At 38.0% G+C, this 42,092-nt stretch carries 38 protein-coding genes and 3 pseudogenes; 8 read left to right on the top strand and 33 right to left on the bottom strand.

Annotated features, from left to right (window positions below; all coding sequences use genetic code 11):
* A partial coding sequence (locus CP368_RS02985; protein WP_143468300.1) for a recombinase family protein occupies positions 1 to 342 on the bottom strand: 342 nt, incomplete at its 3' end.
* Positions 343 to 410: 68 nt separating this feature from the next.
* A pseudogene (locus CP368_RS11010) lies at positions 411 to 506 on the bottom strand (DUF1659 domain-containing protein); the annotation flags it as partial.
* A gap of 235 nt (positions 507 to 741) precedes the next feature.
* On the opposite strand from CP368_RS11010, the gene CP368_RS02975 reads away from it, so the two are divergent.
* Positions 742 to 1,164 (top strand): hypothetical protein, encoded by a 423-nt coding sequence (locus CP368_RS02975; RefSeq protein WP_098045744.1) that lies wholly within the window; start codon positions 742 to 744, stop codon positions 1,162 to 1,164.
* A 145-nt stretch (positions 1,165 to 1,309) separates the two neighbouring features.
* Here the strand turns inward: CP368_RS02975 and CP368_RS02970 are convergent, their stop codons facing one another.
* On the bottom strand, positions 1,310 to 1,420 hold the full coding sequence (locus CP368_RS02970) for a putative holin-like toxin (RefSeq protein WP_098037210.1): 111 nt from the start codon (positions 1,418 to 1,420) through the stop codon (positions 1,310 to 1,312).
* A gap of 251 nt (positions 1,421 to 1,671) precedes the next feature.
* On the opposite strand from CP368_RS02970, the gene CP368_RS02965 reads away from it, so the two are divergent.
* Both CP368_RS02965 and CP368_RS02960 read left to right on the top strand, forming a co-directional pair.
* Positions 1,672 to 2,109: a hypothetical protein gene (locus CP368_RS02965; RefSeq protein WP_087236518.1), complete on the top strand. Its 438-nt coding sequence runs from the start codon at positions 1,672 to 1,674 to the stop codon at positions 2,107 to 2,109.
* 269 nt (positions 2,110 to 2,378) lie between these two features.
* Positions 2,379 to 4,397: pseudogene (locus CP368_RS02960) on the top strand (KUP/HAK/KT family potassium transporter).
* A gap of 490 nt (positions 4,398 to 4,887) precedes the next feature.
* On the opposite strand, the gene CP368_RS02955 reads toward CP368_RS02960, so the two are convergent.
* The 12 genes from CP368_RS02955 to CP368_RS02900 all read right to left on the bottom strand — a co-directional run bounded on the left by CP368_RS02955 (position 4,888) and on the right by CP368_RS02900 (position 19,292).
* Complete coding sequence (locus tag CP368_RS02955; RefSeq protein WP_098044004.1) at positions 4,888 to 6,840, bottom strand: M13 family metallopeptidase; 1,953 nt, start codon at positions 6,838 to 6,840, stop codon at positions 4,888 to 4,890.
* A gap of 84 nt (positions 6,841 to 6,924) precedes the next feature.
* The gene (locus CP368_RS02950; protein ID WP_098044005.1) at positions 6,925 to 8,142 is read right to left on the bottom strand and encodes an MFS transporter; all 1,218 of its coding nucleotides are present in this window, start codon (positions 8,140 to 8,142) and stop codon (positions 6,925 to 6,927) included.
* Positions 8,143 to 8,240: 98 nt separating this feature from the next.
* On the bottom strand, positions 8,241 to 9,449 hold the full coding sequence (locus CP368_RS02945) for a DUF438 domain-containing protein (RefSeq protein WP_098036833.1): 1,209 nt from the start codon (positions 9,447 to 9,449) through the stop codon (positions 8,241 to 8,243).
* Positions 9,449 to 10,030, bottom strand: a complete 582-nt coding sequence (locus CP368_RS02940) for an iron-sulfur cluster assembly protein (protein ID WP_098036832.1) — start codon at positions 10,028 to 10,030, stop codon at positions 9,449 to 9,451. Before CP368_RS02940 ends, CP368_RS02945 begins: the two co-directional genes overlap by 1 nt.
* 70 nt (positions 10,031 to 10,100) lie before the next feature.
* Positions 10,101 to 10,814, bottom strand: coding sequence for an anaerobic ribonucleoside-triphosphate reductase activating protein (gene nrdG, locus CP368_RS02935; protein ID WP_013641398.1), 714 nt, complete (start codon positions 10,812 to 10,814; stop codon positions 10,101 to 10,103).
* Positions 10,798 to 12,993: an anaerobic ribonucleoside-triphosphate reductase gene (nrdD, locus tag CP368_RS02930; protein ID WP_098044006.1), complete on the bottom strand. Its 2,196-nt coding sequence runs from the start codon at positions 12,991 to 12,993 to the stop codon at positions 10,798 to 10,800. The genes nrdG and nrdD overlap by 17 nt, the downstream gene beginning before the upstream one ends.
* A 181-nt stretch (positions 12,994 to 13,174) precedes the next feature.
* Positions 13,175 to 13,318, bottom strand: a complete 144-nt coding sequence (locus CP368_RS02925) for an LPXTG cell wall anchor domain-containing protein (protein ID WP_158227418.1) — start codon at positions 13,316 to 13,318, stop codon at positions 13,175 to 13,177.
* A gap of 94 nt (positions 13,319 to 13,412) precedes the next feature.
* Positions 13,413 to 13,856, bottom strand: coding sequence for an SLAP domain-containing protein (locus CP368_RS02920; RefSeq protein ID WP_098036829.1), 444 nt, complete (start codon positions 13,854 to 13,856; stop codon positions 13,413 to 13,415).
* 105 nt (positions 13,857 to 13,961) lie between these two features.
* Positions 13,962 to 15,230 (bottom strand): carboxylate--amine ligase, encoded by a 1,269-nt coding sequence (locus CP368_RS02915; RefSeq protein WP_098044008.1) that lies wholly within the window; start codon positions 15,228 to 15,230, stop codon positions 13,962 to 13,964.
* Between the two features lie 22 nt (positions 15,231 to 15,252).
* Positions 15,253 to 17,202: an asparagine synthase (glutamine-hydrolyzing) gene (gene asnB, locus CP368_RS02910; RefSeq protein WP_098044009.1), complete on the bottom strand. Its 1,950-nt coding sequence runs from the start codon at positions 17,200 to 17,202 to the stop codon at positions 15,253 to 15,255.
* Positions 17,203 to 17,343: 141 nt separating this feature from the next.
* Positions 17,344 to 18,753 (bottom strand): serine/threonine protein phosphatase, encoded by a 1,410-nt coding sequence (locus CP368_RS02905; RefSeq protein ID WP_098044010.1) that lies wholly within the window; start codon positions 18,751 to 18,753, stop codon positions 17,344 to 17,346.
* A 53-nt stretch (positions 18,754 to 18,806) separates the two neighbouring features.
* Positions 18,807 to 19,292, bottom strand: a complete 486-nt coding sequence (locus CP368_RS02900) for a hypothetical protein (protein WP_087176533.1) — start codon at positions 19,290 to 19,292, stop codon at positions 18,807 to 18,809.
* A gap of 154 nt (positions 19,293 to 19,446) precedes the next feature.
* Between CP368_RS02900 and CP368_RS02895 the strand changes: the two genes are divergently transcribed.
* Positions 19,447 to 20,019 carry a DNA-3-methyladenine glycosylase I gene (locus CP368_RS02895; RefSeq protein WP_087363984.1) on the top strand — a complete coding sequence of 191 codons (573 nt, stop codon included), beginning with the start codon at positions 19,447 to 19,449 and terminating at the stop codon, positions 20,017 to 20,019.
* A 46-nt stretch (positions 20,020 to 20,065) separates the two neighbouring features.
* Here the strand turns inward: CP368_RS02895 and phnE (CP368_RS02890) are convergent, their stop codons facing one another.
* The 5 genes from phnE (CP368_RS02890) to CP368_RS02870 all read right to left on the bottom strand — a co-directional run bounded on the left by phnE (CP368_RS02890) (position 20,066) and on the right by CP368_RS02870 (position 24,236).
* The gene (phnE, locus tag CP368_RS02890) at positions 20,066 to 20,878 is read right to left on the bottom strand and encodes a phosphonate ABC transporter, permease protein PhnE (protein ID WP_098044011.1); all 813 of its coding nucleotides are present in this window, start codon (positions 20,876 to 20,878) and stop codon (positions 20,066 to 20,068) included.
* Entirely contained in the window at positions 20,878 to 21,669 is a 792-nt protein-coding gene (phnE, locus tag CP368_RS02885; protein WP_025005581.1) for a phosphonate ABC transporter, permease protein PhnE, read from the bottom strand. Before phnE (CP368_RS02885) ends, phnE (CP368_RS02890) begins: the two co-directional genes overlap by 1 nt.
* Positions 21,669 to 22,442 (bottom strand): phosphonate ABC transporter ATP-binding protein, encoded by a 774-nt coding sequence (gene phnC / locus CP368_RS02880; protein ID WP_025005582.1) that lies wholly within the window; start codon positions 22,440 to 22,442, stop codon positions 21,669 to 21,671. Before phnC ends, phnE (CP368_RS02885) begins: the two co-directional genes overlap by 1 nt.
* Before the next feature lie 30 nt (positions 22,443 to 22,472).
* The gene (locus CP368_RS02875) at positions 22,473 to 23,408 is read right to left on the bottom strand and encodes a phosphate/phosphite/phosphonate ABC transporter substrate-binding protein (protein WP_025005583.1); all 936 of its coding nucleotides are present in this window, start codon (positions 23,406 to 23,408) and stop codon (positions 22,473 to 22,475) included.
* Between the two features lie 336 nt (positions 23,409 to 23,744).
* Complete coding sequence (locus CP368_RS02870) at positions 23,745 to 24,236, bottom strand: universal stress protein (protein ID WP_025005584.1); 492 nt, start codon at positions 24,234 to 24,236, stop codon at positions 23,745 to 23,747.
* Positions 24,237 to 24,387: 151 nt separating this feature from the next.
* Here CP368_RS02870 and CP368_RS02865 point away from each other — a divergent pair, with 151 nt between their 5' ends.
* A complete protein-coding gene (locus CP368_RS02865) occupies positions 24,388 to 25,191 on the top strand; it encodes a tyrosine-protein phosphatase (RefSeq protein ID WP_025005585.1) in 804 nt (267 codons plus the stop codon).
* 19 nt (positions 25,192 to 25,210) lie between these two features.
* Here CP368_RS02865 and CP368_RS02860 read toward each other — a convergent pair whose 3' ends face one another.
* Entirely contained in the window at positions 25,211 to 25,708 is a 498-nt protein-coding gene (locus CP368_RS02860; protein ID WP_025005586.1) for a PTS sugar transporter subunit IIA, read from the bottom strand.
* Between the two features lie 116 nt (positions 25,709 to 25,824).
* Here CP368_RS02860 and CP368_RS02855 point away from each other — a divergent pair, with 116 nt between their 5' ends.
* Positions 25,825 to 26,301, top strand: a complete 477-nt coding sequence (locus CP368_RS02855) for a nucleoside 2-deoxyribosyltransferase (protein ID WP_025005587.1) — start codon at positions 25,825 to 25,827, stop codon at positions 26,299 to 26,301.
* 476 nt (positions 26,302 to 26,777) lie between these two features.
* Entirely contained in the window at positions 26,778 to 29,795 is a 3,018-nt protein-coding gene (locus tag CP368_RS02850; RefSeq protein ID WP_098045743.1) for a TIM-barrel domain-containing protein, read from the top strand.
* A gap of 85 nt (positions 29,796 to 29,880) precedes the next feature.
* Here CP368_RS02850 and CP368_RS02845 read toward each other — a convergent pair whose 3' ends face one another.
* The 8 genes and pseudogenes from CP368_RS02845 to CP368_RS02810 all read right to left on the bottom strand — a co-directional run bounded on the left by CP368_RS02845 (position 29,881) and on the right by CP368_RS02810 (position 36,649).
* Positions 29,881 to 30,921: an IS3 family transposase gene (locus tag CP368_RS02845; protein WP_143468299.1), complete on the bottom strand. Its 1,041-nt coding sequence runs from the start codon at positions 30,919 to 30,921 to the stop codon at positions 29,881 to 29,883.
* A complete protein-coding gene (locus CP368_RS02840; protein WP_098043744.1) occupies positions 30,882 to 31,610 on the bottom strand; it encodes a helix-turn-helix domain-containing protein in 729 nt (242 codons plus the stop codon). The genes CP368_RS02845 and CP368_RS02840 overlap by 40 nt, the downstream gene beginning before the upstream one ends.
* 90 nt (positions 31,611 to 31,700) lie before the next feature.
* Entirely contained in the window at positions 31,701 to 31,916 is a 216-nt protein-coding gene (locus CP368_RS02835; RefSeq protein WP_014918111.1) for a hypothetical protein, read from the bottom strand.
* 69 nt (positions 31,917 to 31,985) lie between these two features.
* On the bottom strand, positions 31,986 to 32,807 hold the full coding sequence (locus tag CP368_RS02830) for an alpha/beta hydrolase (protein WP_098045742.1): 822 nt from the start codon (positions 32,805 to 32,807) through the stop codon (positions 31,986 to 31,988).
* On the bottom strand, positions 32,779 to 33,564 hold the full coding sequence (locus CP368_RS02825; protein ID WP_098044015.1) for a YibE/F family protein: 786 nt from the start codon (positions 33,562 to 33,564) through the stop codon (positions 32,779 to 32,781). Before CP368_RS02825 ends, CP368_RS02830 begins: the two co-directional genes overlap by 29 nt.
* Positions 33,561 to 34,695, bottom strand: a pseudogene (locus CP368_RS02820) (YibE/F family protein). The gene CP368_RS02825 and the pseudogene CP368_RS02820 overlap by 4 nt, the downstream one beginning before the upstream one ends.
* Before the next feature lie 103 nt (positions 34,696 to 34,798).
* On the bottom strand, positions 34,799 to 35,539 hold the full coding sequence (locus CP368_RS02815; protein WP_098045741.1) for a MerR family transcriptional regulator: 741 nt from the start codon (positions 35,537 to 35,539) through the stop codon (positions 34,799 to 34,801).
* 27 nt (positions 35,540 to 35,566) lie between these two features.
* Entirely contained in the window at positions 35,567 to 36,649 is a 1,083-nt protein-coding gene (locus CP368_RS02810; RefSeq protein WP_098045740.1) for a D-alanine--D-alanine ligase family protein, read from the bottom strand.
* Positions 36,650 to 36,803: 154 nt separating this feature from the next.
* On the opposite strand from CP368_RS02810, the gene CP368_RS02805 reads away from it, so the two are divergent.
* Positions 36,804 to 38,039 (top strand): CAP domain-containing protein, encoded by a 1,236-nt coding sequence (locus CP368_RS02805; RefSeq protein ID WP_098045739.1) that lies wholly within the window; start codon positions 36,804 to 36,806, stop codon positions 38,037 to 38,039.
* Positions 38,040 to 38,076: 37 nt separating this feature from the next.
* Here CP368_RS02805 and CP368_RS02800 read toward each other — a convergent pair whose 3' ends face one another.
* The 4 genes from CP368_RS02800 to CP368_RS02785 form a co-directional block, all read right to left on the bottom strand.
* Positions 38,077 to 38,814, bottom strand: a complete 738-nt coding sequence (locus CP368_RS02800; RefSeq protein ID WP_087176541.1) for an amino acid ABC transporter ATP-binding protein — start codon at positions 38,812 to 38,814, stop codon at positions 38,077 to 38,079.
* A complete protein-coding gene (locus CP368_RS02795; protein WP_098045738.1) occupies positions 38,807 to 40,291 on the bottom strand; it encodes an ABC transporter substrate-binding protein/permease in 1,485 nt (494 codons plus the stop codon). The genes CP368_RS02800 and CP368_RS02795 overlap by 8 nt, the downstream gene beginning before the upstream one ends.
* Positions 40,292 to 40,416: 125 nt before the next feature.
* Positions 40,417 to 41,241 carry a hypothetical protein gene (locus tag CP368_RS02790; RefSeq protein ID WP_025005596.1) on the bottom strand — a complete coding sequence of 275 codons (825 nt, stop codon included), beginning with the start codon at positions 41,239 to 41,241 and terminating at the stop codon, positions 40,417 to 40,419.
* Between the two features lie 12 nt (positions 41,242 to 41,253).
* Entirely contained in the window at positions 41,254 to 41,937 is a 684-nt protein-coding gene (locus CP368_RS02785; protein WP_025005597.1) for a TetR/AcrR family transcriptional regulator, read from the bottom strand.
* Positions 41,938 to 42,092: the final 155 nt, after the last annotated feature.

Genomic DNA, 42,092 nt, shown 5'->3' with positions numbered 1-42,092 from the left:
TTTAGGACGTTTATAGTTTAAGCCCGATCCAATATCTGAGATATATTCATCGGCGATAATGCCTCTAGCATTCAAGAATTGCCTTAAAAAAGCAACTTGATCTTTTAAATCGTCTTTTTGCCCATTGGAAGATACCCGCGCGTAAGCCACAATTTTGCGTTTATCAATGGGCTCGTTATGATCAAGGCCTAAATACTGATCAAGCTCTGATTGATAGTAAAATCGTCTGTTGTTAGCTGTTCGATGAGCTTTTAATTTCCCAGCTCGATCCCAGCTTTGAAGAGTGAACGGCGCTTTGCCAAGATAGGCAGCAGCTTCTTTTAAATACATAATTCTAGACATAAAAAATCTCACCACCTTGTAGCGAGATTATAACACACTTTATAACACTTAAAAAACACAATTACACATATATTTTTAAACTTGTTGAAACTCTTAAGTCCATTAGTGTATCTCTTATTGCCAAATGTATATTGGATTGATTGTTCTGCTAATTCAAAGTTCATAATTTTCTCCTACCTTACTTAATAATTTGATTTGAATTGTTGTAATCAACCTGCCGGCCAGATGTTTTACACTATTACTAACAATCTGAGATCCAAAAATGAGCCAAAGTTTTTAATATTAGTTAAAATTAAATCTTCTATTTATCTTTTTTCACCTAAATGCCTTAAACTATAATTTAGCAATCAAGGTTCTCGCTGAACCTAATTCACAAAATACATGGGAGAGAGATTTTTAATGAAGAAATTAATCTTTTGGGGTGCGATTTTTGCTATGTTTTTGATTGGCGGAGGTGGCGCTGGCGCCTATGTTAGTCACAGTAATGCCGTTCAACGCAACAGTCAGAGTAATTCTAATATGAAGTCCAATACTAAGGAGAAAAATAGTAATTCTGCTGATGTAGACAAGAATTCTAGTTCAAGTTCAGATATTTCCAGCTCTAGCAGCAGTTCCGACAAGGACAAGAATAAGGAGAATAAGGATCATCAAGATAAGGACAAACAATCTAGTTCTGCCTCATCTTCATCCAGCGACAAGGATGCCGATGCTCAATCTAGTTCTTCAAGTAGTACCAAACAATCAAGCAGCCAATCTAATCAATCTTCTAGCAGCGCGCAATCATCAAGCACCCAGAGTTCAGATGATTCAGATAATAAGTAATTGCTGCGAGTCTATGAACTTGCTATAATATGTAATGAAAAAGAGGTCGGCAAATGAGCCAACCTCTTAATGTAGAATCGCGTAAGCGGTGCTATCAAATATTGTTACTTATTCAATAACTGCCGGCTCTGCACAGCCAAAGCAGTTATTTTTTTCGTTGATCAAAAAACTTAATCAACTCAACAACTAATGCAATTAGAGTAACGACAAATGTGCCGAATTCTAATATTAGTTGCAACGCATCTGCAACAGACACGAAGGCTTCTCCTTTCTATTAGGAGATGCAAGTATGAGTTAAAATTTACTCATAAGCGCCATCCCCTTCCAGGATAGCCACCACTTCAGCTTTTCTACGGCTAAAATTATACTAAATCCAAATATACGTTCACAAGCAAACATTATAAAGAAATTTCCTAAAAGCAGTTAAATTTGCTTTTATTTGCAGAAGTCGGTAGAATTATTATTGATTTTTCATCTATTTATTTTCTAAATAAAGGGGTAACAACTTTGACTGAAGAAGAAAAGAACGCTCAAGCACAAGCAGATAAAGAAACAGAAGAAGAAAACGACGATCTTAAAGTCGTAATGCCAGAAGCTAATAAGACTACTATGCCTAAGGAAGAATTCAAGGAACAACCTGATTACTTGAAGGTCTTCGCTAACTTCTACATTGCTCAATTTGATGAAGATGACCTTGAAATCATCAACCTTTACGATGAAAATCACAACATGGTTGATATTAACAGTTATCTCTTGAACAACATCCACTTCCCACGTAAGAAGTTGGTTGAACACGTTTTGCAATACCATGATTACAACTTTAAGAACTTACTTGATGTAATGGTTGAAAAGACCGGTGTTAAGCCAGAAGACATGCTTACTTACGAAGCATGGGACAAGTGGTATGAAGAACAACGTGCTAAGATTTCTTCATCACTTTCATAACTTATATTGAAAAAGGCTCCCGATTTGGGAGCCTTTTTTTGTGTTCAAATATATTCAATTGAGAAGGGTGTTCAGTATAACTGACAAAAAGCGCAAATTTTGTCAGTTATATCGAACACTCTGCTTTTTTAAACCCAAAATTAAAACATAATTATTTTACTTGCAATGTGAACTAAAATAGACGAAAATGAATATATTAAAAGGAAAATGTCATCGTGGCATTTTCTTTTTTTATTAATAGCTACAATTTATTTGTGGGAGATATATAAATGAATACTAAGTCAAAACGTATGAGCGCGGCTGGCTTACTGATCGCCATTGGTATTGTCTATGGCGATATCGGTACTAGTCCACTTTATGTTATGAAGTCTATTGTCGAAGGCAATGGCGGTATCGGAAATGTTAACCGCGATTTCATCATCGGTTCCATTTCTTTGGTTCTTTGGACCGTGACACTACTAACTACCTTACAAACGGTTTTGATTGCGCTAAAAGCAACCAACCATGGTGAAGGTGGTATTTTTGCTCTGTATACTTTGGTTAGAAAGAGAGCCAAATGGCTGGTATTGCCTGCTTTGATCGGTGGGGCTGCCATCTTAGCCGATGGTACGTTAACTCCGGCCGTAACTGTTACCACCGCGATTGAAGGGTTAAAAGGTCTTCAATTTGGTGGCAATGTTCCTGTTTCTACCCAGGAAATGGTAATCATGATTACCGTAATTATCCTGCTGGTGCTCTTCTCTATTCAAAAGATGGGAACCAGTATCATCGGTAAAGCATTCGGCCCTATCATGTTTATCTGGTTCACCTTCTTAGGCGTCATGGGTGTTATCAACATGGCTGGCGATTGGTCAATCATTCAAGCGATTAACCCAGTTTATGCCATTAAGTTACTCTTCAGCCCTTATAATAAAGCCGGAATCTTTATCTTAGGATCAATCTTCCTGGCTACTACTGGTGCTGAAGCTCTTTACTCTGATGTAGGACACGTTGGTAAAAAGAACATCATCGGTTCATGACCATTTGTATTTGTTTGCTTGTCACTCAACTACTTTGGTCAAGGTGTTTGGATTTTGAACAACCCAACTTTCCGTCCTGCCGACGGCGGCGTGCTTAATCCATTCTATGAAATGATTCCAATCAATATCAGATTGTTCGCTATCATCTTGGCTACTGTTGCCGCTGTTATTGCTTCACAGGCTTTGATCACCGGATCATTCACTTTGGTCGCTGAAGCCAGTGGACTTAAGTTCTTGCCAAGAATGAATATCGATTACCCATCAACAGAAAAAGGTCAGATCTATATTCCTTCCATCAATAAAGGAATCTGTGTTGCTACTATCGCAATCGTTTTGTACTTCCAAACTTCTGCTCACATGGAAGCAGCCTATGGTCTTTCCATCACGATTTCAATGCTTGCAACTACCATCTTGCTTTATGAATGGTTAGTGTTGAAGAAAATTAACCCACTTTGGAACTGGATCTTCTTGATCTTCTTCGGTGTTCTTGACATCATGTTCATGATCTCAAGTTTAACCAAGTTCACCCACGGTGGTTACGTATCACTCTTCATCGCTGGTGTAATCGGCTTCATCATGTATGTTTGGTACTACGGTAACAAGGTTCGTGATAAACGTGAATCACGTAATGCTTACGTTCGCTTAGACGAATATACCGATATGCTTACCAACTTAAGTCACGACGAAGATTATCCAACTTACGCTACTAACTTGGTTTACATGGCTAACGTTAAGTACAACAAGTTTATTAAACGTGAAATCTTGTACTCTATTTTGGATAAACGTCCAAAGCGTGCTAAGGCCTACTGGTTCGTTACCGTTAATGTAACCAACGAACCATTTACCGCTGAATATGCCGTTAATACCTACGGTACTAAGAACGTAATTAACATTCAGCTATACTTAGGTTTCAAGAAGCAAACTAGTGTGAATGTCTACATTCGTCAAATCGTTCACGATTTAATCGCTGACGGCACAATCGAACCACAACCACAGGAATACACTACTACTCCTGGACGTGATGTCGGTGACTTCTCATTCGTTATCGTTAACGATGTCATCAGTCCTCAAACTCAATTAGTTGGTTATGAAAAATGGTTAGTCGAAGCTCGTGTTCGTTTGCAAAACTTGTCTTCTAACCCTGCTTCATGGTTCGGTTTGGAATACGCAGATACCGTCATTGAACGTGTACCATTAATCTTAGGTAAACCAAATCCATCTTACATTAAACGGATTAAACCTAAGGATTATTCCAACGCTAAGAAATAATAATAGACAAATCAAAAAGGCACCCGTGATGGGCGCCTTTTTAGTGCAATAAACTTATTATATGGGTAGTAAGTAAGTTATAAAGACTGCAGCGTAGTAGCGGCACTGCAATCAGCTCTATTATAGTGTTGAAAATGTAAAATGGCTAACATTTGTGCTTTTTAATATTAATAAAGAGTAAATATTATAGTTGTATCAATTTTCTAACGACAGAAAAAAGCGGTCTTTCGACCGCCCACAATTCTTTCGAGTCGATAGCTAGTCGACCCTCAACACACGTTATAGTGTATTATTTCTTCATATTAAGTACCATTATAACATGATAAAAAAAGCTCTGCACAACGGCAGAGCCACTTGCAAGTTATCGTCTTGCATTGCATGCATCCATGATCAATGAGATCACAACACTTATTCTACGAATATTTTACCATGACAAAATAAAAGCACGAAGTTCTAAATCAAAAGAACCTCGTGCTTATTTTTATCTAAACTACCAAATCACAACACGTTTTTTAGGATCAAGCCACATACCGTCGCCTTCCTTAACGTCAAATGCCTTGTAGAATTCTTCTTGGCATTGTGATTGGACGTTAGCACGTTCTGGACCAGGTGCGTGAACGTCAACTGAAACTTGCGTCTTAATAGACTCAGTAAGTTGCTTATTAGCCCAAACACGAGCAAAGTTTTCAAACAACTTCTTCATATCGCCGTTTTCACCCTTGTTAGCTTGAACAGCAGCAGTTAAACCACCTTGGTCAGCGATGTTTTCTGAAACAATTTGCTTACCGTTCAAAGTTACAGGACCATACTTGATGCCGTCGAACAAGTCGATTTCAGCTTGCGTACGCTTCTTGAATTCTGCATAGTCAGCGTCAGTCCACCAGTTCTTCATGTTGCCGTATTCGTCGAATTGTGCACCGTTGTTGTCGAATGCGTGTGAAACTTCGTGGGCGATAACAGTACCGATACCACCGAAGTTTTCAGCACGATCTTGCTTCAAGTCGTAGAATGGTGCTTGCAAAATTGCGGCTGGGAAAGTTAAGTCGTTTCTTTGTGGGTCGTAACAAGCGTTAACCAAGTTACCTGGCATGAGCCATACAGTACGGTCAACTGGCTTGTGCAGCTTCTCTACGTTGTACTTAACTTGTTCAATTTCAGCAGCTCTAGCGTTTGAGTAAAGGCTGCCACCTTCGCTAGCTGGGGTTACGTGCAAACGATCGTAGATTTCTTCAATCTTGTCTGGATAACCGATCTTCAAGATCAAGGCACGTAACTTAACGATTGCCTTGTGCTTAGTTTCTTCAGAAAGCCAGTCATTGTTCTTGATACGTTCTTCGTAAACATCAAGCATCTTGTGAATCATTGATAAAACGTCTTTTTTAGCGTCTTCGCCAAAGTAAGTCTTACCGTAGTAAACACCAACAACTTCACTAAAGATGCCGTTAGCAAGGTGGTATGCTTGCTTTTCTTGGCTTTGAAGTTCTGGTTGACCTGACAAAGCTTGGCTAAATGGGAATGATGCTTCACGGAAGTCTTGGGACAAGTAGCTAGCAACACCATTGATGAACTTAACGATCATCCAACCCTTGATTTCATCGAAGTTGTCCTCGTTAATTAATTCATCGAAGTGATCCAAGTAGCGAGGTTCTGCGACGATTACGCGGTCTGGAACTTCACCCAAAGCTTCCTTCAAGAAGTAGTCCATCTTGAAGTTAGTAATCTTCTTTTCAAAGTCTGAGATTGGCATTGGGTTGTACATTGCTGGGTAGTCTGCCCATTCTTCAGATGACTTAACTACCTTAGATACCTTGTCATCGAACTTCATGGCATCGTCAACGTATTCTTCAGCTTGACCCGCTGAAAGACCTGCCATCTTAAGAAGCTCAATTGATTGCTTCTTCAAAACGTCGAGCAATTTTTGTGCCGCATCAGTCTTATAAGTAGTTGTATCTGGCAAGAAAATTGATGAACCGAAGAATTGCAATACATTGATCTTAGTGTTCTTCATATCGGCATCAACGTCGAAGCTGAATGGCAATGCAAAAGCCGCCTTGAACAAGTCTGGAACCTTCAAGTTGAAGTCAGCAAAGTCACGAATACCTTCAAGCAAGGCTAAATCAGCTTGGATAGGCTTAGCGCCATCTTCATCACGACGCTTAAAGTCACGCGCTAACTTGTAAAGTTCAACTGCCTTCTTCAAGTTAGGCACATCAGCAACTTCTTTTTTACCATCGGCAAAATCTGCGAAGTCCTTCATCAACTTCTTTTCAACATCAAGGTCAATGTTGTCGAAGCTAGCAATTCTTGAACGGTCTGATGGGATCTTGACGTTTTCAAGCCATTCAGAGTTAACTGCTAAGTATAAATTATCTTGTGGACGAGTACCTACTTTTGGTTCGAGGATGTCGCCGACACCGCCGCGAACGGCCATTTTATTATTCATTCAGGAAAGTCCTCCTTTTTTGGTGTCTAAAAAATTAAATCAAGCTAATTATATCATTTTAATTTAATTTTGTATGCTTTTTACTTATTTATAAATAGTTAATTCTTTGTGCACTCTCATGTAAGTTGGAATCATGACTACGATCATCAAGGCAATCACGATAGCGGCTACCCAGAAGAATGGAATATAACCAGCATGGTCGATGATTAAACCACCAAAGAGCGGTCCAAACGCACGCCCGATCCCCGAAGCCACCATGTTGGCACCTTGGTACTTGCCTTTACTGGTGAGTGGTGACAAGTCGTTGACGTAAGCAGGAATAGCTGGGAACGCGGTTGATTCACCCAAGGTCAAGATGAACATTGATAAAGCGAAGTGCGCGAAGTCTTTGGCAAAAACTAATGTGATAAACGATAGTGAGAACATGCAGATCCCAAAGATGATCTGATGGAAGAGATTTTTAAAAATATTAGGAAAACTAGCCAAAATCCCTTGCATGATGGCGATAACGCCGGCATTAAGGGTCCAAAGCAAGCTGTACAAGTGGAATGGAATTCCAAGTGAAACCATGTAAACGGACAAATTGGATTCCCAGTTCATGTACATCAGCCAAGTTACACCCAAGGTGGTGAAGAAGACCATCGTCATAATGAAATTGCGCTTTGGCATTGGTTCTGCTTTATGCTTTTCACCCTTCTTATGCTTGACCATTCTCTCCTTATGAAAGGCAATAATTGGCCTGTAGTTGAAGATCGCATTGATGAAGGCAATTACAAAGAGCAGTGCCGCAATCACGAATAGAAGCGTAATTGATAAGTCGTAGAGGTATCCTACGATCAAAGTACCGGTTACCACACCCAAGTTTTGTGAGAAGTACAAAACGTTGAAGACGTAGCGGCCCGGATATTTTTTCAAACTAGTGGCAACGGAGTTGATCAAGGTTCCGTTCCAGCCGCCCAAGAAGCCGGTCAAAGTCAGCCAGACCCAATATTCTGGCCAGCCATGAAATGCGGCCATCAAAAATAAGACTGCAGCATCTAGACCTAAGCCCCAGAGCATCAATGGGTACGGATTGTATTTATCATAAAGACGTCCTGAAATAATTGAGCCGAGGATGTTGCCGGCACAGTTACAGAACAGGACCACACCAATGATTGACAGACTGATGTGCAGCTGTTTGTTTAAGTAAACAGAAGTTAATGGCCAAATGAAACTAGCACCGATCCAAGTAGCTAATTCACCTACGATCAGCCAAATTAACTTAATTTCATCAGTTTTAATTTTTCCATGTGCATTTTTCATATTTGCCTCCCTAATGTTCTTTTTGTCCATTGTCTAGCTTATCAAGAAGTACAAAAAAAGAACAGTGCCAAGCTGACACTGTTCGTAAACTATTTAACTTATTCTGTTTTCTTTTGTCCCGTCAATTTTTCAATGTCGGTGATATCTTGCGCCACCTCGAGGCATCCCAGATACTGATCATCGTCATCATGGACGGCGTAGTAACGCAAATAGAGCTTTCTACCCATCTTTCTTGGCGTGAACCAATATGAGATCTCGTTCTTCTTACCTTCATGAAATTCCTTGAAGATCTTCTCGATGATTGGCTTGCTGGCCGGTGTGTGGCAGGAGAAGACGGAGTTGCCGATCGCGTTTTTAGAATGAGGGAAAATATTCGCACCGCCGCCGAAGTAAGCTACCTTGTCGTTAGCATCGACGAAAGTTAAAGCAAATGGCAACATGTCTAAAATTGCGGACAGTTGTTTTAGATTCAATGATCCTTCCTTGAAGTTAATGAACAAGCTGGAAAGATTATCAAACGAAATTGGGCCGGCAGCCTTTGGTTCCTTTTTTGGCTTCCAGTTCATCGGTGGATTAATCAAGGTATAGCCGATTTGCTTTTCTTCTTGTTTGACGTTTTCCCAGTCTTCTTGATTTGCGACTTCATCGATCATCGGAATCATGATGTCTTCTTCCTTGAAGATCATCTCAAGCACTTCGTGACTAGTTTCCTTGATCGCCTTATCCAATTTTTCTGCATCAATTGGATCAGTATTAGCAATCTCATTTGCTTGTTCAATTAAACGTCTAATCTTGTCATCCACGCCCCACATTACTTGTGGCGGAGCAGTGATGCCATATTTGGTCATTAGTGGAAACAGTGATGTTTCTTTTCTAGCATAGTGCTTATCAATCGTAGCTAAATCAGACAATGCTTGTTTGATTTTATCTAAGGTTTCATCAGATTTGTTATCTTCCCACTTTTTCAAGTTAGGCAATAAAAAGTCATTGACCAGCGACTTGATAACCACGTTTTCCTGCTTGATTGTGTTCACCGGATGACCTGGTATGGAAAAATCGGGATTTTCCTTGTTCTCTTTGATATTGCCCCTAAACACATCAGCGTGAACGTTACACAAATATTGAATCTTGCGTGGATCCAAACCTTGTGCGATTAATTCCCGCTCTGCTGCCGTAATTTCAGATACGTCGACCTTATCGAACGCCTCCTGAAACATCTTCTTCGCTGTCGCAAAATCGCCGCCAGCTTGGATATAATGCAAGATCTTGAGCAGCGCCTCTTGTCTTTCTTTACTTAAATTCGCCATTATTCAATCACCTTGTAACCCTTTTCTTCAAAAGCCTGTTTAATCTTGTTTAAATCGATCTTCATTGCTTGTGCACCAAGCGGAATCGTCATTACTCTACCTACTGTGCTGAGCAAGCCTGGAATCTTAATTCTGGTAAAACCGCAGTCATACATAATCTGGATAAAATCAGGATATTCATCAGCCAGCTTTTTAATTGGCACAGAAAAGTCGATGATCTTTTGTTTTTCTTCTGTCTTTTCAATCTCGTCTTTTTCACTTTGATCATCAAGCATCCCCAGCTGCTTCTTAGCGGCTTCAGTCATCCTCTCAGGCGACCAAACAGGATACCAGACTAATTGCACCTGGCATAAATCAATGCCGTCCACGGTCAACACAGCCTGTTTAATGTGGTCTTGCAAATAAGTAGACAATGGACAACCACTGATCGTCAAAGTCATTCTTACGGTTGCCTTGCTTCCTTCAATATCGATGCCATAGATCAAACCTAAGTTAACAATATCAACCTGCAATTCAGGATCGATAACCTTTTGCAAGGCGGTCATAATTTGATCAACTAACTCTATTTTTTCTTCTTTCATCGTTTTTCTCCACAAAATAAGGGTAACTGTAAATCTAATTTTACAATTACCCCTTGTTTTTATCTATTATCTATCTTTGCAATTTATCCCAAATAACGACTTTGCCAGCCTTCAATGACTTAGGCACATCGATAATTCGTTGGTTGCTTGAACCTCTGAATTGCAAGGTCAAATCTTTCTTTGCTTCAAGGAATCGTCCATCAACCAAGATATCGATCTTCGACAGCATTTCTTTTTTATCAGGAGTTTCCTTTTGCAATTCATCCCAAGTGTAGCCTGACCAAGACCAGATGTCTTTGGTATGACCGAATTCTTTTCTAACTCGGTTAATAATTTTCAAGCAAACCCAAGTGTTCAAGAATGGTTCACCGCCTAAAAGGGTCAAACCTTGCACATAAGGCTGAGACATATCTTTGATGATCTGGTCTTCAAGGTCTTGCGTATAAGGCTGACCATAGTTGAAGTTCTGCGCTGCCAAGTTGTAGCATCCCGGACAGTCAAACAAACATCCAGAAACGTAAAGACTACATCTTACACCTTCACCATCAACGAAGTTGAACGGCTTATAGTCCGCAATCTTGTGCAAACTATGCTCTTCACTCTTCCATTCTTGTGGCTTAGGATTCTTAGGCATCGCCTTTTGCTTAAGCAACTTCTTAGCGTGATCAACTTGAGGCTTATATTGATTTGAGTCAACAAATACCGTATCACCATCAATATTAACCTTGATCAAACTGCTTCGAATGTCAGGGCCTTCTTGATCGTTTTTATCTTTCTTTGGCATTTTCTTTAGTTTCCTCTTCAGCTTCTTCGCGTACTAAGCCCATGGTCATGTGCTTTACTCTGTGAGCAATTTCTTCATGACGACCGTGAACCATAGGTCTCTTCAAAGGATTACCAAGGTAGCCGCAGGTTCTCTTTACACAGTCACAGGTACGTGGATCGTGGTTGCCGCAGACTGGGCATTGGAAGCCTTTAGCAGTAGCCTTGAATTCACCGGCAAAACCACACTTGTAGCACTTGTCGATTGGAGTGTTGGTACCAAGGTAGCCTACCTTGTCGTAAGCCCAGTCCCAAACGGCTTCAAGAGCTGCTGGGTTTTGCTTCAAGTTAGGGTATTCGCAGTAGTGGATGAAACCACCAGCAGCGTATTTTGGATAATCCATTTCGAAACTCAACTTTTCAAATGGAGTTGGGTGCTTTCTAACATCGTAGTGGAATGAGTTAGTGTAGTATTCCTTGTCAGTGATGTCCTTAACCTTGCCGAACTTAGCAGTATCAAGTCTGCAGAAGCGGTCGGTCAAACTTTCACTTGGAGTTGAGTACAAGCTGTAGTGGTAGTGGTTAGGATCGTCCTTTTCCCACTTAGCACATAAGTCATGCATCTTCTTAACGATCTCAACAGTGAAGTCGTGAGCTTCCTTGTTGTGTTCCCAATCGGAACCGTAGAAGACAGTACCTACTTCGTAAAGGCCGATGTAGCCCAAGGAAACAGTGGCACGGCCGTTCTTGAAGAGGTCGTTAACGTTGCCATCTTCTGAAAGACGCTTGCCAAATGCACCGTATTGGTAAAGGATTGGTGCGTTGACTGGCTTAGCTTCGGTTACGCGGTGAGCCTTGAATTGCAATGCTTCGTGGCAGGTTTGCATTCTAACTTTGAAGATCTTCCAGAAAAGATCCATGTCGCCGTGACTTTCCATAGCGATTCTTGGCAAGTTAACAGTAACAACACCTAAGTTCATTCTGCCTGAGTTAACTTCCTTGCCGTTCTTGTCCTTCCAACCTTGTAAGAATGAACGACAACCCATCGGACACTTGAATGAGCCGGTGATTTCTTTAATCTTGTCGTAGCTCAAAACGTCTGGGTACATTCTCTTGGTTGAACATTCGATGGCAAGCTTCTTAACATCGTAGTTAGGATCACCTGGGTGCAAGTTGAGCCCCTTCTTAAGGGTGAAGAGTAATTTAGGGAAGATCGCGGTTCTGTGTTCTTTACCCAAACCAGCAATTCTGATTCTTAAAATATCTTTTTGGATTTCTTTTTCAATCCAAGAAGTACCAAGGCCGAAGCCCAAGCTAGTAAATGGTGTTTGACCTTGGCTTGAGAACATAGTGTTGATCTCGTATTCCAGGCTTTGCATAGCGTCGTAGATGTCTTTCTTAGTACGCTTCTTAGCAAAAGCATCTGCTTTTTCTTCATCGTCAATTAATTCTTTAGCATCCTTTAAGTGCTTTTCGTAGTTCTTTTGAGCAAAAGGAGCTAAAACTTCATCGGCACGGTCGAACGAACAACCACCGTATTGACTTGAAGCTACGTTAGTGATGATTTGGGCAACTTGGCTGGTAGCAACGCCGATTGAGTTAGGACTTTCCATGTAGGCATTACCAATCTTGAAGCCGTTGGTAAGCATTTCTTTGAAGTCGATCAAGCAGCAGTTAGACATCGGTGAAAGTGGAGTGTAATCCAAGTCGTGCCAGTGAATGTCACCGCGAAGGTGTGCTTTAGCGATGTGTTCAGGCATCATAGTCAGACCAACGGTCTTACCTACTGTACCTGCAGTCAAATCACGTTGAGTGCTGAAGACATCACTATCTTTATTTGCGTTTTCGTTAACGATGGTTGGGTCTTTATGGACTAAGCGTTCCAAACGGTTTTTAGTATCAATTTGTTTTTCCCATTCGGCAACGTCATGCTTGCGATAAGCAACATACTTTTTGGCAGCTTCAATATAGCCAAGTTCATTCAAGCTTTGTCTAAATGCATCCGCAACATCTTGTGCTGTTACAGTGTCATCATCAAGCTTATCCATAATCTTGCTTAAAATTACTGTCTTAACATCGTCCAAGCCAAGAGCGTGAATAACCATCTCCAATTTAAACAATTCGAACGGATATTTAGCGCCATCACGCTTAACAAACATTGTCGGTGTATTTAATTTCTGTTCCAGTTCTTGCTTTAACATAAAGATCAACCCCTCTAAATCTATGAATCAATCTTACCATAGAACACAATATATTGTATTCTATACATATAGAGGCATCTACACCTTGTATTTAGCAAATTGCTGTCATTAAAACATTTTTGAGCAAGAAAAAAAGTTGAGAGAAATTTCTCCCAACTTTTTGGTATTTTTTGAAATATTTTTAGTTATTTTTACGCTTACGATCTACGCCAAATCCGAACAATCCTAAACCAGCGAGTAGGGATCCTAAGATATCGGTAGATTCTTTAGCACCAGTTTGTGGCAATGCCAACACACCGACAAATTTTCCAAAATTCTTCTTCATTTTGAACATCCCTCTTTCCCTATTTCATAATTAAACATATCAGAACATCAAAAAAGTTTGGTAGAAAATTTCCACCAAACTCTTAGTTTTCTAATTAATCAGCCACGTGAGTAAAAGCTGTATCCTTAACTCTTACGTAGACAGGTTGTCCTTTCCAGTAACCTGACTTGTAGTATTTAACGCCGCGGTAAGTATAAGTACGCTTTGGCGTGTTGTAATTTCTACCATCATTAGTTAAGAAGTACTTCTTGCCCAAACGACGACCATATTTATTGTAGATGTATGCCTTGTGCTTGATATGGAAAGTAGCGTGGTTAGCCTTGTAGTCGTAAACTTTCTTATCATGCTTGTACTTGTGGTATGCACGCGTACCTTCTTGAATACCTTCGTCAACTGCTCTACCGACTAAATAACCGTTGAAAGAACCCCAGAATGCATCTGAATATGGGCTAGCTTGAACGGTAGTAGCAGCTGGAGCCGCAACAGAAATCCCCATAATACCTGTCACAGCAACAATACCTAACTTTTTAATTTTCATCCTTGAAAAAATTCACTGTAATTATATCACCAACTCATTATTCCAAAGATATGAGTAATAAAAAAAGTTTGGAAATAGCTTCCAAACTTTCTGAAATATATTCAATTACTTATTTTTCTTGAAGTATTGACCCTTATTTACTTCGTAGTACTTCTTGTAACGAGCGTAGTAGTTGTGGAACATGTATTTCATCAAAAGCCAACGCTTAAAGTTACGGTCCTTGTCGTAGAAGACAGTAGTGCCATAACGGCCTTCGTGAATTAATTCTTCTGCAGTGTCCTTAGCATCGTTTTCAAAGGCGTATTCCTTAAAGATCTTAACTGGTACACCCATCCATAAAACGTGCTTAGACTTCAACTTGTTGCCGTATACAGTGTCCTTATCCTTCAAGCTGTCTTCAACGTAGTCGTCAATGTACCACTTAGCCAAGTTGTAACCGTTCAAAGTTACGTAGAAGCTTGAACGACCTTGACGCAAGTTGATTTCGAAGAACTTGTATTGACCGTCACGAGTATCGTACTTGATATCAAAGTTAGCCATACCAGTGTAGTTCAACTTTTCAAGGAAGGCTTGAACTTGTTCGTACAACTTTTCATCGTATGCTGGCAAGATAGTCATGTAGTTACCAATTGATTGTGGGGTTGGGTCTTCCAATAATGGGTGACCTAAGCACATCATCTTAACTTGGTGGTTTTTGTCAACGTATGCATTCAAGGTTCTCATGTTTGAGTCATCACCAGGAATGAAGTCTTGTAAAATAAGGTCTTCAGTATAACCGTGGGTGTAGATCTTGCCTACGATATCCTTGAATTCATTTTCATCATGAATAGTGAAAGTCTTCTTACGACCTTCGAATTGGCAGTTAAGCCATGAAACTGGGTCTTCTGGCTTAAGTTCTACTGGGAATTGGAATGGCACATCAGTGTACTTGCCTGACTTGTAATCATCCATAGTGATGATCTTAGTCTTAGGATATGGCAAACCATATTCTTCAGCTACTTCGTAGAAGCCTTCCTTTGAAATCAACTTTTCAAGCAAGTCGTAATCGATGTAAGGTACGATAAATACCTTGCTCAATTCTTCCTTATGCTTTGAAAGAAGTTCTGCATAACCATCACCACAAGCAATCAAAATTACAGGTTCCTTATGGTCCTTGTAGATTTCCATCTTTTTACGCATAACATCCATGAAAGTTGGATCTGCGCTAAAACCATGGTGAAGTTCTACGTCAACAATCTTTGAATAACGGGTTGCGGCAAGTTGTGCATCAGCCATTGCCTTAACCTTAATACCGTAAGCCTCGTTAAATGAACGAGCCATACCATAAACGTTAATGTCACTACCAAGTAAAATTGGTGTAAATTTTTTAGTCATTATCCTAAATTAAACCCCTAAATTATAGTAATTTGCCTTGTGAAATTAATTTTGCAACTTCAGGTTGAACATGTTGGTATTTCTTAACAGTATTTTCGTAATCAACAAAGAACAACTTGTACCAAACAAGGAAGGTGTAGATAGCCCAGATTTGACGTCTGTGTGAGCCGTCCCCTTCGTAGTTGTCATCAAGAAGCTTGATAATCTTCTTTTGATCGAAAATGTCGTTAACAAATTCTTCTTCGAACAAGCTACGTACTTGCTTGTAGAAACGTGGTTCCTTAAGCCATTGCTTGATTGGTGTTGGGAAACCAAGCTTTGGACGCTTAGCCCATTCATCAGGCAATACCTTCTCTGAAGCCTTACGAAGTGCGTACTTGGTATCATGACGGTTAACCAAGTACTTGGTTGGGATTGAGTTAGCTAATTCTGCGATCTTCTTATCAAGATATGGAACACGAACTTCAAGTGAGTGAGCCATTGAAATCTTATCGGCCTTTTGTTCAATATCGTTAATCATGAAGTGGTGCAAATCGATGTATTGCATTTGCTTAACGTTATCAATATCCTTAACCTTCTTGAAGTCCTTTTGGTAAATGCCGTTAACAGTCAACTTATTGCGGTAAGTTGGTTGCAAAATGCTGTTGGCATCCTTTGAGGTAAAGATAGTTGGGTAATCCATATCGTAAATTACTGATTGACCAACGTAGAATTCACTTGGTTCAGCCAAGTTGGTGTACATGTGAACTTTACCTGGGAAATTAGGCATCTTCTTAATCTTGTGGGCCAACTTAATTTGCTTCTTCTTAGGAAGTTTCTTAAGTTCGCTAGTGAAGATCTTAATGATATCGTTATGAGTGTGCATCCCGTAGTTAACGTAGCCAGCAAACAATTCGTCGGCACCTTCACCAGAAAGTGCAACAGTAACGTGCTTACGAGCTAACTTACACAAGTACCAAAGTGGGATGATTGATGGGTTGGCATCTGGTTCATCCATGTGGTATTGCATTTCTGGAAAATCACGCATAGCTTCGTCGGCATCAACCTTGTCACTGTAGAACTTCCAGTGGTTGATGTCAGCTAATGCCTTAGCCTTTGAAGCTTCATCGTAAGTTGAGTCATCAAAACTTACTGAGAAAACATCGTCTGGGTTAAGCAAAGTAGTCAAGTATGAAGAGTCAATACCTTCTGACAAGAATGCACCCACCTTAACGTCAGCAATTCTGTACAAATCGACGGTTTCCTTCAAGTCATCGTTGATACGCTTCAAAGTTTCTTCAAAGCTTAAACTATTTTCCTTGTATTCCGCATCCCAGTATTGGTGGGTCTTCATTTCACCATCTTTGTATTCGAACCAGTGACCTGCTGGAAATCTGTAAACGCCTTTAAAGAAGGTTTCTTCAAGGTCGTTGTATTGGTTCATGAGGTATGGCTTAACAGCTTCAACGTTCAATTCACGCTTGAACTTTGGATATTCCAAGAAACTCTTAAGTTCTGAACCTACAAGTAAGTGGCCATCTTGGTTGCTGTAGTACATTGGCTTAATACCAAAGAAGTCACGTGCACCATAAAGGGTCTTGTTGTTGTCATCCCAAATAAGGAAGGCAAACATACCACGTACCTTCTTAAGAAGGCCATCCATGCCCCACTCTTCATAACCGTGAAGCAATACTTCAGTATCGGCCTTGGTAGTGAAAGTGTGGCCTGCTTTAATTAATTGTTCTCTTAATGGTTTAAAGTTGTAAATTTCACCATTAAAGATAATTGCTCTAGTTTTATCTTCATTATAAATAGGTTGAGCTCCTCCACGAAGATCGATAATTGACAATCTTCTGAAACCAAGGGCAACCTCATCATTAGTGTAATAACCGTCGGAATTAGGTCCACGGTGCTTGATAGTAGCCATCATCTTACCAATAACGGCTTGTTTTTCGTTTATTTTTGGATCATAAAATGCGACAATTCCGCACATATTTCAACTTCCCCTAAGCTAATTTCTCTCTACTTTATCTATATATAAATATACTTACACTTATAATTTTTTTACTTTAACTTTTTTATTATAAGCTAAACACTTGTAATAGCCAAATAGGTTTACTTTTCTTTACCTAAACTAAATAAAATATACCCGCCGTCTTGAAGCAGCACCATAGCCAAAGACTTGAATACGGTGACGTTTCAAGTCGACGTTAACGATATAGCCAGCTGCTTCGTTATTATGGTCAATTTGGCGTTTCAAATTTTTATTGAATTTTGTGGTCAAAGAATGTTTTGGCCCCATTAAAGCCGAGCAGTTAAACAGAATGTATTGGATACCATTGATTCTGTATTGATCTTCGCGGTGACGGTGGCCGCAGAAATAAGCAATGATGCGAGCGTTCTTTACATGAGTGAAGTTGAAGTCATTGGACAAACGGAATTCTGCTGGCTCGCCGTCGCTAGCATGCATGCGGCCTTTTTCTCTTTGGTTAAAGGCAACGAGCAATTCATGCAAGGATCTACCGTTATATTTGAGGGCGTTGCTACCCTTGCGGTTGATTGGGTTGGCATGACTCATAAAGATAATCTTCTTATTCGATGATCTGGTCAAAATTTCGATGATTTCTTCAATTTGATCTTCACGCACAGCCAAAGTGATTTTGGCATCGTATTTCTTTTGTCCCTTATTATTCAAAATATAAGGCAAATCTGAAGTATTGACGGAGATTACACGAATATCATTGAAATCAAAGTAAGCAACACCATGTTGACGTGAAACGTAATGGATATTCTTTTGTCGATACATGTCGGGCCACATGATGTTTTCAAACTCGTTTTCCGGGAACGATGCTTTTAGATCGTGGTGTTCATCAAACTTATCGTTTTCATCGTGATTACCCTTAATATTCAAATAAGGAAGCGTATCCGACTTAAACGAATTGTTTAACTTGATCAGCTCGCCTTCACCAAGCAGACCCGCATCAGAACCATCGATCCAATCGCCTAAGTGAGCCTTCATGTTAAGCAAACCAGATTGATCAAGATAAGAAAATTCTTGCACGTGCTGCAGGCCATTCCAACCGTAAAAATCGACACTATCCTTATCTTTAAAGTGCGTATCAGTGATAACGCCGATATTAACTGAGTTTTTGCCTTTGCGAATATGCTTTTTAACTTCACTAGTAAAATCATCCAAATAATTTTCAACTACATAACGACGACCCGTTTTTGTATCATGAAAATCACGGAAACGATCTAGTTTTTCACTATATTTACGTACATACTCTGGTGCAAGTTCTGTGGTACTTTCTGAGCTTAAGCCTTGATGCAAAACACCATCTTTATCTTGATAAACGGTTAGCACAAATTTCTTACCATCTGGTGTACCATCTTCTGCATCAACATGATATTCACCAATAGTGGTATATTTTTGCATAGGATCTAGTAACTCGCCATCTTTATCCATGGCTGAACGCTTTCTTGCTCCTACGATCTTATCTACGATCTTATCAACTATTCCTTTAGTATGTTTCAATAGCTTCATTTTTTCGCCCCAAAGACAAAAAAAGCCGGCTCTCGCGACCCGACTCAAATAATTTATGCGTTGTGTGCTAAAGCATAAGCAGCAAGTCCTACTGACAAAACAGCATCTTTAGACAATACTTCTTGTAAATCCTTGGCAGCGATTGCTTGAACTGCGCCAATAACCTTTAAACTGTAAACGATAACTCGATAATCAGTGGCTGGATCATACAAATCATCTTCATATGGATTTTCGTGGTTGTAAGTTAAATTAATTTCATCCTTATCAACATAACCATCAACGTGGTTAGTTAAGATACGGTCATGTAAATCAGTTAACTTATCAGCCATTTTGATCAAAGTTAATTTATGATCGCTTTCTGCTTCGTAGTATTCTTCTTCGGTCATATCAAAGTAATCTTTAATAGGATTATTCAAAACGCCCAAGTTATCAATTACTTTATAGACAGCTTCAGCGTCAAAGTCTTGTTCACCATTCAAAATCTTGTCTTGTGATAAGGCTAAATCATCAGCCAACATCATGGTATCTAATTTTTCCATATGATCCTCCTCAAAATTCACCCCTAATTATAGCAAAAAAAGGGATTAAAGCCTGCATTTCAAACTTAAAAATAAAATTTCTTAGAAAAAAATCCACTTTTTTTGCGTAATAAATATTAGAGAGTAAAAATATTATTTTAAAGGAGAAAATTTCATGAATGAAACTAGAATATTACGCTGCCCTTGGGGCGATGTAAAAGACGAAACAGTGAGAAACTACCATGATCATGAATGGGGCAAATTAAATTTAGATGATCAATATTTATATGAAATGCTGGTACTTGAACTTTTTCAATCAGGGCTCAGTTGGTCCACAATTTTGCACAAACGCGAGAACTTCAGAAAAGCTTTTAAGGAATTCGATGTAGAAAAAGTTGCTCAAATGACCGATTATGACGTAGGCCTGCTGATGCAGGACAAAGGCATCATCCGTAATCACATCAAAATCAATGCCGCAATCAAAAATGCTAAGGCGATCCTAGTAGTTAAGCAAGAATATGGCAGTTTCGCCAAATATTTGCAAAGTTTTATCCCTTCACCAATTGTGCATCATCCCGATACCATTGACGAAGTTCCTACCACTAACGACATTGCAAAGCAGATTGCCAAGCAAATGAAAAAAGATGGTTTCTTTTTCGTAGGTCCTGTAATTATCTATTCTTACCTCCAAGGAATTGGCTTAATTAATGACCATCTTGAAGATTGTTACTTCAAAAATAATGGATGAAAAAAAGAGAAGACGTTTGTCTTCTCTTTTTCATAGGAATTAAAAATTAAACTAACTTCTTTCTGATCCAACCTGAGATCCAGTCAATGATAACAACCATAATGATGATACCAAGCAAAATGATACCTACACGGTCCCATTGACGATATTGAAGTGCAATGATTAATGGATAACCGATACCACCGGCACCTACCAAACCAAGGATAGATGCGGAACGAATTGAAACATCAAAACGATACAAGGTGTTAGAAATCAAAGCTGGCATCAAGTTAGGCATAGTTGAAAACATGATTACGTGGAACTTAGAACCACCGGCTGCAATAACAGCTTCGTTTGGCCCTTCTTCCAAGTTTTCAATAGCTTCTGAGAACAACTTGGCAAGCATACCAACTGAGTGGAAACCTAATGCCAAAACACCGGCTGCAGAACCAGGACCCACGGCCTTGATGAACATCAAAGCAAGAACAATTTCAGGGAATGAACGGATAATTGCCAAAACAATTTTACCGATTCTTGAAGTGTACCAATGCTTGTGCTTGGTATGGGCTGCCCAGAAGGCAAATGGCAATGAAATAATTGCGGAAATGAATGTACCTAAGAAAGCGATACAAATGGTTTGCCACAATTGTGAGATCAAGTCTTCACCTGAGCCATTGTAAACATAGCTCCAGTCAGGATGGAAAATACCTGAGAAGATTGCACCGGCAATTTGACCAGCAGTGGCTTTAATACCACCGAAGTTAATACCAGTACATGACCAAACAATAATTACGATAGTGGCAATTGCAATTAGCCAATGTGCAACTTGTTTCTTACGGTCAACGGGTTTAGCGGGTAATTTTTTTATTGTAGTATCCATTATTTCATTAACGCCTCCCGTGACTTAGATGAAACGTAGTCGATCAAGACAACAACTACGATAATAACGATGATGATCGTACCAGTTTGAGCATAATTGAAGACCTGCAAAGTTTGTTGCAAGTTCAAACCAATACCACCGGCACCGATATAACCAAGGACTGTTGATGCTCTGACGTTGATTTCAAATGCATATAGAACATATGAAATGAAGTAAGTGATAATTTGTGGCATAACTGCGTAATGGATAATTTGCAATTTGTTTGCACCTACGGCAGTCAAAGCTTCAATTGGACCTGGATCAATTGTTTCGATTGCTTCGTAGAACAACTTAACAACCACACCAAAGGTGAAGACTGCTAAAGCCAAGATACCAGCAACTGGACCGATACCTACGATAGCTACGAAGATCGCACCAAGAAGCAAGTCAGGAATAGTTCTGACGATATTCATAATGACACGAAGTACGCCAGTTACAGCCTTATTCTTAACAATATTACGGGCAATCAATAATGAGTAGATAAATGCGACAACAGATCCAATTACCGTACCCAAGACAGCCATCTTGATGGTTTCAATCAACTTAGGCCAAACAACGTTCAAGTAGCTCCAATCTGGATGAGACATTTGAATAAAGATGTCAGCAAATTGGTTCCAGTTTTCAAACAAGACACTAATGTGCGTGTTAGTAACATTGATTGAAATAAATAGTCCTGCAATCATGATGATTGTCCAAACCAAGTTCATTACTTTGAACTTACGCTTAGGCAATTGATTTACTTGTTCAGGCATTATTCATCCTCCTCGCTGCCGTTACCACCATTGTAAATATTAGTGAAGACAGACTTAGGAGTATCTTTCATCTTGCCATCGTAAACTACTTGACCAGCACGGATACCGATTACTCTTTCACCAAATTGTTGTGCAAGTTCGATACTGTGCAAGTTAGCAACTACGGTCATGCCGTATTTTTCATTAAGCATCTTCAAGTCATTCATGACTCTCACTGAAGTCTGTGGATCAAGTGATGCAGTTGGTTCATCAGCCAAGATGATCTTTGGATTTTGCATAAGCACACGTGCAATAGCTACACGTTGTTGTTGACCACCTGATAACTCGTCAGCACGTGCATAAACTTTATCGGCCAAATCAACTTGTTGTAAAGCTTCATAAGCCTTTTGTTTATCTTCTTTATCGAATAAGTTAAAAGTAGTCTTCCAAGTTGGGTAGTAAGCTACGCGGCCTACCAAAACATTGCGCAAAACACTAGAACGCTTAACCAAGTTAAAGTTCTGGAAAATCATTCCGATATCGCGACGTAATTTACGCAAATTCTTGCCTTTAGCACTTGTAATTGATTTGCCGTCAATCAAAATATCGCCTGAAGTAATATCATGCAAACGATTGATTGAACGTAGCAAAGTTGACTTACCAGCGCCAGACAAACCAACAACTACTACGAATTCACCTTTATTAATAGTTAAGTTGATGTCCTTTAAACCTACAGTACCATTGTCGTAGATCTTGGAAACATCTTTTAATTGGATCATTGGCTTATCTGCCATTTAATCGTCAAACTCCCTTAATTAAATTTATTATTTCTTAGTTGATTCAACGATCTTGTCGTATTTACGGATAACGTTGAAGTCACTATCTTTTGCGTATGCGTAACCTTCGTGGCTATATACGCTTTCGATAACTTTCTTACCTTCCTTTGACTTACCTACAGCGATGAATGCCTTAGCAAGCTTCTTACGGAATGACTTAGACATACTTGGAATTACTGAGATAGTGTCGTTAGGAATTGGCTTAGTAAAGTAAATTGGAACAACTTGACTCATGATCTTTGGGTTGTCCTTCTTAACGATGTTACGTGCATCTTCAAAGACGAAGGCTGCATCAGTATCGCCGTTTAATACGTTCAAAACAGCTTGGTCGTGACCAGTAACAGTAACTAACTTACAACTCTTAGTTACGTCCAAACCCTTTTGCTTAAGTTCAGCAACTGGGAATACGTATCCAGCTGATGAAGTTGGGTTTTGAACTGAAATTGACTTACCCTTTAAGTCTTTCCAGTTCTTGATCTTTGAACCCTTCTTAACAAGGATTTCTGCACGATAGCTCTTTACTAATTGGTTAGTTGCTTTACCACCTGGTTGCTTAACACCGTAACGTTCAGCTTGCAAAAGCAAATCAGCTGCGCCTTGCTTGTGAGCTAAAACATAACCATCTGGTGGAAGGAAACCTACATCAACTTTCTTTGATTTCATAGCTTCCACAACGGTGTTGTAGTCAGTTGACATAGAAACGTGAACTGGGATACCCAATCTCTTTGAAAGCATCTTTTCAAGAGGCTTTGCACGGGCTTGCAACTTAGTTGCAGCTTGACTTGGTACAAATTGAATAGTTAATGACTTTGGAGTGTAGTTTTCTTTGTTAGATGAACTACTACTCTTGCTTGAACATGCAGTTGCAACTACCGCAACAAGTAATGCAACTACTGCTACCAAGATTCTTCTAAATCTTTTCATATTGTCCTCCATGAACAAAATAGTGATAAAACAAACAACGCCATAAAAAAAGACTTAATTACGGGGCGACAAAAACGATCAATAATTAAGCCTGATTAATAGCACAGATATTAGTAAAACGAACAGAAAAAACGTCTCCAAAAGCGGAAGACTTGCCGATAACAATAAATTTATTTACATCCTTAAGCAAAACTCATCCACTCCCTTCAGCAGCTCTACGTTCATTTGTTAAAATAATACCAAAAATATTCGGGTTCTATCAAGCCTTTTTAGGAAACTTTTCATTAAAAAATAGCTAGATGAATTTATGTTCATCTAGCTATTAACACTATTTAATTAGTTCTTCTTCATTGTTGGTTTAACTGGGTTGTTAGCCATATCAGTCTTAACAATCAATACATCAGCTAAAGCATGTTGGTTAACGTATTCAGTAACTGAACCCATCAACATTCTTTCAACTGCATTAAGACCTGTTGCACCCATAACGATTAAGTCATTATGGTGGTCTTTGATGAAGTCGTAAGAAATAATACGCTTAGGACTACCATAACGAATATGGTAATCTACATCATCAAAGTTAAAGTTATCATGAGCCCATTTCTTCAAACTCTTCAAATATTCTTCAGAGTCTTGAGTCATTTGGTAAATAGTATCGCCAGAAATCAAAGTGTCTTGCATTTCACCCATAAATTGACGAGTATCGATAACGTTCAATACATCAACGTGAGCACCATCACGTAAACCAACTCGAACAGCCTTATCAAAAGCTCTTTCTGCTGATTCCGAACCATCAACTGGAACTAAAATACTTTCTTTATCTGTTGCCACTTTTCTTCATCTCCTATCCGATTGCTTTATTCTTAATGTTTATTTTAACATAATTTTGTAAGCTATTACTTTTCTAAATAATTGTTTAGGCTCATATTTGTTGCTAAAATAATATGCATGACAACATTTAATTACAGAAAGGAGCATTTTTTTGACCCAAAAATTAATTAATCAATTAATCGGTGTAACCAGTGGCCGCAACTTCCGTGAACTTGGAGGTTATGAAACTTTATCTGGCAAAAAAATCAAGATGCATAAACTTCTTAGAACTGGTAATTTGGCTGATCTATCACCATTTGACAAGCAGTTCTTAACTGATTACGGCGTAAAATATGACGTTGACTTTAGAAGTAAAGAAGAAGTGGATAATCAACCTGATCGCGTTCCAGACGGTGTTGAATACATTTATGATCCCGTCTTTAGCGAAGACTTAACCAATTCATCTAAGAGTCTAAACGATTTGAATAAGCAAGCCGCTAACGATGCTGACTTCGGTTTTGATCACATGCACTATGCTTATGAAGACATGATCGAAAGTGAATCTGCTCAAAATGCATATCGTAAACTTTTTGAAGTCTTGCTCAAAAATGATGGCGAAAACGAAAGCGTCATCTTCCACTGTACTGCTGGTAAAGACAGAACCGGCTTTGGTGCAATGCTAATTTTAAGTGCTTTGGGTGTACCGTTTAGCACTATCAAAAAAGATTACCTTTTAACTAACATTACTACCAAGGACTTCGTTGACAGCATGGTTGAACATGCACGTCAAAACGGTCGTAACGAAAACGTTCTTCAATCAATTCGAGACATTCAAAGTGTCCGTCCTGAATATCTTGATCATGCCATTAAGGTATTGAATGACAAATACGGCAGTATCAATAACTATTTACGTGATGTTATGAAGCTCTCTAGCGCAGACATTATGAAATTACGTGAAATTTACCTTGAAGACTAAAAAAGAAGGCTAGAAAATTCTAGTCTTCTTTTTTCATAAATTTTTGCTTTAAAAATGCATAAATCGCTTGCGGATCGGTAAAATTAAATACTTCCCGCAATTCATTAGCCGGAGTATCAGCCAAGAAATCCATTACGCTAGCTAACAACTTAGCCTGTCCATCAGGATCATTGTCCAAAAGCATAAACAAGAATTTTACTTCTAATGTTTCTTCAGGCTTAATCATATTATGAAAAAGAACTGGTTGTTTAAGTGCTACTGGCACAATCAAACGCGTATTTACAAACTCACCTTCCGTGTGCGGCACTGCAATATTAGGAATATTTTGACCTAACGTTTTAGTATCTAAACCGGTAGGAAAATTGTGTTCACGTTCAACAATATGTGATAAGAAGTTACCTTTCACATAGCCTCGCTCAAGCAATTTATCATAAACTTCTTTTAAAACTAAGTCCTGCTTTAATTGATCAGACACAAAAACTGCATCTGAAGCAAAAAGATTTTCAGTATTGGTCATTGAATTTTACCCTCTATTATGGAATTACTATTTTTAGCGTAAGTTAACAAGACGTTTTTTTCAATTGAAAAGATGTTAAAGTTAATTCATCAGCAATTTTTATGAGGGTGAAAATTATGGAAAAGAAAAAGACTTTATATTTTGGTGCCGGTTGGTTCAACGAAAAGCAAAACAAGGCTTACCAAGAAGCTATGGCAGCTTTAAAAGAAAATCCAACAGTTGATTTAGAAAATAGCTACATACCTCTTGATAATCAATACAAGGGTATTCGCGTTGATGAACACCCAGAATACTTACACGATATTGAATGGGCTTCTGCAACCTACAACAACGACCTAGTAGGAATTAAGACTTCTGATATCATGCTTGGCGTATATTTGCCAGAAGAAGAAGACGTTGGCTTAGGTATGGAACTTGGCTATGCTTTATCTCAAGGTAAATACATTTTATTAGTTATTCCTGACGAAGATTACGGCAAGCCAATCAACTTAATGAGCTGGGGCGTCTGCGACAACGCTATTAAGATTAGCGAATTGAAAGACTTCGACTTTAACAAGCCTCGTTACAACTTCTACGATGGTGCTGTATATTAGCAAACTAAATGACCTATCGCTTAAAAACTGCGATAGGTCATTTTTTAATATTATTCGTCATGTATAAATTATCTTTCCTAAATAAATATATTCCAAGCGATTTTCCAAAAAATTATTATTCTATACCCACTTCATATGGAAGTCCGAGTCACTTATGTAAATCATATATCACTTGGCTATATCATTTTATTACTAAGTTGTTGTTTAGCCTTCAATGCCCATTGGTATCACAAGCCTTTCTTTATATCTGACTAACTACACTAACTATGTCATTGGACTCACCTTTTCTTTTTTATTTTATTTCTTAATTTCTTTACACTCATAATATAGCACATTTTTCCCAAAAGTAAAAGCGCTTACATTAAAATTAGAAATTAAATTTTGATTGACTATTGGCCTTTTAGCATAATTGCACAAAAAGTTAAGATTTTTTCGCTATAATATATGGTAACAAGTTTTATTAGGAAGAAAGCAATATGACACAAAATCAAATAGAAAGACATCAATTAGGTCAACTCATCGGTGCAAATAAATGTGATCATTATTATGAACTTCATTATTCCACTGGAGAAGTTGCTCGTCTTTATATTTTAGCTGACGGAATATTCCGCTATTTCCTTGATCCAGCTAAGGAATTCGACGAAAATCATTCTTCTTTCGTTGACCTGTCTCAATTTAATAATAGTTACTTTGAAAAATCTAAAGCCAAGGCCACAAGTGATTCTTTAATCATTCAAACTGGCAATTACCAATTGATTTTTCAACAAAAACCTGCGGTGATGACTATTTTTGACGAGACTTTACACCGTAGTCGTTTATCTCAACTTAGTCCACTTGAACTAAGCAGCAACCAAACAACAGAAATTCTAAAGCAACACAAAAATGAATTTTACTTTGGTGGTGGGATGCAGAACGGCTACTTTAGTCATAAAGGTCAAGTCATTCAAATCGAACGCGACCACATTACGGGTAAAGGCGGAGTTTTAACCCAAGTACCATTTTTCTGGGCTAACTCCGGTTTTGGTGAATTAAGAAATACTGAAACTACTGGTAGCTATGATTTTGGTAAAACCAATCATGATGCCGCAATCTTAACTCACAATAGTAAGTTATTTGATACATTTTATTTATTAGGCAACTCACCTAAAGATATTTTGGCTAAGTATTACCTTTTGACGGGTAAACCATTAATGCCACCTAAATATGCTTTGGGTCTGGGTCACGTAGGAAACTTTTTGACTACAATGTGGCAGCCGGGGGAAGCTAAAGAACGTAATGCTACCATGTTCGAAGATGGCAACTATTACACTAGAACTTCCAATCCTGAAGACGCTAACGGTAAGGCCTCATTGAATGGAGAAGAAGAATATCAATTCTCCGCTCGTGCAATGGTTGATCGTTACCAAAAAGAGCATTTCAAACTAAGCTGGATTGTTCCTAACTATCAAGTACAAGATATCAATGCGGAAGCAATGACTAGCTTCAGTGATTATGCTGCAAGTAGAGATGTTAATGCTGGCCTTTGGAGTGAAAATCAAACGCCGAAGGCAACTCCAGATACTACGTTTATTCAAACTAACACCAGCGATCCAAAAATTTTGAAAAATGATGCTTTAATTTTACGTGATAATCTTAAGCGTAAAAGACCTCTCATTTTTTCAAATACAGGAATTGCCGGTAGTCAAAATAGAACGATGCTCGCCTTTGGTGATATTGGAGGCAACTGGGAAAATATTCCAACTCAAGTTGCTGGCTTCCTATGTGCTAGTCTATCTGGCCAACCTTTAATTGGTAGTGCCGTAGATGGAACCGCTGGCGGTGGTAATGCTCAAATTAGTATTCGTGATTTTGAATGGAAGACTTTTACACCACTACTCTTCAGTCTTGATGACCAAGGCAAATTCAGTAAAACGCCATTTGCATATAACAATAAGATGACGCAAATCAATCGTGCTTACTTGCAATTGCGTGAACAATTGCAAACTTACATGTACACATTGATCTATCGTGCTCAAGTTGGTGAACCAATCATGCGGCCTTTATTCTTGGAATTCCCACATGAACAAGTCAATTACACCCCACAAGTTAGCCATGAATTTATGCTTGGGCCTAACTTGCTCATTTCACCAATTGTTAATGGCCGAGAAGACGGTAATGGTAATTCTAGAAAAGATAATCTTTATTTACCAAACCACCGTACGATGTGGATTGACCTGTTTGACGGCAAGAAGTATTTAGGTGGTCGAGTTTATAATAAACTTTCATATCCATCTTGGCATTTACCAGTCTTTGTTCGTGGCGGCTCTATCTTTGATTTGGGCGAACGCAACTACGTTCTTTACCCACAAGGTCGCAGCAAGATGGTTACCTATGACGATAATGGTTACAACGATTATTCAAGAAACCATGTTGCTACACAAATTACTAGTGAACTTGAAGCAAGCAAACTCAAGATTACGATTGATCCAACTCAAGGTGACTTCAATACCTTCCAAACAGAAAATACCACTAATTTGAACATCATGTGCGATGGTTATCCTGATGGCTTAACCGTTAAAATTAATGATCAAGTCATCGACATGCAAGAATATGGCACAGTCGATACATTCGCTCATGCTAAGGAAGGGTTCTTTTTTAATACAAATTACAGCTGGTTGCCTGAATTTGATCAATATCAAGAAAAGAAGCAAACCGCTTTGCAAATCAAGTTAGCTAAGCGCGACATTACTGATTCCAAGATTGAAATTATTATTCGTAACTTCAAGTATGGTAATGAGACTTTAGTACACGCAATCACTGATTCATTATTGCGTTCACCTAAGCAGCCAGCAGTTGATCCAGAAAAGATCAGCTCACATTCACTAACAGTAGTTTGGCCACAATTGACTGATCAAGTTCAAATTGAAGTTAATGGCATTTTGCATGATGGCATCGATGGTAGCTCATTTACCTTCCATGGATTGGCTCCTAATACTCGTTACAGTATGCGTTTGCGTTATGTTGCTAAAAACAAAGTTTCTGAATGGTCAGATCCATTTGGTGCAATCACTAAACCAGATCCAATGAATTTTGCCATCAGAGATATTCAAACTACTAGTAACATGACTAGTCAAAAAGATCATCCTTTGAAGTATTTGACTGATCTTAAACTCGCTAGTGAATGGGAAACTGTTAATGGCGTCAGTGAAGATCAACCGCTTGAATTAACCTTCAAGTTTAATCAATTGGAACACTTAAGCAGAATGGTTTGGGTTCCAAGAAAGATTGATCATCAAGGTGATCCTATTGAAGTCAGCGTAGAAACTTCTGTTGATGGTACTAACTTTAAACCATATGGCGAACGACTTACTTGGAAATCTGACAGCAAGAATAAGGTTGTTGGTTTAAGAGACGTCGAAGCTAAGGCAATGAGAATCAGAGTTTACAAATCATCTGGTCCGATTGTTGCAGCTGAAGAGGTTATCTTCTTTAAAGAAAAAAAGAATAATGATTAAGCAAAAAGAGCTCTCGATATGATACATTCCCTGTCAAGTAGACAGTAGAAATACATAAAGCTTTTATTCCTCAGTTGATTAATAATCAGCTGAGGATTTTTTTAGCTTCTCTAATTTTCTTTTTGCTTATATCTTGCCAGTATCGTTCAATTCGATGATTTGGGGCAATGGGGCAGTTCTTAATATTACCCTTCATTGCTTCTTTGCGCATTTCACCAGCGGTCAAGCCATTGAAACGCTTCTGTGGATCTTCATTGATGTAGTAATCTATTGTTTTACAGATGGACTCATTAAGTTCTTCGTAACTAGCAACTTGAGGATGAAGAACAATTCGCATTTCTTTGATAATACCTTGCCAGCCTTCCATGGGACCATTATCAATACAGCAGCCAACGCGAGACATTGATTGTGTCATGCCTTGATTTCCTAGTTGATTCTGAAAAGGCGCACGAGTGAATTGAAATCCACGATCACTGTGAAAGAGCGGATGAGCATCTGGATAAGCTTCAATGGCTTGTTTATAGGCTGATTGAACTAAGGCAACATCATTTCGTTTACTAATTGCATAGCCGACAGGATAGCGATCATAGAGATCAAACACTGTACAAAGATATGCTTTAGGTAAACTAGGTACTACAACTTCAGTGATATCTGTACACCATTTTTCATTAGGTTTAGAAGCATTAAAGTTTCGCTTTAATTTGTTTTCAGCTGTTTTTTCTGGTGTTGTGTGTTTGAATTTAGGCTTCTGGTATCTCGGCTTTTGAGATCTGATGCCATTAACACACATTAAACGATAAACAGTTTTATGATAAATTGGCGTTTCATCAGGCATTTGACGATTAACTGCCATGGTCATCTTTTCCGTTCCAAATAGACTGTTGTTAGACTCAGTTATTTCAATAATCTTGGCTTCAATTCTCTTGTCTCGCTTTTCTCGCTGACCAGGCTCGCGTTTAGTGTCAAAGTATCTATAGTAGGCTGATCGTGCTATCTTAGCCCATTTACACATTAAATCGATTTTCCAATTGTACTTTTGATGACAGTCACGAATTAACTGATACGTATCTTTTTTCCAGCGTCTTCTTATTGCGGCTTGTCTGTATTTTGGCTGTCCGGCAAGCACATCCTTTCTAGTTGATCCAATTTTTTTAGGAACTCATTCTTAGTTTGTTCTTCTTTGAGCTGACGTTCTAACTCTGCAATTCTGTGATTAGCTAGTTCTAATTCCGTTAATTCTTCAGATTTCTTATGTCTACCTCGTTTATCTGTTAAGCCAATTTCACCTTTAGCCAAATATTTATGTGTCCAGCTATAAACCTGCTGGTAGGAACAGTTATATTTAACAGCTGTTTGAGTGTAATCCTTATTGTATTTAAGACAATATTGAACGATTTCAATTCTTTCTTGCTGGGTAGTTTTCCTTCTTGCTTTAGCCATATGGACCTCCGGGTGGGGATCATAATCCCAATTCTCTATATGACTATTATACTTGGAAACCCATTTTCTTACTGTTTCTCGACTTCTAATACCATATTTATTGGCTAAAGTTAATAATGATTCTTTACCGCTTAAATATTCTTGTACAATATTTTCTTTGAATTTTTTAGAGTAATGTTTATTATGCAGGCCAGAACTAAGGAACATATTTCGGTTACTTTGATATTGAAGAGCCCAATCTCTCACTCGATGGTCCCCGTTTTTACCTGTCATATTAAGCTTTTTAGCTATTTCAACAGCACTCAAATTACCATTCAAGTATTGTTCAACTGCCCATTTCTTTTGATCAAGTGTGTATTTGCTTTTTCTAGACATAGAAAAATCCCACCTCCGTGAATGATTGAATACTTTACGTGTTTCAATCGTCCACTTTAGTGGGATTGTATCAATATGAGAACTCTTTTTTTATTGCTTCATTTTATGCTTTTTAACCAATGATGATATCCAACCACTAAAGTAAAACAACGTAATTAACACAAATTGCGCATCAATTGAATAAGCAAATAACTTAAAATTCAAGATCAAAGTAATGATCAGCCATACGCAATACAGCGCTTCAAATGGCATGATCAAGCGATCGATTTTACGATTCTTCAAAATAACGTGATAAATATCATGCATAGTTTCACCAGCTTTAATTTCATTTGTTAAGTACCAATTTTACCACAAAGCCGATGACTTAATGCTTTTCTACTCGCCCCATTCGCTTCTCAGCCACTCCATCGCTAAGTTAAACCAATGAGCCGCATGTGGATTTTCCTGCCATTCACGGCCCTTAGTTTGGACGTTATGACGTGCTAAAGAAAAGCCATGATAGCCATGATTGAATAAGTGTGCTTCAGTTTTGACATTATTCTCATTCAAAGCACCAATGTATTCAATGGAATTGCCAATCAAAACAACTGGATCATCCCAAGCTTGGAAAATAAATGTATCTGGTGTTTCACGTGTAACACCTAATGCACTATCTAATAATTCCGGTTCTACTGGCATCTTATCTTTTTGATCATCTGGGATTGGAAAACCAATTTTCTTAATATCGATCAATGGATAACCTAGAATCGTCTCATTAGGCAATACATCATCTTTGTTAAAACCATATTTACTTTGATAATCACTGCTTAAAGCCATGTTATTAGCTGAACTGACCACATGACCACCCGCAGAAAATCCAATCGTTAAAATACGTTTGGGATCCAAATGATACTCATCTGCGTGCTCTCTAAAATATTTAACCGTAGTAAGTACATCAAGACCAGCATCTGGATAAATTTTACCTGGATCTTGTACTAAGTTATATTCCATAACCACGCTATTAAAGCCTTGATTATTAAAAGCGATTGCTACTGGTTCGCCTTCTCTTTTAGATAAATGATTAAAACTCCCACCTGGAACCACAATTGCTAAAGGGCGCTTTTGTTCCACTAATTCTGGATTTTGATCCAGCACATAAGTATGGATCTTAAATTCACGCTTATTAAAATTAGTTATGATCAGATTTTCTACTTTCATTTTTTAGTTCCTTCTTACTCATCCCTCTAGACAACATAAATGATGACAGAGGCACTGTTAAAATAACCCCTATTAAAGAATACATGATAATTAAGGCTTCATTAACAAAAAGTTTTTCATTAAGGACTTCACCAATCGTATAGTGCAAACGGAAATACCATAAAAACAGAGCTAAAAAGCTACCGAACATCCCAAATAAAATTGTGTTCATTGCAGTACCTAGCACGTCAGTACCAATGGCTGTACCGCTACTCATTAATTCTTCTTCGCTGATATTTGGATTATGCTTTTTAATTTCAAGTAAACCTGAACTCATCGCTACTGCTGCTTCCGCAATTGCACCCAAAGTTGAGAAAACTGCAACTGTAACAGCAATCATTGGATAATCTAATCCTGGCATTTGTGATAAACCAACTAATAATTCCCCTGCTTCTGGGCCAAGACCCGCAGCTTGAGCAAAATATTGGCATCCCCAAATAAATAGACTAATAACCAAACACACAATAAAAGCAGAATAAAATGAGTTTTTGGCAACTGTATAATCATGCGTACCTAAGAAAATGATCGTAACAAGTTTTAACGGAATAAAAATCAAAGTTAAAATTGCAATATTAATTCCCCAAGAAATCAGCATTGCTACCAAAATCAGCAATATGGTATTGATTAAAACACTAAAGAAACTCCGGATTCCCGTTTCTCCGCCAACAATTGTCATCAAAATAGCTAAAACAACAATTAATGCCATTAACGTACTCATTTATTCTCACCTTCTTTTTTTAAACAAACTCTTCCAATCTCGATCCTTCAAGAAGAATAAACTGCATCCCGTCGCAAAGATAACCGTCAGCACGATCCCGATCGCAGAAATAACACTCTGTGTGGCTCCTAGTGACAGCGTAAAGCCAAAAGTAGAAGCTAAGGTATTGTTATCCCTTAAGTACAAAATCGTCTCAGGCAAAGCACCAGCGATGAAGATCAAAACCAAGACATTGATCAATGGCCCCATGATTTCCTGTCCCATGGTTCGACCACTGTGTACTAATTGCCGAATAGTGATATCTTTTTTAGTTTGGATCAATTCATACAAACTAGAAATAATGTCGGTTGCCTCATCCATGACGGCACCTAAAATTCCGATCAAAGTCTGAGCTAAGAACAACCCACGAGGATCTTGCGTTGCATAATCTCCCGTTTCATATTTCATTTCTGATTCCCCAGTCACATGCATAATTACATAGCATAGAGCAAAAGAAACAAAAATTCCTAAAATAGTTGCTAGCCAAGTTGCTAGCATTTTTTTATTAAATCCTTGAACAATCAATAAACTAAAGAATGACAAAACAATATCAGCTAAACCAAATAGCAAGATAATGTGTGCCCCATTTAGATGAACATCCCAAATAATGACTAAATAGAACAGTGCCCAGCTAATTGCCATAGAAATTACTAATGCAATTGAGTGCATCCCTGATACAGCGATCATTAATGCCACTGTAATTGTAACTACCATCACTAATACCCAATCTCGCTTTGGATTAACAATGGCAGGGTCTCCCTTTTTAATATTGACAAAAATACGCTGACCAGCACGATACTGCTGTGTCGTTAATTGAGAAGGATAATATACATTTTTAGTGGCATATTTTTCTCCTTTATGCTTACCAGATAATACTTTTAAATGTAGAATCTGTTGTCTAGTTTGATCCTGATTCTTATAAACATCCTCATTTTTTTCAATCAAAGTATCTTTAATCTGACTATCTGTAATAACCGCAACCTCATCCTTTTGATAAATATCAGTTGCAAAATAAGTTAATACTGTCAGAATAGCGCCAACAATTGCAGCAATCACTGCAGCTGTATAACGCTTTTTCCATTTAAAATTCAAAGTAACAACTCCCTATTTCTTTTTCATAGTTATTACTGTAAAACAAAAGGCAGCCCGATGTTAGGCTACCTTTAAATTCTTTACTTTTTTGTTTAATTCTTTTTTAAAACTTAAAGATTTTTTGCCACCAATGTTCCTTAGTTTCTGGAAGTTGCATATCTTCTAAGGTACGATGAACATTTGCAGTTGCACGTTTTTTAGCATTTTCCTTTGCTTTAGAAATAATTTCGTCATGCATTTCTTCTTGACTCTTCTGCATGTCTTCCTTTACTTCTTCGCGTTTTTCTGCAGCATCTTTTGGTTTTTCATCGTCATCATTAACAACACCAGAAATATCAGGTAAAGCGGCAATTTTATCGCTATTATCTTTTGGTGCAGCAAGTTGCTTTTGCGCTTCAATTAAATCTTCATTTTGTTTTTGAATGACATTTAATTGCTTTTGCAAAGAACTAATCGCCTCATTTTGATTTGAAATAGTCTTTTGCAAAGTATTCAAAAGCTTAACTACCTGCTGTGTGTCCATCACATCGTTAGAAGTATAGCGAACAGGTTCTTTGACTTTAGGCTCTTCACCTTTTTCACTAACAGCATAAATTTGACGAGCCGCCTCTTGCAAAGTCAAGCCACTATTCTTGGACAAGTGATGGAAAGCCTTCAGATCGTCAATATCCTTTTGATGATATAGACGTGCTTTCTGCTTGGTCCGAGCAAAATAGTTTGAATTGCCCGTTACTTTTTCCACAATTAAAGAATATTTTCTCAGTGTGGCTACACTTATTCCTAATTCTTTTGCAGCTGCCTTAGGTGCAGCGAGTTCTTCAAAATCATGCTTATTAGTCGTCATTAAAATCTACCTCTATAAAATTCGGTATTAATCGTGCTTGTGAAGCAAAGTCTTCTTATGGTCAAAGCGTTCCATTCCTACTTCAATTAAACGCGTAATTAATTCAGTGTAAGGAACTCCTGCTTCTTCAAACAACTTAGGATACATACTGATATTAGTAAAACCTGGAAGGGCATTAACTTCAGTCAATACTACTTTACCACCTGGAGTAAGCATAGAGTCAATTCTAGCCATACCACTACATTCAGTAACTTCATAAACCTTACGAGCATTTCTTCTTACAGTGTCAATAATCTCTTGTGGCAAATCTGCAGGGATTTGTAACTTAGAAGTTGAATTGTCATCGTATTTGTTCTTATAGCTGTAGAATGAGCCTTTTGCATTGGTGATTTGTCCTACACCTGCTACAATTGGCTTGTCGTTACCGAGAACGGCAGTTTCTACTTCAGTACCAGGAACAGTTTCTTCAACTAATACCTTATCATCGTATTTAAATGCTTCTTTTAATGCTGCTGCATATTCATCAGCGTTAGTTACATGGCTAACACCAACTGATGAACCTTGGTTAGATGGCTTAACAAACATGTCACGACCAAGTTTTTCAGCAACCTTTTCATAATCAAGTTTATCATTATTTTTGTCATCGTATTCAAAGCGTTTAATTGCGATCCAGTCAGCAACAGGAACGCCAACTCTTTGAGCTAAAATTTTGGTAAATTCCTTGTCCATAGTTACAGCAGCAGCTAAGACATCATCACCAACAAATGGCTTATTCATCAAACGGAATAAACCTTGTAAAACACCGTCTTCGCCTAAGTTACCGTGAACAATAGGTAAAAAGACATCGATTTCTGGTAAGTTTTCTAATTCAATTAAATTAGAAATATTATGAACCTTGTGTGGGTTCTTTACTTGATATGAAGGATCTTCCAAAACTTTGAAACTTTCTTCTTCGTTTGCAAAGTAGCCTTCATTAGTAATCCAAATTGGGTGTACATCAAATTTTTCTTTATCGATTGCTTTATAAATGTTACGACCTGAAACAATTGATACTTCATATTCTGATGAGTTACCACCAAAAATTAATCCAACTTGTGTTTTTTTAGTCATTGTTTTATACCTCTTTTAAATGTTACCAAACCTTTATTATACGCAAAGAATACCAGAAAAACTTAAAATTATAGAATATTTTTCACTAAAGCCTTTTCACAATAGTTTATAATTAGTTAAATAGACTACAAGATCCTAGAAGGGAGTTAAAAATATGCTTCTACGGAAAATCTCGATCACTACAATTGCAGTGATTTTATGTGTGCCATTTATTGGACAGACTGCAAAAGGTGCAACTTTTACTACTCAAGAGATTAATGAAGTGCACAATTTTCAAAAAGAATACGGCAATCTCAATAAAACTCGCTATAATATTAAAAATATTTACGCTAAAAAGCCACATTTAAAGAAGAAATTTAATGCAGGAGCTTTAAATCCAAAATATATTCAAACACAAGTCGATTACATTAATTATTATCGTTCCCTATTTGGCTTACCAAATGTAACTGCAACCACTACTTTTAACAATAATGCTCAAAAAACTGCGGCAGTAATGGCTGTTATCAATGCTAATCCTTTTGTTAATCAACATGGTCTCCCCAGTGAGAAAAGACCTAGCTATATTTCAAAGGGAATGTGGAAATTAGCTAAAGATACTTCTGAAACATCAAATCTGAATTTCAACGTTTCACATCAATCTGCCGGTGACGTTATCACAGATTTAGTGACTGACCACTATAACTTAACTGGATCAGATACAGGCCACCGTGCTTGGCTTCTTTCAACCCGGTTAACCACTACTGGAATCGGAGCAGCATACGGCAAAAACGGCTATCGTTATTCGGTCCAAAAGGTGCTCAACACTAACGATATGTTTCGAGCTGCTAGTCAGCCTGTAGTTGCCTACCCTAGCATGCGATTATTTCCAGTAGAACTGGCTAAAGGGAATAAAACTGTTTGGTCAATTTATTTATCTGACAAGACTGTGAACTCCAAACCAGAAATATCTATTAAAGATTTAGATACTGGTATCACAACTATCGCTACTCACGTTAAAAATTATAGTTCTAGCGGCTATGGCAACTTTAAAACAATCATCACCTATTCACCAGCAAGTACACAAATTATAGCTGGACATGAATATGAGGTTGATATTAAGGGCGTTTATAAATATACCTTCAAGCTATTCAAGCAAGATGGTACTAACGATACTACTAATTACGCCACGGCTCCTGTAGCTCACCAATCCACCACTTCTTTAAGTAATAAAACGGAAGTGCAGTCACCTTTACTAAAGCAAAATAAAATTCTGCGTGCTGTTATTATGCCTAGGGCTGCAATTCTGCCAAATCAATCCAACAATTTACTTAATACTTTAGCTATAGACGGATGGCATCAAAATTTTTTTATAAGACAGTACGCATTCAAAAATCTCATCATCACAGAATGAAATAAAAAAATCCAAGCGTTTGCTTGGATTTTTTAGTTTATAAAACTTTGGATAAGAAATCTTTAGCACGATCACTAGTAGGATGACCGAAGACCTCTTCAGGAGTTCCTTTTTCTTGCAAGTAACCATCCGCCATAAACCAGATTTCATCAGCCACTTCACGAGCAAAGCCCATTTCATGGGTCACAATTACCATTGTCATCCCTGAATTAGCTAAATCTTGCATTGTCTTTAAAACTTCCCCAACCATTTCAGGATCAAGTGCACTAGTAGGTTCATCAAATAGCATCACTTCAGGATCCATCGCTAAAGCTCTAGCGATCGCTACACGTTGCTGTTGGCCACCAGATAAACTAGCAGGAAATTGCTGCGCACGGTCAGCCAATCCTACTTTTTCTAAAAGCTCTAAGCCTTTTTGTTCAGCTTTTTTTTCACTGATACCTTTAACTTTCATTGGCGCAAGCTTTACATTTTCAATTACATTCATATTAGGGAAAAGATTGAAGTTTTGGAAAACCATGCCCATTTTTTCTCGTAATTGATCTAATTCTTTGCCATCTTTTAAACTAGCTAAATCCGTACCATCAAAAACAATCTTCCCAGCTGTAGGATGTTCCAATACATTTAAACAGCGTAAAAAAGTACTTTTACCAGAACCAGATGGGCCGATAATACAAATTACCTGCCCTTTATTTACGGTTGCTGAAATATCTTTTAATACTTCATTTTCACCAAAGGTCTTTTTTAAATGTTGAATATCAATCATTTTAGTCATTGTGTTTCATCCGTCTTTCGAAATAGTTAAGCAGTCTAGTCAAAGTAAAGGTCATGATGAAGTAAATAATCATCGCAATGAATAATGGCAACACACCACGGTAAGTTGAGGTTTGAATAAGTTCAGTTTGGTACATTAATTCTGTTACCCCAATTACGGAAACTAATGAACTGTCCTTAAGTAAAGTGATAAATTCATTACCTAAAGCTGGCCAAATATTTTTCAATGCTTGCGGGATAATTACATAACGGTATGCCTTGGCTTGACTTAAACCAAGAGATCTAGCTGCCTCAGTTTGACCCTTAGCAACTGAAGCAATACCTGATCTAATATCTTCAGCAACATAGGCTCCTGAGTTAAGTCCAATCGCAATAATACCAGCAACTAAGGCAGATAAGTTTGAAATAAGAGCACCAACACCAAAGTAAACGAACAGAATCTGAACCATCTGCGGCGTACCACGAATAAATTCAATGTAGCAAACCGCAATCCAGTGCAAAAGCTTGTTTTGTGACAAACGCATTAGGGCTAAAAGCATCCCCAATACGATACCAATTAAAACGGAGAAGACAGTGATAATAATGGTGTATTCGATCCCCTTAACAAAGTATGGAGCATATTTTGCCATTGTATTAGTCTTTTGTGCCGTCTTCATGTATTTTGCAGCTTCAGGCAAATACTTTTTGTTGATCAAATCATCTTTTTCAACGCGCTTAATTGTCTTATTAACTGCCTTCACTAAGCCGGATTGTCCCTTAGCAATAGCTACCGCGTTCCCAGCTTGTTCTTCACGTAAATCGCTTCTAACAGCCATCAAGCTATTGTCATTTTTAGCATATGCTTTAGCAGTTAATTCTTCCATTACCACACCTGACATTTTGCCAGACTTCAAAGCCAAAACTAAGTTATTGATCTTGCCTAAACCCTTGGCTTTAGACTTCTTCATTTGAGACTGAATCAATTGATATTGAATACTCCCAGTTTGAGCACCAACAGTTTGACCAGCAAAGTCTTTAATCTTCTTATACTTAGCTTGATCGCGCTTATTAATTAAAAAATACTCACCACTTGGCTTGTAATAAATCTGTGAGAAGTCTACACTCTTTTTTCTTTCAGGATTTGGCGTCATAGCAGAAATAACCATGTCAACCTTGCCTGTTTCAAGCGCTATTAATAGAGAATCAAAGCTCATATTTTTAATTACAAGCTTAGCGTGCAGATCCTTGGCAATATCCTTAGCTAGTTCAATATCTACCCCTACATACTTGGTATTGCCATTTACACTAGTAGTAAATTCAAGTGGCGGGTAATCCGCAGAGGTGCCCACTACTAATTCTTTCGACTGCTTAATCTTTTTCATTACAGAGTCGCTTGCTACCTTTTTATCCGCGGCAGCAACTGGTCGATTAAACAAAAAAAGAGTCGAAATTATTGTAATGAAAGCAAGAAACAAATTAATAATCTTTGCCTTTTTCATAAAATTCGCCTATTCTTTCGTTAAATATACCTAAAATTTGTTAATTATTTTTTAATTATATACAGATACTTCGTTATTATGCAAGAAAAACCGTAATCATAGTTACATGATTACGGTTTCTAAACTTATTTAGTTGAAGTAGCTTGCCAAGGAATGGCACAAATAACATAAATAATTGCACCGACAATGACATATTCCAAGAAAACACTACTGCCAATTTCAAGAATTGAACCAAATTCAATGTTATCTACATCAAAAATTACAGGAACTAGCGCTAGTAACCCTGATATCAGAATTAGCCAAAATCCGGCCCACATTCCCGCAGCAGTTGCATTATGAATCAGCACTCGCGTTGAAGCTTTAGATTTCATATCATTAATTAATGAAATCAGAGTAATAATAGTCACAATCACAATGATTACATTAACGATTAATAATAAACTAGCAATATTGGCACCAAGTGTCACAATATTTAAGTTAAATGCCTTAACAATTGCATAAGGAGCATTAGCACCTTGTTTTTTTAGTTTATTATTGATCACTTGTGCTCCACTTGAAGAGCCTTTATCAATTCCTTGATTAATATCCGTTAAAATCTGTTGAGCAAGACTTAAATTATTAACCTTAAACCAGTGAATGCCTAACGTATAATCAATTATATGGTCGGCAATTGGCTGGGTTTGTGCCTGTGCAAGTAGATTTGCGTCATCTTCGTCGCGAGCATTAATTACATCTGCCAAAACATCAAAATTTTTATTAACTTGGCGTACAATAACGGCTTGATTGTAACTAGTCCTGATTTGTTTTTTCATAAAAATAGGATTCAGAAAAGTTGCCGTTATCAATGTTAAAGCCGCAGCCAAAAAGATCACAAAAGCCATCATGCGTTTATACTGGCCAGCTTGTTCTTGCCCCATTCGTCGCAAATTGGCTCTTCTGCCTTCAACCATCACGATTCCCCTTTAGCTGAAAATTTCTTTACCTTCATCAAACATCGTATCAATTGCACGGTGAACAACTTCCATATCAGCTGATTCGATGATTTCATGTCCCTCTTTTAGAGCTTGATCAATTTCACGAGAAGAACAATGCAAGAAACTAAACATTAATGCACTCGTAGCATAGTCTGCAAGAGCCTCTGCTGATAAGTGGTGCTTCTTACGATCATGGTAAAGCCGTCCGATACCACTAGTTACAAATGCAATCCCCGTTTCAAGCTCGTCTTCATCAACATCAACGTCGTCAAATAAATGATTGATATTGATCCAATCATTAAGCATTACGCCCCAGTTATCCAGGGTTGCATTGCTGACAAAGGCTTCTGAAATAATTCGATCAAGACCTTCATCATGCATCCCTAAAATTGCAATAGTATAAATAAAAGCCTTAGTTCTTGCATATGGTGCATTACTATTAGCCATATCGTAATTATTTACTTGTTGTCCTAAAGTATTAAAAAGATTACGAATAATGTCATTAGTTAACTTGGCTTTATGAGGATAATATGACTGCAGCAGGGACTTTGAAATGCCTGATTTTTCTGCAATCATTTGCAAAGAAACATTATCCATTCCATTTTCTCTGATTAAATGAAAAGTATTGCCAAGAATAACTCTCCGTCTTTTCATATTTTTCCGTCGTGCCATGGTTATTCCTCTATCTTTCTATCTATACAACACAAATCAATTATACCAATCATTGCTATTTGTAAATAGTTTTATGACTTAAACTTAAATAAAAAATAATGGCGGATTGTAAAATCAAATTGAACACTTCGTTCAAATATTAAAAAAAGTCCATT

It is taken from the genome of Lactobacillus sp. UMNPBX17 (assembly GCF_002553735.1).
GTDB lineage: Bacteria > Bacillota > Bacilli > Lactobacillales > Lactobacillaceae > Lactobacillus > Lactobacillus gallinarum.
This window is presented reverse-complemented; position numbering and strand designations above follow the sequence as displayed.

What these genes read in the sequence shown, in the direction of transcription:
- CP368_RS02975 (WP_098045744.1), top strand. Translation starts at nt 742, where the DNA reads ATGAAGAAATTAATCTTTTGGGGTGCGATTTTTGCTATGTTTTTGATT.
- CP368_RS02955 (WP_098044004.1), bottom strand. Translation starts at nt 6,840, where the DNA reads ATGAATAATAAAATGGCCGTTCGCGGCGGTGTCGGCGACATCCTCGAA.
- CP368_RS02950 (WP_098044005.1), bottom strand. Translation starts at nt 8,142, where the DNA reads ATGAAAAATGCACATGGAAAAATTAAAACTGATGAAATTAAGTTAATT.
- CP368_RS02945 (WP_098036833.1), bottom strand. Translation starts at nt 9,449, where the DNA reads ATGGCGAATTTAAGTAAAGAAAGACAAGAGGCGCTGCTCAAGATCTTG.
- CP368_RS02940 (WP_098036832.1), bottom strand. Translation starts at nt 10,030, where the DNA reads ATGAAAGAAGAAAAAATAGAGTTAGTTGATCAAATTATGACCGCCTTG.
- nrdG (WP_013641398.1), bottom strand. Translation starts at nt 10,814, where the DNA reads ATGCCAAAGAAAGATAAAAACGATCAAGAAGGCCCTGACATTCGAAGC.
- nrdD (WP_098044006.1), bottom strand. Translation starts at nt 12,993, where the DNA reads ATGTTAAAGCAAGAACTGGAACAGAAATTAAATACACCGACAATGTTT.
- CP368_RS02925 (WP_158227418.1), bottom strand. Translation starts at nt 13,318, where the DNA reads ATGAAGAAGAATTTTGGAAAATTTGTCGGTGTGTTGGCATTGCCACAA.
- CP368_RS02920 (WP_098036829.1), bottom strand. Translation starts at nt 13,856, where the DNA reads ATGAAAATTAAAAAGTTAGGTATTGTTGCTGTGACAGGTATTATGGGG.
- CP368_RS02915 (WP_098044008.1), bottom strand. Translation starts at nt 15,230, where the DNA reads ATGACTAAAAAATTTACACCAATTTTACTTGGTAGTGACATTAACGTT.
- asnB (WP_098044009.1), bottom strand. Translation starts at nt 17,202, where the DNA reads ATGTGCGGAATTGTCGCATTTTATGATCCAAAAATAAACGAAAAACAA.
- CP368_RS02905 (WP_098044010.1), bottom strand. Translation starts at nt 18,753, where the DNA reads ATGAAGCTATTGAAACATACTAAAGGAATAGTTGATAAGATCGTAGAT.
- CP368_RS02900 (WP_087176533.1), bottom strand. Translation starts at nt 19,292, where the DNA reads ATGGAAAAATTAGATACCATGATGTTGGCTGATGATTTAGCCTTATCA.
- CP368_RS02895 (WP_087363984.1), top strand. Translation starts at nt 19,447, where the DNA reads ATGAATGAAACTAGAATATTACGCTGCCCTTGGGGCGATGTAAAAGAC.
- phnE (WP_098044011.1), bottom strand. Translation starts at nt 20,878, where the DNA reads ATGGATACTACAATAAAAAAATTACCCGCTAAACCCGTTGACCGTAAG.
- phnE (WP_025005581.1), bottom strand. Translation starts at nt 21,669, where the DNA reads ATGCCTGAACAAGTAAATCAATTGCCTAAGCGTAAGTTCAAAGTAATG.
- phnC (WP_025005582.1), bottom strand. Translation starts at nt 22,442, where the DNA reads ATGGCAGATAAGCCAATGATCCAATTAAAAGATGTTTCCAAGATCTAC.
- CP368_RS02875 (WP_025005583.1), bottom strand. Translation starts at nt 23,408, where the DNA reads ATGAAAAGATTTAGAAGAATCTTGGTAGCAGTAGTTGCATTACTTGTT.
- CP368_RS02860 (WP_025005586.1), bottom strand. Translation starts at nt 25,708, where the DNA reads ATGACCAATACTGAAAATCTTTTTGCTTCAGATGCAGTTTTTGTGTCT.
- CP368_RS02855 (WP_025005587.1), top strand. Translation starts at nt 25,825, where the DNA reads ATGGAAAAGAAAAAGACTTTATATTTTGGTGCCGGTTGGTTCAACGAA.
- CP368_RS02850 (WP_098045743.1), top strand. Translation starts at nt 26,778, where the DNA reads ATGACACAAAATCAAATAGAAAGACATCAATTAGGTCAACTCATCGGT.
- CP368_RS02840 (WP_098043744.1), bottom strand. Translation starts at nt 31,610, where the DNA reads ATGTCTAGAAAAAGCAAATACACACTTGATCAAAAGAAATGGGCAGTT.
- CP368_RS02835 (WP_014918111.1), bottom strand. Translation starts at nt 31,916, where the DNA reads ATGCATGATATTTATCACGTTATTTTGAAGAATCGTAAAATCGATCGC.
- CP368_RS02830 (WP_098045742.1), bottom strand. Translation starts at nt 32,807, where the DNA reads ATGAAAGTAGAAAATCTGATCATAACTAATTTTAATAAGCGTGAATTT.
- CP368_RS02825 (WP_098044015.1), bottom strand. Translation starts at nt 33,564, where the DNA reads ATGAGTACGTTAATGGCATTAATTGTTGTTTTAGCTATTTTGATGACA.
- CP368_RS02815 (WP_098045741.1), bottom strand. Translation starts at nt 35,539, where the DNA reads ATGACGACTAATAAGCATGATTTTGAAGAACTCGCTGCACCTAAGGCA.
- CP368_RS02810 (WP_098045740.1), bottom strand. Translation starts at nt 36,649, where the DNA reads ATGACTAAAAAAACACAAGTTGGATTAATTTTTGGTGGTAACTCATCA.
- CP368_RS02805 (WP_098045739.1), top strand. Translation starts at nt 36,804, where the DNA reads ATGCTTCTACGGAAAATCTCGATCACTACAATTGCAGTGATTTTATGT.
- CP368_RS02800 (WP_087176541.1), bottom strand. Translation starts at nt 38,814, where the DNA reads ATGACTAAAATGATTGATATTCAACATTTAAAAAAGACCTTTGGTGAA.
- CP368_RS02795 (WP_098045738.1), bottom strand. Translation starts at nt 40,291, where the DNA reads ATGAAAAAGGCAAAGATTATTAATTTGTTTCTTGCTTTCATTACAATA.
- CP368_RS02790 (WP_025005596.1), bottom strand. Translation starts at nt 41,241, where the DNA reads ATGGTTGAAGGCAGAAGAGCCAATTTGCGACGAATGGGGCAAGAACAA.
- CP368_RS02785 (WP_025005597.1), bottom strand. Translation starts at nt 41,937, where the DNA reads ATGGCACGACGGAAAAATATGAAAAGACGGAGAGTTATTCTTGGCAAT.